We start from the raw sequence: 52,155 nt of genomic DNA on the forward strand, positions 1-52,155 counted from the left end.
CTCAAGACCGGAAAGAAGTTCGTAAACGGGCTTCTGCACATTAGGATTAAGATGCACCGGATAGACAATATCCATATCAGGATGGGAAGAGGCGATTTCCTTAATTGCCCGGCAGATATGCAGGAATCCTTCACCAAAATTCTCACGGCGATGCCCGGTTACCAATATGTAGGGGCGATTGCCAACCGTATACCCTTTTGTACGAAGTTCTTCATGCAATTGTTCTTTCACGCCCGGCTTATGAGCAATGATATCGACAGCCATCAGCAGAGCATCAATAACCGTATTGCCGGTTACGGATATTTTGTCATCCTCAATATTCTCATGCAAGAGGTTCTGGCGTGACTTATCCGTGGGAGCGAAGTAATACGTACAGATCCGGTCGGTTACCTGACGGTTCATTTCCTCGGGCCAAGGCGAAAGCATATCGTATGTACGCAATCCGGCTTCGACGTGCCCTACGGGTATTTGCTGGTAGAAAGCAGCAAGAGAGGCTGCCATCGAAGTGGTAGTATCGCCATGTACCAATACTACGTCAGGTTGAAAGTCCTTCAGGACATCGCGCAAACCTAGCAGTACTTTGGAAGTGATATCATACAAGTCCTGATTGGGCGCCATGATATTAAGGTCGTATTCGGGCGTTATCTCAAATACTTCCAGCACCTGATCCAGCATTTGGCGATGCTGGGCGGTGACGCATACTTTGGTTTCAAAATGAGCCGAATCCTTTTGCAAGGCTTTCACTAGCGGAGCCATCTTGATAGCTTCGGGACGGGTTCCGAAAACGAGTAATATCTTTTTCATTTACGATGGACGATTTACGATGGACGATTGGAATTACTTTGGAATTGGCTGCTACTTGCGTACTCCGCAGAAGTCGAGCTCCAGCTTTTCTTCCTTGCGAGGCAGTTCTACGAACGGGGTATGGCGTACAAGCCAAACGATAATATCAGCTTTCTGATAAGCTTCCTTATAATCTGTTATATGGAAGCTGGGGTGTGAAGTGATATTAGGCTCTACTATCAGTACATCAGCACGGCTTTCGCTGACTATTCGAGAAGCAATATACTTGGCGGGAGATTCACGAAGGTCGTCGATATTCGGCTTGAAAGCAAGACCCATACAAGCTACTATCGGCTCACGCTCGTACTTCTCGACAAAACGTTGGCAAGATTCCAATACTTTGTTGGCACACCAATCGGCTTTATAGTCGTTCGTTTCACGGGCACGCTTGATGAGTTGCGCCTGTTCGGGATAATCGGATACAATGAACCAAGGGTCTACGGCAATGCAATGGCCGCCTACTCCGCAACCGGGTTGCAGGATATTGACACGAGGATGTTTGTTGGCAAGTTCTATCAACTCCCATACATTGATACCGGCTTTATCACAAATCATGGAGAGCTCGTTGGCAAAAGCAATCTGAGAATCACGGCTGGAGTTCTCCGTCAACTTACACATCTCGGCGGTACGGGCATTCGTGCGATGCAGTTTACCTTGAACGAAAGCAGAGTAGAATTCAATCGCCTTATCGGTAGATGCGGGATTGATACCACCGATTACACGGTCGTTGTGCACCAGTTCGTAGAGGGTATTGCCCGGCAGTACACGTTCGGGACAATAAGCAATGTATATTTGGTCTTTCAACTCAGGGCGCTGCTGGAAGATAAGTTCGGCCATACGCTCGGTTGTGAATACCGGAGAAGTGGATTCTATCACAAACAAATCTCCCGGCTTCAGGCAAGGGATTACGGCACGGGTAGCCGATTCTACGTATGTGATGTCTGCGCGATGGTTTTGTTTGAAGGGTGTGGGCACTACCACGAAGAAAGCGTCTGCCGGTTCAGGTCGGGTCACGGCACGTAGATGACCGCTTTGTACTGCCTCTTTGACAATCTTATCCAAGTCCGGTTCTACAATATGCACTTTACCTTGATTGACGGTTTCTACCACCGATGGATTTACATCCACACCCACCACTTCGAAACCATGATGAGCAGCGACCGCTGCCGTAGGCAGGCCTATGTAGCCCAAACCTATAAATACAACCTTCTTCATTATATATATGTGATTCTAAGTTGCCGCAAAAGTACAAATAATATGTGACTTTGTACCGTTTATCGGCGAAAACCACTACTTTTGCATCAAGTAATTGGCCCCTGATTGTCAAATCTAAATTCTCAATTATCAATTTACCAGATGAGAGTACTACTGATAAATACCTCCGAACAGACTGGCGGAGCCGCCATTGCTGCCAGGCGCCTGATGGAATCACTCCATGCAGCAGGAACAGATGCCCGAATGTTAGTTCTGCACAAAGAGAGCAATTCATCCCAAGTACTATCGGTAGGAAGAAATTGGCAAAAGAAATACACTTTTCTATGGGAACGACTGGTTATCTGGACTAATAATCTTTTCAGTAGGAAAAACCTGTTTACAGTATCTATAGCCAATACCGGCTTTAATATCACGAAACTGCCGGCATTTCAGGAGGCCGACATCATTCATCTGCATTGGATAAATCAGGGAATGCTCTCTATCGACAATATCCGCGAAATCTTCCAATCGGGGAAAACCATCGTCTGGACCATGCACGACATGTGGGAATGTACAGCTATCTGCCATCATTCATACACTTGCGAGCTTTTTAAAAGCGAATGCAGGAACTGCCCATTCCTACGCTTTCCTAGCAGAAATGATTTAGCACACCGGGTATTCAAGAAGAAACACAAACTTTTCCAAGATGCCTGCATACACATAGTTACAGTCAGCACATGGCTTTCGGAACAAGTCCGGCAAAGCGCCTTGCTCAAAGAGAAAAGCATTTCTGTGATACCCAACACGCTCTCGGATACAGATTTCCTGATGATGGACAAGAAAGAATCCCGAAAAGATTTATCTCTTCCCAACAAACGGCTCATCGCATTTGGTGCTGCTCGTATTGACGATCCTATCAAAGGCTTCGACCATCTGCTACAGTCCATTCAACTATTGATCGATCGGAAAGTCTTTCTAAAAGAAGAACTGCACCTGCTTTTATTCGGCAAAATCAAGCAAGCAGATAAGGTTCTTGCTTCTATTCCCGTCAGCTATACCTATTTCGGGAGAACAGGAAGCACAAAAAAGCTTTCACAAATATATTCGGCGGCAGATATTACTGTTTCCGCCTCTTTTTATGAAACATTCGGGCAGATCTTAATCGAAGCGCAAGCCTGCGGATGCATACCTGTATCATTCGGGAACAGTGGACAAACGGACATTATACAGCACCAAAAGAATGGTTATTTAGCAGATTACTTATCTGTTGAAAGTTTAGCCGAAGGCATTGAATGGGGACTGATAAAAGGGCAAAGTGACCTCTCTAAAGAAGAGTTGCGAAACGATGTATTCAGGAGGTATTCTGGCCGTGTGGTTGCTAATCAATACCTTAGCCTCTATCAAAAGCTAAAAAAGAAAGAGTAACAGAATGAGAATACTACTTATAAACACTACAGAAAAAAGAGGCGGACCAGCCGTTGCTGCCGGCCGTCTCATGGAATCGCTCAAGAACCACGGTATCAAAGCCAAGTTATTGGTGCGCAACAAGCAGACCGACCAAATCACCGTCGTGTCACTGGACCAGAGCTGGCGGATGGTATGGAAGTTCGTTTGGGAGCGTATCGTTATCTGGAAAGCAAACCATTTCAATAAAGAAAATATCTTCGCAGTCGATATAGCCAATACCGGAACCGACATCACCTCCCTGCCCGAATTCCAGCAGGCGGATGTCATTCATCTGCACTGGATAAACCAAGGCATGCTTTCCTTGAAGAATATCGAGAAGATACTAGCCTCCGGCAAGCCCGTAGTATGGACTATGCACGATATGTGGCCCTGTACCGGCATCTGCCACTATGCACGCGAATGCGTCAACTACCAGACAGAGTGCCATAACTGCCCCTTCATTCATGGAGGCAGTGGCAAGAAAGACCTCTCCTACCGCACTTTCCACAAGAAAAAAGAGTTATTTAAAAGTAGACACATCAGCTTCGTCACATGTAGCCACTGGCTGGAAGGGCTCGCTAAAAAGAGCGCCTTACTGGACGGACACACAGTGACCTGCATTCCGAACCCCATCAATACGAACCTCTTCAAGCCCCGTAACAAGAAAGATGCCCGTAGCAAACTCCATCTTCCGCAAGATAAGAAGTTGATACTGTTCGGCTCGATGAAGATTACGGATAAGCGCAAAGGCATCGACTATTTAGTGGATTCGTGTAAACTACTGGCAGAGAAACACCCGGAACTGAAAGAGCAACTGGGCGTTGTCGTCTTCGGCAACCATTCCGAGCAGTTGGAAAACTTGCTGCCCTTTAAAGTATATCCGTTCAGTTTTGTAAACAACGAGCACCAGCTGGTGGACATCTACAACTCCGTAGACATCCTCGCCGCCCCTTCGCTAGAAGAGAATCTGCCGAACACCATCATGGAGGCAATGGCTTGCGGCATACCATGCATCGGGTTCAACGTTGGCGGCATTCCGGAGATGATTGACCACCTGCACAACGGCTACGTGGCACAATACAAATCATCCCCAGATCTTGCCAACGGCATCTACTGGATGCTCACCGACCCCGATTATCCGAACCTCTCCGAGCAGGCTTGCCGCAAAGCAGTAGCCCACTATTCGGAAAACATCATCGCGAAGAAATACATCGATCTCTATAATAAAGTAACCGGAAGAAATGCGTAACCACCATCACACCCCGAAGTTCAGCATCATCACCGTGACTTACAATGCCGAATCGGTATTGGAGGACACCCTGCAAAGCGTTATCTCCCAAACCTACCATCATATGGAGTACATCATCATAGACGGCGCTTCCAAAGATAGCACCCTCTCCATCATAAACCGATATAAAGATCGGATAACGAAAGTCATCAGCGAACCCGACAAAGGTCTTTACGACGCCATGAACAAGGGAATGAAACAAGCAACCGGTGATTATCTGTGTTTCCTCAATGCCGGCGACAGCTTCCATGAGGATGATACTTTGCAGCAAATAGTACATACCATCACCGAGAGTGAACTGCCTGACGTATTGTACGGTGAAACCGCCTTAGTAAACAACGAACGGCATTTCCTCCGCATGCGTCGCCTCTCCACCCCGGAAGTGTTGACTTGGAAAAGCTTCAAACAAGGTATGCTGGTTTGCCACCAGGCATTCTTCGCCAAAACATCCCTGGCAGAACCTTACGACCTGCAATACCGCTTCTCTGCCGATTTCGACTGGTGCATCCGTGTCATGAAGAAAGCGCGGACACTACACAACACCCATCTCACTATCATAGATTATCTGGAAGAAGGAATGACCACACAGAACCGGAAAGCGTCACTCAAAGAACGTTTCCGAATCATGGCACGGCATTACGGAATGATAAGTACAGTAGCCCATCATGCGTGGTTCGTACTGCGGGCTGTTATGAAGAAGTAACTCATTCATCCCCGTTTTTTTCCGGCACCGAGAAAGACCTTGTTCCCCGGTGTCGAGCAAGGGGTTCCCCGGTGCCGAACCCTACCTTCCCCGGTGTCGGAGAAACACCCCACTCAGGAGGTATCCTGACGGGGGATAGTTCATAAGAGAGAGAACTATATTAAATTTAAACATTATCACATCTGATCATGACTCTGTTTGAATATATATCCGGCTTACAGGACATATACATCCAACGTGCTGCATATATACATGCAGCATGCTGGATGTATATATGCAACACGTTGCAAGTTAACTTCCAGTAATTCAGAAAAAGAAGACGAAACAATCTTTCATTGTTTTTCTAATTATAAAAATGTATATTTGCGTCCAAATACTAAGTATCAATATGTAAAACCCCTTTTTAATAAGAAGCAGATACATATCTAATCATATTATATAAGTATGCCTCGCTAAGCGTTGCAACTTACAGTGTTTTATTAAATGAATGTAATTAATTCAATATAACCGGAAAAGCGTTTCCATTCTTAAACTTATTAGAAATTGAGCTTTGGCTCTTATTCTCTATTTCCGAAACCGCCAAAATGAAGTAAGTGAGAATAAGTGAGTGAAGGTTCACGCTGTATGGGCGTGGACTGTTCGTACTTATTTACTTACGGGGTGCTTGGCGGTACCTGGAAATAGAATAAGTCGAATGGTTCCGCCTTTTTTTATACAGCTGACCTATGATTCACATCGGACATCTCATTGAAGAAGAGCTACTGCGGCAAGAACGATCCGCCGGATGGCTTGCCGGAAAACTGTACTGTGACAGGACGAATATCTATAAGATATTCAAGCGCGAAAGCATCGACACCGACTTGCTTCTACGCATATCTAAAGCTCTTAACCACAACTTCTTCTACCACTACAGCAACTCATTGACTTGCGATTCGTGATCTTGAAGACCACTAATTATCTTATACTATCTGCAACCTCCCAAGAGGAGAATGCAGATAGTATAAATTATTTCTTCTCCATTACTTAGAATAAAAGATGTTTAATAATAGTTTAAGAAACAGATGAAATCATGAAAAAGATTCAATTCGCGCTTTATGTTTTGCTGACCAGCCTTTTGGCAGCATGTACAGAAGAGGTAATAAACCGAACTTCGCCGGAGCCTTCGGAAGAAGATTTGGAAGAAGTGTCCCTGCAATTGCAGTGTCTGCCCGTGCAAATTGCCGGGGAAGAGTGGGGTGCCAGATCCAACACCCGTGTTGCCGACGCTAGCATACTAGACAACTTAATCAGCAATATCCTGGTTTTTCAATACGACAAGTCGGGCAATCAAATAACAGCTCCACATTATTATACCTTACCCGCCAACACTACCGGATCGGCTACTATTAAAGTAATGCTGCGCCCAGCCACCGACTGCCAAGTTTATATCATAGCCAATACCAACAGTAATACATGGCTCAACGGTGCAGATGTATCGACTTTGACCAAGTTGAAGAATCTTACTCATACTTTTGACTCTGAAGATGATGTGTATGGAGGTAACAGCAAGAACCTACTAATGTCCGGCAACATAACCGGCATTACAGTCAAGGCAGGGCAAAGCAATACGCTAAGCAGTATCTCTCTGGAACGGATGCTGGCAATGATCACTTTTCAATACAAATTCGCAACTGCCGACCTGGCGACAAAACTGAAAGTAACCCGTATTACTTTGAACAGTGTACCTAATATATTGCAAATAGGAAAACCAACGGGCAATTATCCGTCTACAGTCAGTTCGCCGATAGAATATTCTGCCATTATCTCCCCCATTGCCGGGACTTACTACACCGGATATGTACCCGAAAACTTACGGGGAACCTCAACCAATACCGACCAGAAAGATAAAAACGAGAAAGCTCCGGCAGGTGCCATCTCCATCAAGCTATATATAGATTCGGAAATGGATGGCAGTAGCTATGTATATACGGTATATCCGGGTGAAAACAACTTCAATGACTTCAACATCAAACGAAATTATAAATATACGTTGACTCTCAACCTGAAATCGTCCGGTACGGATTCCCGCGTGATGGCAGCACCTGCCAATTGCTTTGTACTGAAACCTGAATCCAGTATCACCTTCGACCCTTACGAACGTCCTGAAAAAGGAGGCGGATTCGACTATTCCGATTATGTAAACAAGACAGTGTCTGCCAAGAAAATCAGCAGTGTAAAGATATTGTGGCAGACCGGAGACGGAACCAATTTCGCCATAGGAAAGAACAGCGCCGCAACTCTAGTCTATCTGGACAATCAAGACAAAATACACGTTACAGCGGGCAAGATTAATGGCAATGCGGTAATAGCAGGTTACAATAACGCCAATGAAATTGTGTGGTCTTGGCATATCTGGGTAAACAGCGATTCTCCGGCACAGATTACCAAAGCAATACCTTATACAACCTATGACTGGGATGCCACCGGCATAAAATCTTCCGACCCCAATGTCCGGGTAAGCGGGCGCCCCGTCATGTCGTGCAACCTGGGAGCACTGAATAATAATCTTGACCCATTGCATCCTGATGCATCATCTTACGGATTACTGTACCAATGGGGCCGGAAAGATCCGTTTCCACAAAACAAGACAGTAGTACTTTCCGGTCAATTTCCCAATTCTTCAGATTACATAGTAGCGGTTTACGATAATGCAGGAGTGCAAATAAAGATGAGTTCCACCGTAGGTACCGGCGAATTATTTCAAACTATCATGACTAATGCGGCAATCGGCAATATCGGATATACCTTACTCCACCCTACCCATTTCCTTAAATCTTCAGATATATATCCAACGGCTGCAAGTGATTATATAAATGCAGGTGACTGGTACTGGGGACATAATGACAGATTATGGGGTGGAAAGCCCTATTCGGAAGCATCCAAGGTATTTGAGGCAGATACACCACATCCCATATTATTGGCAGATAACGGAGCGACAGAAAAATCCATATTCGACCCTTGCCCTTCGGGCTGGATGCTGGCACCAGGAGACATGTGGCTAGGTTTCACCAAAACCGGATACAATGTAGAGAGTGATCCTACTTTACAATCAATCAATTGCTCGGAATCGACAACAAGTCTCCCCAAATATGGCTATCACATCTATATGCAAGGGTGGAAAGGCGGAGCTACTACTTTCTTTCCAACTCAAGGACTTCGAGTACCCAATGGAACCCTATGTCAACTTGGAATTTGCGGTAATTACCATACCTCTTCACCAGGTAAAGACGGTACGGTATATATCTTCCATCTGCATACCACCTCATCCTTATACCTAGTAAGAATATTTGAAACCGTCTATGACTATACCCGCCGCTGCGTAGGCGGGCCTGTCCGCTGTGTACGTGAAATAAAGTAGCGGAATACAAACCTAATTACGGCTCCAATATCATACTTAGTTCTTTCACGCCTTCCGAAGCCCCTTTCTGAATAATGTGTATTCGCCTCATAGAATGTGTATCTACCGGCTTCGGGTCAATAAGGTAAACCTCCGCCTGCCGGGTTACGTAATTCAGTAACCCGGCTGCCGGATATACATTCATAGAAGTACCGATGATAACAAAGATATCCGCTTTCTCTACGTACCCGATAGCCGTTTCTATCTCCGGTACCGACTCGCCGAACCAGACAATAAAAGGACGAAGTTGTGTACCGTCTCCGGCTTTATCGCCTAGTTTCACATTGTATTCTTCTGGGCTTAATTCTTTGATAAAATGCGGATTATAAGGATCACGGCTGGAGCAAACTTTCGTAAGTTCACCATGTAAGTGGATAATGTGCGAACTACCTGCACGTTCGTGTAGGTTATCTATATTTTGAGTAATAACAGTTACATTGAAATGCTTTTCTAGTTCTGCCAATCCGATGTGACCGGCATTCGGCTCTACTTCGAACAATTGCTTACGCCGCTCGTTGTAAAAGTTAAGCACCAGTTCCGGGTCGCGAGCATAACCTTCCGGGGTCGCCACCTGTTCCACAGGATATTTATCCCACAGACCTCCCGCATCACGAAAAGTACTGATACCACTCTCGGCACTCATCCCCGCACCAGACAAAATAACTAAATTCTTCATAGCTCCTTTCTTCCTTTTCAATTTTGTTTCTTACAAAAATACAAAAGATAGTCATAATTGATACATAAATAAGAAAAATTAAATAACGAAAAGCCCTATCATTCAAATAAAAGACGTACTTTTGCCCCTCATAAAAAAGTAAACATGGATAAATTCAGTTATGCTATCGGCCTCGGAATAGGTCAGAATCTTTTAAGCATGGGTGCCAAAGGCATCGCAGTTGATGACTTTGCACAAGCAATCAAAGACATATTGGAGGGCAACCAACCGGCTATCAGCCACAACGAAGCCCGTGAAATAGTAAATAAATACTTCGCCGAACTGGAAGAGAAAATGAACACTGCCAGCATTGAAACCGGCAAGAACTTCTTGGAAGAAAACAAAAAACGTCCCGGTGTCGTTACTTTGCCCAGCGGACTTCAATACGAAGTTATCAACGAAGGCAATGTAGGACACTATGCCACTGCTACCGATCAGGTACAATGTCACTACGAAGGTACTCTGATTGACGGAACACTGTTCGACAGCTCCATCAAACGCGGCGAACCTGCTACATTCGGTGTAAACCAAGTAATCCCAGGATGGGTAGAAGCTCTTCAACTGATGCCCGAAGGTGCCAAATGGAAACTCTTCATCCCCAGCGACCTAGCTTACGGTGCACAAGGTGCCGGCGAAATGATTCCCCCGCACAGCACATTAGTTTTTGAAGTAGAACTATTGAAAGTTTTAAATAAATAACAAGTTAAAGCAAAATGAAAAAAGTAACATTTCTTATGGCTCTTGCAGTAGCTGCCGGTTTGGCATCTTGTACTGCACAAAGTCCGAAAGCAAATTTGAAGACGGACATCGACTCATTGTCTTACGCTATTGGTATGGCACGTACTGAAGGTTTGGACCAATATTTGGCACAACAAGGTATCGACTCTACCCAGATGACTGAATTCCTGAAAGGTTTCAACGAAGGTGCAGCTAAGATCGACAAGAAAGACGCAGCTTATATGGCTGGTATGCAAGTAGGTCAAATGGTTAGCAAACAATGGGTAGAAGGCTTCAACCAACAAATTTTCGGTGGTGACTCTACACAAACTATCAGCCGCGAAAACCTGTTGGCAGGTTTCCTCGCAGGTGTCCTGAAGAAGAACAACGTAATGGACATGGCTAAGGCTCAAGCTTTCATGCAAACTCAGATGGAAGCCATCAAAGAAAAAGCAAGCGAAGCTAAATATGCCGACAACAAAGCTGCCGGTGAAAAATTCCTTACTGAAAACAAAGGTAAAGAAGGCGTTGTAACTACTCCTAGCGGTTTGCAATATAAGATCCTTACCAAAGGTACAGGTGCTATCCCCGCTGATACCAGCAAGGTGAAGGTTAACTACAAAGGCTCTTTGATCGATGGAACAGAATTCGAAAGCACTTACAAAAATAACCAACCTGCTTCTTTCCGTGCCAACCAAGTTATCAAAGGTTGGACAGAAGCTCTGACTATGATGCCTGTAGGTTCTAAGTGGGAGCTTTACATCCCTTACGAATTGGCATACGGCTCAAGAGAAACCGGTGGTCAAATCAAACCGTACTCTACATTGATATTCGAAATAGAATTACTCGATATCGAGAAGTAAGATAAAAGTGATATAGTGATAGGGTGGTAAGGCGATATGCTTTACCACCCTATTGTTTTATAACCCTATCACTTCAGCACATTGCTTTACCACCTTATCACATCACTCCTCTATCACTTCACCACATTATCACCTTACCACCTATTTTTCTCTTTTATTCATTTTTTCCTTCCTTTTCATAGATAAATTAAAATAAAGTTCTATATTTGCTTACTATTTGATAACAACATGAACTTTACTTAATTTATAATTATGGAAAAAATAGACAATCTTGACCGTCAGATTCTGGAAATCATTTCCCAGAATGCCCGTATTCCGTTTAAGGATGTAGCTGCTGAGTGCGGTGTGTCACGTGCTGCCATTCATCAACGCGTACAACGCCTGATCGACTTAGGAGTCATTGTCGGTTCTGGTTACCATGTTAACCCCAAGTCTTTGGGATACAGAACTTGTACATACATCGGAATCAAACTCGAAAGAGGCTCTATGTATAAAGCCGTAGTTGCCGAAATGGAGAAAATTCCCGAAATCGTGGAATGCCACTTCACTACCGGCCCGTACACCATGTTGACCAGAGTGTATGCCCGCGACAACGAGCATCTGATGGATTTGTTGAATAACAAATTGCAAGAGATCCCCGGTGTTACTGCTACAGAAACGCTGATATCACTTGAACAAAGCATCAAGAAGGAAATACCTATTTGTCCGGAAAAGTAATAATTAATATATGAATTTCTTAAACGAATATCATTTGTCGGGGCTTGTCATTGGCATTTGCACCTTTCTAATCATCGGCCTGTTCCACCCCGTAGTTGTGAAAGCCGAATATTATTGGGGCACCAAATGTTGGTGGATTTTTCTACTGTTAGGCATTGCTGGCAGCGTCGCATCCCTTTGCGTGGAGAATATACTAATAGCCTCCTTATTGGGTGTATTCGCCTTCTCCTCCTTCTGGACTATCAAAGAAGTCTTTGAGCAAGAGGACCGGGTGAAGAAAGGCTGGTTCCCCAAAAATCCCAAACGAACGTACAAATTCTAAGGGGTAAATGATTCACGTTTAAGGACAAAGCAATAAAGTTCAAAGTATTTTCATCTGAACTCTTGCATATTCCAGTAGAAAATACTACTTTTGCCCCCGCTATCCAAACAAGGATACACCGGACTTGTAGCTCAGTTGGTTAGAGCAACAGACTCATAATCTGGAGGTCCCTGGTTCAAGCCCAGGCTGGTCCACAAAACGAAAAGACTCATCTTTGAACAAGATTGAGTCTTTTTTAGTTTATATAGCCTCCAGATTATGAGGCTGTAGCCTTAACAATAACTATTATGAAATACGGAGTCACTCAGCATACGCTACTTATCACCGCCGGAACAATATGGTTGTTAGCCGGTATAAATATCCTGCGCATCGGATTGATGTGCTGGATTGGTGACCACCAATATTGGTGGTTCAAAGTATGCGAGGCCAGCCTCATATTCCTCTTGTTTTTTGGCATTATCTTTCACAAGCTATACAAGAAACATACCCTTCGCATTTCGCAGAAAAAAGGAAAACATTGTCCATTTTCATTCTTCGATGTGCAAGGATGGATTGTCATGGTATTCATGATTATTATCGGCGTAGTTGTACGTGTCTATCACTTACTACCCGATTCTTTCATAGCAGTATTCTATACCGGATTATCGTTAGCACTCATTGGTACAGGCTTGCGATTTATCAGATATTGGTGGAAAAACAAGTAATTTCCTTTCTGAACTCACCGATTTATATCCGGTATTCATCGGGCTTTCCACCCGTAACCGGCTGAAAAGCATTTATCACGCCAAAGAATTCATCTACTTTTGCATTATCAATCATAATAATTAGAAACAATGGAAGAAAAACATGATTTCCCATCACAAGCAGGCTTCGGAAAGATGCTGGTAGCAACGCTTTTTATCCTGGCAGGAGGATTGTTATTTGCCCATAACATGGGATTTATAACAAATGAATGGTTTGACCTTTTGGTCGCCTGGCATTCACTCTTCATTATATCGGGTATATACAGTATCGTCCGTCAACGCTATGTTTTTGGGAGTATCTTGTTGCTAATAGGCATTTATCTGCTGGGCAGCAAGCTGATGTGGTTCCCCGACAACTCTCAGGCTATGCTTTGGCCATTGGTTCTGATATTTATTGGAGTACTGTTTCTAAAACCACACAATCATAAGAACTGGGATAAACGTGGAATGTACGTCCGCAGAAAAATGGCACAAAAGATGGCAAACCGGAAGATGGGCATTAAGGAAGAGCAGCAATGCCAATCGGAAGACGGCTTCCTATATTCCACCAATTCTCTTGGTGCCGTGCGCCACGTTGTGCTGGATGAGCTCTTCAAAGGAGCCAGAATAAGCACGTACTTCGGTGGCACCACTATTGATTTGCGTCATACCCATATAGCACCCGGAGAGACATACATGGACGTGGATTGTAACTGGGGAGGAATAGAGTTATTTATCCCGTCCGACTGGAAAATACAAATAAAGTGTAACTGCTTCTGCGGAGGCTGCGAGGACAAGCGCTGGCAAGGAGCTCCCCGAAAAGAAGAAGGATGCATACTCATTATTCGAGGAAATGTATCTTTCGGGGGATTAGAAATCAAAGATTAAACTATGGAAACTCATCCAATAACTGATTATACTTATCGCTGGATTCCAACAATCGCCATAGCACTGCTACTGGCAATAGTACAAATTACTCTTTTAAGATACTACACCCACACCGACTGGTTGCCGACACTCATTGATAGCATCACAACTATCGGATGGTTCACTGTATTGGCATATCTGGCATGGTTCGTGGTAGGAACCATTTCTATAGTCAGAACAAAAATCATTATCACGCTAACCGGCATTTTAATCTGGTTGGCGGGAAGTTTCATGATATGTGATATTATGGTAAGAATAGCAGGATTATCTTATATCCCTTTCATGACAACTATCCCTTTCCGCTTATTATTCGGTATACCAACCTGGATAGCAATTCTTCTTTGGTATCACTTACTCATTGTAGAAGATGCGACAGCTCAGGATTCCAACTTCATTCTTCCTAAAGAAGAACCGATTGAGCCACAACCACAGGAAGAATGTATTGACCGGATTACCGTAAAAGACGGAGCACGAATTCACATCATTAAAGTAGAAGAACTATTGTATGTTCAGGCTTGCGGAGATTACACTACGCTGATAACTCCCTCCGGAGAATATATCAAGGAACAAACCATGAAGTATCTCGAAGCCAACCTACCGGCGGATAACTTCGTACGTATCCATCGTTCTACCATTGTGAATGTAACTCAAATATCACGGGTTGAACTATTCGGAAAAGAGACCTATCAACTGATACTCAAGAATGGGGTGAAGTTGCGTGTGAGTTTGTCCGGTTACCGGTTATTGAGGCAGAGACTAGGAATTTGAGTAGGTGGGGAGTAAGGTTACAACTTCATCACCTCCTGCTCAAAAGTATCCTTATCTCCCACAGCCTTATTACGCATCTTGCTTCGATAGTTATAAATAGTAGCCAAAGAATAACCCAGGAAATTGGCGATATGGCTGCTATCAGTTACTCCCAAACGGATCAGTGCGAATATACGAAGCTCAGTTGTAAGATATTCGCCCGATTTGGGGTAAATCTTTCCGTCTTCGGACAGTAGATCATTAAAAGAAGATATAAAGTTGGGGAACAGTTCAAGGAAAGACCTGTCAAACTCATTATAGAACTCCTTACGCTCGTCACGAATAAACTGCTCGGATTTAATGGCCTTGAACAGATCGTCTATACGCGAAGCCATTGCTAGTTTGGCTAACGAGCGGCGATAAGATTCCAGTTTGTCCAGATAAGATACACATCTGTCCAGGTAACGGGCGATATAAACCTCTTTAATCTTACCGGTCAGCATCAGTTCTTCATTCACTTTCTTCTTTTGCTCGTAGGCAAGGGTCAAGTCTTTCCGCATGACCGACAACTTCCTCATGTCACGATACAAATATATGATGGCAGCAAGCAAAAACAAAGAAAGCAGGCTGACACTTATCAGGAGAGTACGCGAAATGTCTCGCTCCTTTTCCTCTTTCAGTTTATAGGCTTTATCGATAATGGGAAAGAACTGAGTAACCTCGACAAAACGCAACCGGGCATTGCAGGCTACGGCATCTTCCATCGAACAACTCAGATATTTATAGGCACGATTCAAGTCGCCTGCTTCATATACCAAGTAGGCAAGTTTCTGTAAAGAAGCATATTCACGGACACCTAACTTTAAATCTATCATAGCAGTCAAAGTCAGATAATAAATCTCTTTCTGAATGTCTCCCTGTGCGCCATGCGCTTCGGACAAAGTATAATAGATGAATCCCTTAAAACGTTCGTCCGATGTATTCTTTAATATAGCTGATAGTGTAACTATGGCGGAGTCGGGTCTGTTATTCGCAATCTCCTTTTCTGCCCAAACCAGACTTCTATCGACACTGGGAGGCAAAATCATTAAGACTGAATCCCGATAAGCATCCGTTTTTTGCAGATACTTCACTTTCTCGGCATCATTGGTGGTGTAATCGGCCACCCAGCCAAAATACGCTCGATAGGTGCGGTAATAATAAGCTAATGTTCCTTGCTCCAATTCGGAAGGGTTCACTTGCCTAAGCTGTTCAAGGGCTTCATTGTACATGCCCATCATTCCCATTACTTCCCCACGATTGATGAAAACCTCGTTTTTGAACTCTACATGGTTCAATAGTGGCAGAAGATTCATCTTTTCATTGACATAGTAAAGGGCGGAATCGGCTTGATAATTCAGATAAGCCTTAAACAAGGAACCACATAGTTCGTACATTTCCTTGCTATCCTTTGAATGTTCGAGATTTAGCTTCAAAGCAGTAATCTCTTTTTCTTTCTGAACATGATAAATGTTTTTGTTACCAATGATCTGATCGAGTTTTTGTAGCACTTCTTCATTATTACCATTTTCGGCCGCCTTTAAGCAGGAAGCCATAACTAGCAAGAATGACAGGAAAAGAAAGCGTATATTTATCATCATTTGTACTTCATTATAGATACACAAATATATAAAAATTAGTGGTTACAGTAGGTATTTCATTGAGATTCTTTTCATTTGGACTTATATTTTTAGCAATACTCTACATATTCAATCAGCTATTTATCAATATATTAACGTTATACAGCATTTACATTTTTATTCTAATTATCAAAAGCCGCTTGTTTGGCTTCTAAATTTGCAGCGTTCGGACGAAACAAGGATATAACACAGCCTTCATACGTATGAAACAACAATAGATAACCAATCAATACCATTAATAATATGAACATTAAAAAAGGACTTTCACTTATTGCATTGCTTTGCATCTCGTTCGTTGCAAGCGCACAACAAAAACTGAGTTCTCCGGACGGTAATCTGGAGATGACTTTCAAACTAGACGGACAAGGTTGTCCCACTTATGACTTAACTTACAAGCAGAAAGACGTCATCAAGACCAGTAAACTGGGATTGGAACTGAAGAAGGAAGACGCTGATGCCAAAACCGATTTTGAATGGACAGCGAAGAAAGACGTAGACAAACTGGACAGCAAAGCCAACTTATTCAGTGGTTTTGAGATTCAGAACGTAAAGACCTCTACAGCTGACGAAACCTGGCAACCGGTATGGGGTGAAGAAAAAGAGATTCGCAACCATTACAACGAGTTGGCCGTAACGCTGAACCAACCCACCAACGACAGACACATCATTATACGCTTCCGCCTCTTCAATGACGGACTGGGATTCCGTTATGAATTTCCACAGCAGAAGAACCTGAATTACTTCATTATCAAAGAAGAGCGTTCACAGTTTGCCATGGCTGGAGACCATACGGCTTACTGGATTCCGGGAGACTACGATACGCAAGAGTATGATTACACTGTATCACGTTTGTCGGAAATCAGAGGTCTGATGAACAAGGCAATCACTCCCAATTCTTCGCAAACTCCCTTCTCACAGACTGGCGTACAGACTGCTTTGATGATGAAAACCGACAATGGTCTGTACCTCAACCTGCATGAAGCCGCATTGATAGATTATTCCTGCATGCACCTCAACCTAGACGACAAGAACATGATCTTCGAATCATGGCTCACCCCGGATGCCAAAGGCGACAAAGGTTATATGCAAACTCCTTGCACTTCGCCCTGGCGTACCGCTATCGTAAGCGATGATGCCCGTAACATCCTTGCTTCACGCATCACGCTGAACCTGAACGAACCTTGCAAGATTGAAGACACTTCCTGGATCAAACCCGTGAAATACATTGGTGTATGGTGGGATATGATTACCGGAAAAGGTTCATGGAGCTACACCGACGAACTTTCGAGCGTAAAACTGGGAGAAACCGATTACAGCAAGACCAAACCTAACGGCAAGCACTCTGCCAATACCGCCAATGTGAAACGTTACATCGACTTTGCTGCACAGCACGGATTCGACCAGGTACTGGTAGAAGGCTGGAACGAAGGTTGGGAAGACTGGTTTGGCAAGAGCAAGGACTATGTATTCGATTTCGTAACTCCTTACCCCGATTTCGACGTAAAAGAGCTTCAAAATTATGCTGCCAGCAAGAACGTAGAGCTGATGATGCATCACGAGACTTCGGGTTCGGTACGTAACTACGAACGTCACATGGACAAAGCTTACCAGTTCATGGTGGACAATGGATATAACTCTGTAAAGAGTGGTTATGTAGGAGACATCATTCCCCGCGGCGAACACCATTACGGTCAGTGGATGGACAACCATTACCTGTATGCCGTTAAAAAAGCAGCCGACTATAAAATCATGGTAAATGCTCACGAAGCTACCCGCCCCACCGGTATCTGCCGTACATACCCTAACTTGATCGGTAACGAATCAGCCCGTGGTACAGAATACGAATCATTCGGCGGAAATACCGTGAACCACACCACCATCCTGCCTTTCACCCGTCTGATTGGTGGTCCGATGGACTATACTCCGGGTATTTTCGAAACTCGTTGTAACCAAATGAACCCCGGCAACAACTCACAAGTTCGCTCCACACTGGCACGTCAACTGGCATTGTACGTCACTATGTACAGCCCATTGCAAATGGCAGCCGACATCCCCGAGAATTACGAACGCTTTATGGATGCCTTCCAGTTCATCAAAGACGTAGCCATAGATTGGGACGAAACCAAGTATCTGGAAGCTGAGCCGGGAGACTATCTGACCATTGCACGCAAAGCCAAAGGAACTAACGACTGGTATGTAGGCTGCACAGCCGATGAAAACGGTCATACTTCCAAACTCGTGTTAGACTTCCTACAACCGGGCAAGCAATACATCGCAACCGTATATGCCGATGCAAAGGATGCTGACTGGAAAGAGAACCCGCAAGCCTATACCATCAACAAAGGCATCGTAACCAGCAAAAGCAAACTGAACTTGCGTGCGGCAAGTGGCGGCGGTTACGCTATCAGTATAAAAGAGGTAAAAGATAAATCAGAGGTAAAAGGATTGAAAAGATTTTAGGGGATCAAGGGGTGTATATATGCAGCGCACGGGATATATACATGCAGCATGCGGGATATATACTTCCAACGCGCTGGATATATACTTCTAACAAACGGATAATATAGCTCAATAGGTGTTCCCCATAAAACACCGAATATAAAGGACTTACACATCAAAAGATAATGAAAAGAAATACCTTGTTAAACTCCCTGCTTCTATTGATAGCAGGCTTGCTCCTGTCCGTCGACGCATTTGCCCAGCAGATGGTCGTGAAAGGACTCATCAAAGACACAACAGGCGAACCGGTTATCGGCGCCAATGTGGTAGTGAAAGGCTCTACGAACGGTACAATCACCGACCTGGACGGCAATTTCCAGTTACAAGCTAATAAAGGTGATGTGCTTACTATCTCATTTATCGGATTCAAGACTCAGGAGGTACCTGCTGCAGCTTCTTTGAATGTAATTTTGAAAGACGATACCGAACTGCTGGACGAAGTAGTAGTAATCGGTTACGGTTCGGTGAAGAAAAGCGACCTCAGCGGTTCGGTGGTAGCCATCAAGGCCGAAGAGATGAACAAAGGCGCTGTTACTTCTCCGCAAGAGCTGATTATGGGTAAAGTCCCCGGTCTTTCCGTGAGTCAGGGTGACGGTGCTCCCGGTGCCGGATCAACCATCCGCATCCGTGGAGGTGCTTCATTGAATGCCAGCAACGACCCGCTGATTGTGATCGACGGCGTACCCGTATCAAACGATGCAGCTCCCGGCACACCCAATGCCCTTGCTACCATCAATCCGAATGACATTGAAACCTTCACCGTACTGAAAGACGCTTCGGCAACCGCTATCTACGGTTCACGCGCTTCCAATGGTGTAATTATCATCCAGACCAAGAAAGGAACACAAGACAAGGTAAAAATAAGCTATTCGGGCACTTTCACAGCAAAAGACCCTTATAACCGCATCGAAACACTGGATGCAAAATCCTTCCGTGAAGTAATGCTGGCACAATATCCCGAAGGAGCTACTTCGTCGGAAGATATCCAACGGATTCTGAATGTATATCCTAACCAAAGCACTGATTGGCAAGATGCCATCTATCAGACCGGCCTTAGCACAGACCAGAACATCAGCATTGCCGGTAAAGCCGGATTCCTGCCTTTCCGTGTATCTTTAGGTTACAATAATGAAAGAGGAACACTGAAAACTTCTAAGTACGAACGTTACACAGGTGCCTTCAACCTAAGCCCTAAGTTCTTCGACAACCATCTGAGCGTAGATATCAACGTGAAAGGTACCATCAATAACAACAACTTCGCTGATTCGGGTGCCGTTGGTGCCGCCGCCTTCTTCGATCCTACCAAACCCATCTACGACGAAGAGCAGCGCTATAATGGCTACTGGAACTGGGGAAATGTATCGGGAGCACAAGCCGACCTCGCAACCCAAAATCCATTGTCTTTACTTTACGATAAGGACAACCACGGTACTACCAAACGTAGCTTGGGTAATATCCAACTGGACTATAAGATACATGGTCTGGAAGACCTGCACGCCAACCTGAACTTAGGCTACGACATAGCTAAAACTACCGGAAGCAACTTTGTAAATCCCGGCTCCGTACAAAGTTCATTGGACAAAACCTTCACCGGCTTGGGACAAGGCAACACCTGGAATAACCTCCGCCGCAACCATCTGCTGGATTTCTATCTGAATTATGCCAAGAACATCGAATCTATCAAGAGCCACATCGACGTAATGGCAGGTTATTCATGGCAGCACTTCTACTATGCCAACCACGACATGGGATTCTCTAACACCACCGAAAACATCGGTGACAAGGTAGGATATAACTATAATGCCGATCAGAAGCAGTACGTCCGCACCGACCACCGTCGCATTCCCTACGAGAACTACCTGATTTCATTCTTCGGACGTTTGAACTATAACCTCATGGACCGCTACCTGCTTACTGCCACCTTGCGTCGTGACGGTTCTTCAAGATTCAGCGAAAAGAATCGTTGGGGACTTTTCCCTTCGGCCGCCCTTGCCTGGACTATCAGCAACGAATCGTTTATGAAAGGCACCGAAGACGTGCTCTCTAAGTTGAAACTTCGCGTGGGTTACGGTGTAACCGGTCAGCAGGAAATCGGAGATTATCAATATATCACTTCTTACTCATTCAGCACCAATCCCAATACCAGTTATTTGGGCACTACACTGCTGAAGCCCAACGGTTACAGTCCGAACCTGAAATGGGAACAGACCACCACTTATAACATAGCCATCGACTACGGCTTCCTCAACAACCGCATCAACGGTAGTATCGAGTATTATCAGAAACATACCAAAGACTTGCTGAATACCATCAGTGCCGCAGCCGGAACCAACTTCGTCAACGAAATTACCGCCAATGTGGGTAAGATGGAAAACAAAGGTGTGGAATTCAATGTGAATGCCGTAGCCATCCAAAGTAAAGACTTCACTTGGGAACTGGGATATAACATCACTTGGAACGACAGTAAGATTACCAAGCTGACCACTGCCTTCAACCCCGATTATCAAGGGATCAATGCAGGTACAAACCAGAAACACCAGGTAGGTGAAATGCCCGGCACCTTCTATCTGTATCAACAGGTATATGATGAGAACGGTAAGCCCATTCAGAATGCATTCGTTGACCGCAACAACGACGGTCAAATCACCGAAGCCGACCGTTACCTCACCCACAAGAGCCCGATGGCGAAAATCTATATGGGCTTCAGCTCTCAGTTCAGTTACAAGCAGTGGGATTTAGGTTTCAACCTGCGTGCCAACCTGGGCAATTATGTGTACAATGGCGTAGCATCGAGCAACAGCACCTCCAGCAACTACGGTGGTAAGGGCTTCCTGACCAATCTCTACAAAGGTTTCCAGAACACAGGCTTCACGTTGCTGAATTCCAGCGAACAGATGGCAAGCGACTACTTCCTGGAGAATGCTTCATTCCTCAAGATGGATAACATCACGTTAGGATATTCTTTCCGCAACCTGTTCGCAGCCAAACTATCGGGACGCATCAGTGCATCGGTACAGAATGTATTTACCATCTCCAAGTACAGCGGACTCGACCCCGAATGTGGAGCAATTGACTCTAACATCTGGCCTCGCCCCCGCACATATAGCATAGGTTTAAATCTTAACTTTTAAAGTCAGTCACACATGAAAACAAGAAAATATATCTATGCAGCTTTGGCAACCTGCCTGTTGTCTTTCTCAAGCTGCGTCAACGATTTGGATGTTTTACCTCTCGACCCGAGTATAGAGACGGCAGATAAAGCATATACCGACGCCGCAAGTTATACGAAAGGACTTCATAAAATCTATTCGGTATGGGCTCTGTCGGGACAAGACGGCAGCAGCAGCTCGGACATCAACGGGCTTGATGCAGGTAATACTGCCTTGCTGCGTTGCTGGTGGACTTTGCAAGAGCAACCCACCGATGAAATGAAGAATGCATGGAACGATGCATGGTGCACAGAGATCAACCATATAGCATGGACTACCAATAAAGTAGAACCCATTGAAGGTGTGTACCAACGCTGTATGTATATCGTAGCTTTGGTCAACGAGTTCCTGAAAAACATACCGAATGCCCCGGTAGAAATCGACAAAGAGAGTTATTCCGCCCAAGCCCGTTTCAACCGTGCTTTTGCTTACTATGTGCTGATGGATATGTTCGCGTTGCCTCCGTTCATTACCGAAGCCAATTACTCTATTGAACCAGCTCCCCTGTCAAGAGAAGAGTTGTTCAACTGGATAGAGAAAGAATTGAACGAACTGAAAAGCAGTCTGCCCGCTCCGCGGACCAAGTATGGCATAGCGGACCAAGCTGTGGCAAATGCTTTGCTGGCACGCATGTATCTCAATGCCGAAGTCTATACAGGCAAAGCCCGCTATACCGACTGTGCAAACGCTTGCAACGAGGTAATCAAAGCCGGCTACCAACTGGCCGAAAACTATGCCGATCTGTTTAAAGCGGACAACGGAGAGAATCAGGACACAAGAAAGGAAATCATCTACCCTATAATCTTCGACGGAGAAACAGTACAATCATGGGGTATGGCCGCCATTATCGTTGGTGCACGAGGAAAAGAAGACAAGGAAGTGTTGCTTGCCCATAGCGGTGTAGACCAAGGTTGGTCTGGTTTCCGTGGAACCAGTAACTTGGTGAAGATGTTCGACTATAAGAACAATGAAGCACCCAAGGCTTCTGAGATTCTGGACAAGCGTGGTATCTTCGAGGATAAAGGACGTTCCATCAACATCACTACGTCTGTAGCAGGTACTTTCGAAACAGAAGGTTGGAGTGTGTACAAGTTCAGCAACTTAGGTAGCGATGGCAAACCGGGCAAGAATACTCTGTGGGTAGATACTGACTTCCCCATGTTCCGTCTGGGTGATATCTATCTGATGTATGCCGAAGCCGTGGCCCGTGGCGGAGAAGGAAGCAAAAGCACTGCCGTAGGATATATCAATGCCTTGCGCAAACGTGCATACGGCAACGACCTCCATCAGGTATCAGAGAGCTGGCTCACCGAGAACAGCTTCCGCAACCTGCTGAATGAACGTGGACGCGAGCTTTATTGGGAAGGTATACGCCGCACGGACTTAGTGCGCTTTGGCCTGCTGATTTCTTCTTCCTATACTTGGGATTTCAAAGGAGGTATCAGCTCCGGCGTAGGCGTAAACAAGCGCTACAACGTATATCCCATTCCCGTGACCGACCTTACGGTAAACGGAAACTTACAACAAAATGAAGGTTATTAATCAAAAGCGAATCACCATGAAATTTATAAAAAGCATATCCGCTTCCATCGTTGCCCTGCTGCTTTGCACGGCTTGCGAAAGCGACCTCGAAAAGACCGTCTATACTGCCGGAGACGCCACCCCGGCAGTCTTATCAGCCTTGAATGACCAGTACGTACTCCAAGCAAAGGATGCAGCCAACGAAGCATTCATCCTGAATTGGAGTAAACCCGAAGCAGGCTATCAGGCAAGTATCATCAATTCTGTAGAAATGGATGTGAAGGGTAAGAGCTTCGCCAATAAGGCAGTGCTGGCTTCGTCTAAAACAGATGTATCATACACCATTACTGTAAGTAATTTGAACAGCAAAATCATCTCTTTACTGAAGAAGTACGAAATGGAGGTAGAACCTGTAGCCATCGAACTGCGCATTTCTTCTTCCATCTCTGCTGCTGCCGATACAATCTACTCTAACGTAATATCAACCACTATCACTCCCTATCAAGGTGAACCGGATTATCCGTCCATCGCCCTACGCGGAGATTACAATGGCTGGGACTTCGCCAAGAGTCAGAAGGTATATTCGGTAGATTCTAACAATAAATACGCCGCCATGGTTTACTTCGATGGTAAGGCAGCTAATGGCTGGAAGTTCTGCGGAGCCAGCGATTGGAGCACCGACAACTGGGGAGCACCCGAAGGTATGACTGTCGAACAGTCTCCTGTTACTCTTGTATCAGGAAACGGTGGAGACATCAAGGCATACGGTAAGAACAGTTATTACTTGGAGTTCAACAACTCCACCGGCGAACTGAAAGTTTCCAAAGCATACACATCATGGGGTATCGTAGGCGATTATAATAGCTGGGGAAACGATGGAAACAAAGATACCGTAATGACTCTGGCTACTGAAACCGACGAAAACAATAAGTTCCAGTATTACCTGAAGGCTACCGTAAATATGGCAGCGGACAGCAAATGGAAAATCCGTCCCGAAGAAAAATGGGAAAATGACATCGCTCCCAGTGCAGTGACTGGAGAATTTGAAGATGCTGGCGACGGTAACTTCAAAGTTTCAACAGCAGGTAGCTATACTATTAAGTGGTACTTCAACAAAGTAACGCCGAAGGTGATTGTTACTAAGAATAATTGAGAGATAGATAACTAACTATTTTATAAAGACAAGGGGATATATCAGTTTTGACATATCCCCTTTTTATTAGCCAATATTTATTTCTTCTTAGGCTCTGGCGTATCTTCCGTCTTTTCTTCCGGATGAATAATATTTTTCACCGTTTCCCCGATAGGCAATTTATCCAAAACTCCAAGACTTGGAGCAACGGTCTTCACCAGTGAACTCAGGAAATTGCTTGTACCACCGTTTCCACCATCGAATACAGTGATATTTCCTAAATTGATATGTTCGAATGCCTTGACTTGTTCGCCGGCAATTTCCTTCCATTGGTCTACCATCTTGTACTGGATAGCGATAGCCGGATTTGATTCAGCAGCTTTCACCATTGCTTCGAAACCCTCAGCCTCAGCAAGCAATGACTTCTTCTTACCTTCAGCCTCAGCTTCCAGTTTCAGGCGGATAGCCTCAGCTTCAGCCTGGGCTTGTGCCAACAAGGCCTTTGCACGCGCTTCCGCTTCACGTGTTACCTTCTCAGCAACCGCATTTGCCTGAAGAATAGCTTCTTGGCGGGCGATCTCTGCCGGCACAATCTTTTCAGCCTTCAAAGATGATTCTACTTTGCGGGCTTTAGCCTCTTCCACCTCTTTCTGCGCAGTCTCACGTGCCGTTTCTACAGAAGCTTCCGAACGGGCGGCAGCCTCTCCTGCCTGCTTGTCCGCATTGGCTTGCGTTACTGCTAGTTCTGCATTAGAAAGTGCAATAGCTTTTTGAGCCTCATTTCGTCCGATAGCTGCTTTTTTGCCTGCTTCGGCCTGCTTAATCTCCATATCGGAGTTCAATTCGGCAATACGGCTCTCCTTTTCGGTATTTGCCTGTTCTATTCGTATATTTTTCTCAGCTTCCGCCTTGGCAACCTGTGATTCTTTCTCTGCATTGGCAATGGCTACCTGTGAAATACGATCCTTATCAGCATTAGCAACCGAAATTTCCTGTTGCTTCTTGGTTTCGGCAATGGCAATATCCTGGTCTTTGCGTGTTTCGGCAACCTTGGTTTCACGTTCCTTTATCTGATTGGCAATCTTGATGGCACCCAATTTCTCTTGTTCCTCAATATTTGCCTGTGCCTCGTTTAGCGCCTTACTTTCAGCTTCCTTACCCAGGTTGACGATGTAGTTGGCAGCATCACGAATGTCACTAATATTAATATTCATCAGATAGAGACCGAACTTACGGAGTTCAGTGTCTATATTGTCTTTCACTTTAGAGAGGAACTTATCACGGTCGGAGTTCAACTCCTCAATCGTCATATCTGCAATAACCAGACGCATCTGACCGTAAACTACATCGGTAATCAAGTTTTGTTTGTCATCTATCGTCAATCCTAGCATACGTTCGGCAGCATTCTGCATAACTTCGGGATCTGTACTGATGGCTACGGTAATAGTCGTCGGAACATCCACACGAATATTCTGTGCAGACAAAGCACCGGTCAGCTTACAGTCTATCTGCATCGGCTTCATCGACAGGAACTCATACCCTTGGACAATGGGCCATACAAAAGCAGCACCACCATGATATAACTTGGCAGATTTCTTATCCCCACCTGTTTTTCCATATACTACCAAAACCTCGTCACTCTTACATTTGCGGTAACGGGAAAGAATACCCACAAAAGTGAGCAGAATAACCGCTATAAGGATGGCGGCCATGATCATCATTTCTTGTGTCATAAATTTGTGTATTTAGTTCTATATTTATTGTATATACAATGTTCCATCGCGGTAAGCCGTGATAATCGTCTTATCTCCGGTCTGATAGGCTTTCTTAGTCTCAGACACGACATCAACTTCGCGCATAGCACCATCTTTCCTGATTTGCACGGTATATTTGCCGTCTCCCTGCCCGAAGTAGATAGTGCAATCACGTCCTACAAGTTGTTCCGACTTTTCAGAACGATTCACTTGCTGTAACTGATAAGCTTTCTTATAAAGAAACCACACGGCAAGCACAAAGAACAGGCCAATCAGAATAGCAATGATATAACTCTGGGGATCAGCGTTTCCAATCAGATGCATATACCACCCAAAGCCGATACCAAAATGGGTAAGACCTTTAAAAGAGACCACACTGCTGAGGTCGGCATCTACGTCCACATCCGCATCAATATCTCCGAAAAAGATAGAAAGGATAAACTGTATCACAAAAATTCCAGTCGTGACCAGTGCAATGATAAGGAAAATATTACTGCTCATAAGCAAATTGAAGTAGTGTCCTTACACTCTATATTAGATATATTAACAAATATAGGCGTTTGAGTAATGCAGACAAAGCAACAAACCCTATTTAACAAATTTTGCCATAGTTTGTATGCTACAGATAACGTCTGATTACTGCACATCACCATTCTTTTTCACTTGCCTAAGAAAAAAGATCATCAATACTAAGGAAACTTTTCTCAATCGTAAGAAAAACTATATACCAGTACTTGAAATTTATATTTCACGGCTGGAAATATAGATTTGCTAGTATAGCAGAAATATTTTGAAAGCGTAAAAGGAAAGTTTCCTTAGCACAAACGAAAAGTATGAGTTCCTTCGATTGACTTATAGAAGCTTCTGAAGGAGTAGCTATAATCTTTTATAAAACTAAGATATAATAATCATTAAATATTAACGAACCTTACAACTTCTTTCAAACTTATGCGTTATCTATGCACCCCCGATGAAACAACTTAAATGTATAATCCTGCTTTTGCTCCTCAGCGTGGGTCTGATTGTCGTCTCCCATGAGGAACAGCCAAATTCTCAAGTAAGTGAGAATCTGACAGGAAATACTATCGAATATGCAATATCAAGTTGTTCACTAAGGGCTTCAACAGAAGAATCTTCTCCTATCTCCAACCACTCATACTCTAATGATGACACCAGTAGTAGTTGGAATCGAAATGCACTGTGCCCCAATAGTGTTTATACGAATAACAATGTCTCATCCAAATTCCTGAAACTCAAATTGTATCTACCGGCAGGCCAACTACAACGCTTTAACTACAGCCAGCTACTTGCCAAACAAAACTTAATACTCTCATACAGTCCCAGTGCTATCCGCTATTCGTATGGATATTACATCTATGCGTTAGCACACATTTTGATTTAGCCGCTACACACTTATTTATTATCTAAATACCTATTGTCAGAGGTATGCTATCGGCAAGTCTTTGACTCGTTTATCGTTTATTACAATCATTTTAAAGCTATTACTATGGGTAATTTATTACTGTCCACACTCGAAATGATGGGACTTACCTTCGCAATCGGCTTCTTCGTGGCATTTGTTATCAAACTGATTGCCATAGCTGCCGATTCGCTCGACTTTTACAGCTCACACCAGAAAGAACTACTACGCTTGCGACGCTTGAAAAAACTACGCCAAAAGGTGGCAGTGCTGATGGGAGAAGACCCTCAAGGGTATGAAGACTATGCCAACGAACAGCGCGGAGACTACAGCCGAGGCATTGATCGGGAATCTGACAACACACGCGGCTATTACCATGGAGTAAGTATCGGAGCATCCAAGAAAACTCTGATAGACCACTACTATCCTGAAGATATACGCACCATGTTCCTGAATAATGCGGAAGAAGTAAAGAGGAACCAAAACAAAGAACGCTCTGAGAAGAAGGGCAAACAAGAAAATAAATAAGAAGAAATAGTATGGAAAATATAGATTTCGCGAGTTTGTTCCAAGGATTCGGAACGATGATGGAGAGTGGCTGGTTACTCGCTTCGGCCCGTATGTTTTTGGTTGCTTTAGGACTGTTGCTGGTGTATTTGGGATGGAAAGGGGTCCTCGAACCTATGGTAATGATTCCCATGGGGCTTGGTATGGTCGCTATCAACTGTGGTACACTTTTAATGCCCGACGGCACACTAGGTAACCTCTTCCTGGATCCAATGCTCGAAGATACTGATGCCCTAATGACGACCATGCAGATAGACTTCCTGCAACCGGTCTATACGTTGACCTTTAGTAACGGACTGATTGCATGTTTTGTGTTTATGGGCATCGGCACGCTGCTTGATGTGGGTTTCTTACTACAAAAACCATTCGCCAGTATCTTCCTGGCATTGTGTGCCGAACTGGGAACTTTTGTAACTGTTCCTATTGCTGCCGCCTTAGGACTAACTCTAAAAGAAAGTGCTTCTGTTGCAATGGTAGGTGGTGCCGATGGTCCAATGGTGCTTTTCACTTCACTGGCTTTGGCAAAACACTTGTTTGTACCTATCACGGTGGTGGCTTATCTGTATTTGGGATTAACGTATGGCGGTTATCCTTATTTGGTAAAGTTGATGGTTCCTAAACGCCTGCGTGCCATCAAGATGACAACCAAGAAAGCACCAAAGAATTACGATGCAAAAGTAAAATTAGCTTTTTCAGCTATCTTATGTGCCGTATTATGTTTTCTGTTCCCAGTGGCTTCGCCGTTATTCTTCTCATTGTTCCTAGGTGTAGCTGTTCGCGAATCGGGCATGAAACATATCTATGATTTCGTTAGTGGACCGCTATTATATGGTTCTACATTTATGCTCGGCCTGTTGCTGGGTGTACTTTGTGATGCACATCTATTGCTCGATCCTAAGATTCTGAAATTGTTGTTATTGGGTATGACTGCATTGTTATTCTCAGGTATCGGTGGTATACTCGGGGGGTATATTATGTATTTCATCAAAAAAGGTAATTACAACCCAGTGATCGGTATTGCGGCAGTAAGTTGCGTACCTACTACAGCGAAGGTGGCACAGAAGATTGTGAGCAAGGACAATCCGAACTCTTTCATTCTAGGGGATGCTTTGGGTGCTAATATATCGGGAGTAATCACCTCGGCTATTATTACGGGTATTTACATTACGATTATACCATACTTATAACTTTGGGGTGAGGCTTTATTCCTTTCTTTCCCGCTATGAATTAATTCTGAAAGGAACACAAGTTACGCAAATTACACAGATATTGCCTTTCCGTGTATGCTATTACACACGGCGCAGCTATTTATTTGTGTAATTCGTGTAATTTGTGTTCCTTCCCATTTATTGGAACTATTAGTTTTGTTTGTTGAAACCGGGAGTTTTATTCATTGGAACTAAAGGTTTAGATTATTGAAACTTTTAGTTTATGCTGTTAAAACTTTTGGTTTTGATTGCTGAAACTTTTGGTTTTTACCATTAAAACTAAAAGTTTCATGCTTAGAACTAATAAGATAACTCAATATTAAAGGAATAAAACACAAATACAGTCCGCTTCTTGTCTTGGGGGGGTGCATCCGTGATAGATGGTTGTGAAAAAATTGATCTATCACACCTATCTATCACGCTTTAATATATTTATATTCAACCAAATACACCTCATATCGTGATAGCATGACAGATGTTTTTCGTTTATAAAAGTTCTGAGGTTAGCTTTGTGTTTAATACTTCTCACTTGTTTTTTTTATATTCGGTTTATATTATCTTTGCCCCGAACAATAAAAGCAAATGAAATGAAGCGATTAATAAAACTCATTTTAGGTATAATGATAGGATTTAGTCTTGGATTTGCAGGAGTAATAGCAGGAATCACTCTATTCTCAGATGCTTCATTCCCCGAAATTCTTAAAAAGACTGTTTCTATTGATATTCTCACCATGCTTGGCATTATACTGACGTCTTTTGCATCTTTCTTTATTGCACTCTTTTTACAGATTATCTTGCACGAAGGCGGACATTTGGTGTGCGGACTGGCAACGGGCTACACCTTTGTTTCCTTCCGTATCGGCAACCTTACATTGATACGGAAAGACGGCAAATTCCTTTTCAAACGTTTCAGTATTGCGGGTACAGGAGGTCAATGCCTGCTTGCTCCGCCTCATAAGCCTTTGAATGAAATTCCCACTGCATGGTATAATATGGGCGGAGTACTTTTCAATTTTCTTAGTGCTACTATTGCATTGATTCCCATTTTCTGTATCAGCGGAATGCCTTCTTATGTAGTAACTTTCCTCGTGATATTTAGCCTTGCAGGTTACTTTCTTGCTTTAATGAACGGCATACCCCTAAAAATAGGAGGCATAGGAAATGATGCGGACAACATGCGCCTACTCCTCAAGAATACTGAAAGCAAGCAAGCTTTAATGACTCAATTGCAGGTAAACGCTTTGCTTCAAGAAGGTGTCAGACTGAAAGACATGCCTGCCGAATGGTTTCAGGAAGAAGAAAACACGAACTACAAGGATGCTTTGCAAGTTTCCATCCGCTTAATGACAGCTTCAAGGTATGAAGATATGGGTGACATGAACAAAGCATATATTCTCTTTAACGATTGCATGCAACATAAAGATGAATTAATAGGCCTGTTCGTCAAAGAAGTTAGTTGCGAGTTACTTTTGATTGCATTAATGAAAGGATATACCGAACAAGTGAATATATTATATACAGAAGATATAAAAGCATACATCAACCAGTATAAGAAGGTGATGTCCGGCAAACAAGTCCTGCTCTGTGCCCTTGCACTCTATAAAGAGGATGATAAAGCGAAAGCCAAAGAAATTTATGAAACCCTCTGCCGACAGAGTGACAAATATCTGATGCAAGGAGAAGTACAAATGAGTATTGCCTTCATGCAATCCATGCTAACTGCCGAAAATGTTCTGTAATCATGAAATGGATTCTATTCATTTACGTTCTGTTTATCTTGAGTGGTTGTCGGCAACAATCTTCTTCCCGATCTGAATCAGGAAAAGATAGCCTGACGAAGATTCAGATTGAGAAAATTGATCGGAACGATGAGGAAAATACACCTTCTGTTAGCACCTCCAACCCCATTTCAACGAAGAGCAAGACAGCCCTCTATCTGGATTCTTTGGGCTTTATCAATATTGCCGAAGCTGATAGCAGCATCGTCATAGAATTAATGTATACGCGTGCAGACAATTTCACGGGAGAAGTTCTTTATGAAGATCTTCACGAAGCCTATCTACATCCCGATGCTATGGAAAGCTTATCTAAAGCACAATACCTTCTGAAAGAGCTACATCCGGATTACAGCCTCATCGTATATGATGCCGCACGCCCTATGTCCGTACAACAAAAGATGTGGGATGTGGTGAAAGGGACTTCGAAACAAATCTACGTTTCCAATCCTGCTCGTGGTGGTGGTTTGCACAACTATGGGTTAGCAGTAGACATTAGCATCCTAGATGAACAAGGCTCACCTCTATCCATGGGAACCCCGGTAGACTATTTAGGAAAGGAAGCTCATATCACAGAAGAAGCCCAATTAGTAAAGAGCGGAAAAATCACTGAACAGGAACACGCAAACCGCCTGTTACTACGCCGGGTCATGAAAGATGCCGGATTCAGAGCACTACCCAGCGAATGGTGGCACTTCAACCGCTATAACAGGCAGACGGCAAAGGAAAGATATCAAGTAATCCCTTAGAAATGGAGATGGATTTATATCGGTCTGATTACAGAAAAAGATTCTTTTTTAATACCTTTGTAGAGTCCTTCAAAAATGCTTGTAATCAATGACTGACAATAATCGTGTAAATCCTATGGAAGATAGGCTATTCATTCAAGAGATAAAACTACTCATTACTCAAGCTCGTGAGAAAGCTTATGCAGCAATCAACTCTGCTATGGTGGAGGTTTATTGGCAAATGGGAAAACGAATTGTAGAAGAGGAACAACAAGGGAAAGAACGTGCCGATTATGGAACGCAATTGCTTAAGGAATTATCAAAAGAGTTGACCAAAGAGTTTGGTAAAGGGTTTTCAACCGGCTCATTATACTACTACAGACAGTTTTATCTCACATTTCCTGAAATATTCGCTACACCGTGGCGAATATTGTCATGGTCGCATTATAAAAGACTAATGCAAGTTTCCAATCAAGAAGCTCGCAATTGGTACTTAAAAGAAGCCCAAGAACAAATGTGGAGCTACCGCACGCTCGACCGAAATATAGGTTCTCAGTATTACGAGTGCTTACTGCTCTCTCAGAAGAAGGATAAAGTAGAAGCTGAGATGAAAGCGCTCACCTCTTCTTATCAACAAGATAAGTTGGAATTTATAAAGAATCCTACAGTCGCAGAGTTCATTGGGCTATCTCCCAATAGTGACTTCTCCGATTCCAATCTAGAAAGTGCCATCATTGCCAACCTACAGAAGTTCTTACTCGAACTTGACAAAGTGAAACAGATGATGACATTGCACGGTACTCTGTTCTTCACGATAATGCACAACTCAATGCTTCTAAATACATGCTCTACATGCCAACCGAAGAAGAGTTGCGCAACGAAATCGAACGCCAAAAACATTTCTTCAAGTTGCAACACAATCAACCAGCTTTAGATTAATCTCCTATGACTCTGAACGAAGACACCCTTCTTTTTATCCGTGAGCATCGCCAAGATGACGTACGTAATCTTGCTTTGCAAGCACGCAAATATCCGACAGTGGATATGCCCGCAGCCATCACACAAATAGCAGGCTGGCAAGTTGCTAAGGAGAAAGTTCCCTCGTGGGCAGCCAAAGAAGAACTTTTATACCCGGTTCACCTCTCTTTGGAGCAATGCTCTTCGGAGATAACGGCACGATACAAAGCCGAAATCATAACCAAAGCAGGAAGTCACCACAATTTCACCGACCTTACCGGAGGTTTCGGCATAGACTGTGCCTTTCTTTCTTCCTGCTTTCAGCAAGCCACATACGTAGAGCGTCAGGAAGCCCTTTGCGAAATAGCGACACATAACTTTCCACTTTTAGGGTTACAACATATCTCCGTTTACCATGAAGACAGTGTACTGCATCTACAGAAAATGCAACCCGTAGACTGGATATTCATCGACCCCGCCCGCAGGGATGGACATGGAGGGAAGACCGTAGCCATCAGTGATTGCGAACCGGATGTTTACGCTTTAGAAGAACTCCTGCTCCAAAAAGCAAAGCATGTCTTGATAAAACTATCTCCCATGCTCGACCTCACCCTGGCCGTGAATGATTTGAAACATGTACAAGAGGCACATATCATTTCGGTAAACAATGAATGCAAGGAATTGCTACTCGTATTAGGACAAGATACATGTATTTCTACAGAAAACATTCCCATTCATTGCATCAACCTCACCCACTCGCAAGGGCAACAATCCCTCACCTTTACACGGCAACAAGAAAAAGATTGCGCATGCACCTATACCCCCGTATTAAAAGCCTATCTTTACGAACCGAACGCCTCCATCCTTAAAGCCGGTGCTTTCCGCAGCCTTTCTTCTATATATAAGGTAGAAAAACTGCACCCTAACAGCCACCTCTATACTTCCGATGAATACATTGCCGACTTCCCCGGACGGAAATTCCAGATAGCCGGCAGCTGTAGTTTCAACAAGAAAGAAGTAAAAGAGATGCTGGGAGCAGAGAAGAAAGCAAACCTTACCGTACGCAACTTCCCCTCTACTGTGGCCGAGTTGCGCAAACGGTTAAAGTTGGCAGAAGGTGGTGACACCTATCTGTTCGCTACCACCTTGGCGGATGAAAAGAAGGTACTGATATGTTGCAAATAACGAACCTTACTAATTATTCAGCAACCGCTTTTCCGTCTCCGACAATGTACGTTTCTTGATATTCAGTTGATGCTCCACAATCAACTCATAATCGCAACGCGTATCGCCACCCTTGCTGGTCACAACAAGCAATTCGAGAAACATCAGGAACATAAACAAGAACATATAGAATCCAAAAGCAATGGGATTTTCGAACAGAATCGAGAAGAGTGCCTGTAACTCTTCCAAGAATCCCACATGCGCCATCTCGTACTCTTTGCGGACATCATCGGCTACAGAAATCTTCTTCTCCTGATAGCTATTGAGTTGTTCCTGATAGTTCTTCAAAGCCAGTTCGTTGGACTTTACTTGTCCGTTTATAGGATTCTCGACACTCCGCTTATTGATGTTTGTTATCTTTTCTTCGATGGGTTTGCCTTCATTGGAAGTACCGACCTGCTTAGTCGTGGTACTTACATCAGTGGTAGTTATCACCGGATTCTTTGACAGTTTCTCATAAAGCGCAATATTTTCCTGCCCGATAGAATCTATCAAGTGGGTCACCCTACGGATGTCAGTATCCAGATAGGAGATGCGCCGGGGTATCTCCTTATTAATCTGTTCGGTGCGAATCTCTTTCATCTTCACCGTCACATCATTGTTGAAGATAATCTGATCGAACACAGTGGAGCCGAGGACAGCCATCAAAACGGCCAACACAAATCGAAAGAAGCCCGTTGCCCCCAACCTTCCAATGTGCAGAATAATGAAACGCTCCACACAAAGAATGATAAGCATAAAACCAAAGGAGACCATGATTTTACCGAAAACACTTTCCACCTCAATATACCTCTCGGCAAAGCAATATCCGATAGTTCCCCATATAATCATCAAAATTATAATGGCAGACATATACCTGCGCAAAGCCCTGTAACTGGATTCGCCACATTCTTTCAGTATATCGGGATTCCACCCGATAATGAAACATCCTATTTTAGATAATATTCCCATAGCTATTAGATATTTCCGTTACGTAACAATAAGTCGGACTTAGCAGCAAGCCCCTTCAAGAAACCACGCTCATAGGATTTTATCATACTCATCATCTTCTGCTCTTCATTATCAAGGGCAACTTCCATCTCACCCATAATGGAAAGATGCTCCAGCAGGGTATCTTTGCGTGCTTGTAGAGTAGATGCAGTATTAGCCATGCCTTGCTGCTCCATAATCGTGATTTGAACTTCAATGTTACGAAGATCGCTCTTATACCGAAGTCCCACTTGCTCGAAGAGTCTCTTCAATCCATGTTTAATCATTGTCTTCTTGGATTCCTTATAAGAATCATCCGGATTGCACATGGCATCTTGGTAGCCTTCATTCTCATAATCGCGTTCGATAAATGCATAAATAATATCAATAGGCATTTGCGTGCCATACTGTATTTTGACCACATTATTATCTTTAGTGATAGATTCCGTTTCTTCGACGGTTTCACTCCTCTTCACTTCCTGAAGCTTATTGATTTCACTCTCGGCAACCACCACCGGTTGCCCCTCCTTTTTCTCGAAGATCTTAGAAAATAGTCCCATATTACTTAACTTTTTAAATTGATATATCACGTTTATTCAAGATTACAGGCACAGTTTATTATGAGACGTAATTATGCCTGAATGGTTACAATAACAAAGGACAAAAATGCATAATGCAATCCTATTGGATTCGTAACCGAATTGTAGCACAATTGTTACCCATTCTTCAACTCACCGTAAAATACACGTAACGACAACTCTCTACTTTTGCGCCAGATTATTAACACATCCTAACAAGTATGAAACAGATTTTGAGAGCATTCTTATTATTGCTTCTTTTCACCACCGCCGGCAACAACATCATGGCGGACGAAAAAGCAAATGTCGTTAAACAAGGAACCATACGCGGTCGCGTCATCGACGCCACCAAACAAACACTCCCGGGAGCTTCTATCTACATCGAAAAACTACACACTGGTGTGACGAGCGACGTCAACGGCTTCTACACATTCTCCAACCTTGACCCGGGAACTTATACAGTAAAGGTGAGCTACGTGGGATACTCGCCTATAGAACTGAACATCACCATCCCCGCCGGACACACTTTAGAGAAGGATGTAGTTATGAGCGAAGGCGTAGAACTGCAAGAGGTGGTAGTAGGCGGTGCTTTCCAAGGTCAACGCCGGGCCATCAACTCGCAAAAGAATAACCTGGGAATTACAAACATCGTTTCCGCCGACCAAGTTGGCAAGTTCCCGGACTCTAATATCGGTGATGCCTTAAAGCGCATCTCCGGCATTAACGTACAATACGACCAGGGCGAAGCGCGCTTCGGTCAGGTACGTGGAACGAGTGCCGATCTTAGTTCCGTTACCATCAACGGTAACCGCGTCCCTTCTGCCGAAGGCGACACACGAAATGTGCAGCTCGACTTGATTCCTGCCGATATGATCCAGACTATCGAAGTCAACAAAGTAGTCACTTCGGATATGGATGCCGATGCCATCGGTGGTAGTATCAACCTGATTACGAAGAACTCTCCCTATAAACGTACCTTTGCCGCCACCGCCGGAACCGGTTACAACTGGATCAGCGAGAAAGCGCAACTGAATCTGGGTTTGACCTACGGCGACCGCTTCTTCAACGATAAACTAGGTCTGATCGTTTCGGCTTCTTATCAGAATTCCCCTTCGGGTTCATACGACACCGAGTTTGTGTGGGAACAAGATGACAAAGGAAAAGTGTATGTCAATGACTACCAGATTCGCCAATACTACGTTACTCGTGAGCGCCAAAGCTATTCAGCCGCACTGGACTGGGATATTAACGCCAACCACAAACTTACTTTCAAAGGTATCTTCAACAACCGCAACGACTGGGAAAATCGTTACCGTACTACTTTGAAAGACCTGGATGCCGACGGCAATGCCACCGTACGTGTACAAACCAAAGCCGGTACACCAGACAACCGCAATGCCCGCTTGGAACGCCAGCGCACCATGGACTTTGCCTTAGGTGGCGAACATCTCTTCGGAGCACTTTCCATGGATTGGCACGCCAGCTATGCCAAAGCCAGCGAAGAGCGTCCCAACGAACGCTACATCGACTTCCAGCTCAAAAAGCAGAAGTTCAACATCGACCTGAGCGATGAACGCCAGCCATACGCCAGTCCGAAAGAAGGTTACACCATGACCCTGAACGATGACTTCGGACTGAAAGAATTGACCGAACAACAAGAAAACATCAAAGAACAAGACTTGAAATTCGCCGCCAACTTCAAGCTGCCCTTCAAGAATGGAAACAAAATGAAATTCGGTACAAAGATTGTACGCAAAACAAAAGACAAAGAAGTGGACTTCTACCAATACAGCCCGCTGGACGAAGATGCCTTCATGGTAAATACCCTGAAGAATACGGCAGACCAAACCAACAAGAACTTTATGCCCAGCAATAAGTATCAAGCAGGGATATATGCCAGTAAAGAATATACAGGTTCACTGGACCTGAACAACTCTTCACTTTTCGAGAAAGAACAAGTACAGGAAGAATTGGCAGGCAATTTCGAAGCCCGCGAAACAGTTAGTTCAGGCTACATCCGTTTTGACCAGAACCTAACCAAGAACGTAGAGTTAATGTCAGGACTGCGCATTGAAAACACCAGTCTGGCATACACCGGTCGCAGCTACGATGCCGATGAAGATATGACCACTAAAACAGAACGGCAGACAAACAATTATATTAACTTCCTGCCTTCATTGCTTGTCAAATGGAATGTAAATGATGATCTCAAAGTACGTGGATCGTTTACCCAGACTTTGTCCCGCCCTAAATACTCGGCACTTGTACCCAGTGTTAACATCAAGCGTTCGGACAATGAAATTACCATCGGAAACCCCGAACTGAAGCCAACCCTCTCTTACAACTTCGACCTGAGTGCCGATTATTACTTCCGTAGCATCGGTCTGGTAAGCGTAGGTGTTTTCTACAAGAAGATTGACGATTTCATCGTGAACCAGATAAGTACCAACTACGAGTATCAAGGCAATACATACACCAAGTTTACCCAGCCCAAGAATGCAGGAAATGCCAACCTGATAGGAGTGGAGCTTGCTTTTCAACGTGATTTCAGTTTCATTGCCCCCGCACTCAAATGCGTCGGTTTCTACGGAACCTATACTTATACACACAGTCGCATAGAAGATTTCAACTTCGAAGGCCGTGAGGACGAAAAAGGGCTCAGCCTGCCCGGCTCGCCTGAACATACCGCTAATGCTTCACTCTATTTTGAAAAAGGTGGTTTGAACCTGCGTCTGAGCTACAACTTCGCTTCCGACTTTATCGACGAAATGGGTCAAAGCAGCTTCTACGACCGTTACTATGATAAGGTAAACTATATGGATGCCAACGCCAGCTACACCTTCGGAAAGAAAATCAAAACCACCTTTTATGCCGAAGCCAACAACTTGCTGAACCAGCCGTTACGTTACTATCAAGGTACAAAAGACCGCACCATGCAAGCCGAGTACTACGGAATAAAAGTGAATGCAGGGGTGAAGATTAACTTTTAGAAATTCTCTTAATAACTAAAACAACAATGATGAAAAAACTATTCCTCCTTCTTTTCGTTGCCGTCCTCAGCAATCTGACGACTGCCCAAATCACCGACTATTCCATCTTCGACAAGAAGTTCAATTTCTACGTTGCCAACGACCTCGGCCGTAACGGTTACTACGACCAGAAACCGATAGCCGAATTAATGGGAACAATGGGCGAAGAAGTAGGACCTGAATTTGTACTTGCCACCGGAGACGTACATCACTTTGAAGGTGTTCGTAGTGTAAACGACCCGCTTTGGATGACCAACTACGAACTTATCTATAGCCACCCTGAGTTAATGATTGACTGGTTCCCCGTACTCGGCAATCACGAATACCGTGGAAATACGCAAGCCGTAATGGATTACACAAACATAAGCCGCCGCTGGAGTATGCCCGCCCGCTACTACACCAAGTCTTTTGAAGACAAAGGCGTCACCTTGCGTATCGTTTGGATAGACACCGCTCCTATTATTGACAAGTATCGTAATGACAGCGCCACCTATCCCGACGTTTGCAAACAAGACTATAAGAAGCAACTTACTTGGATTGATTCCGTCCTGACCGCCACCAAAGAAGACTGGGTGATCGTTGCCGGACACCACCCCATCTATGCCGAAACCCCGAAAGACGAAAGCGAGCGCCGGGATATGCAGAGCCGTCTCGACCCCATCTTGCGCAAACACAAAGTGGATATGTATATCAACGGACATATTCATAACTTCCAGCATGTACGTGTACCGGGCAATAACACCGACTACATCACCAACTCAGCCGGTTCACTTGCCCGTAAAGTAAAACCCATTGAAGGAACCGTATTTTGCAGTCCCGAACCGGGTTTCTCCATCGTATCCGCAGACAAAAAATCATTGGAACTGCGTATGATTGATAAAAAAGGAAATGTATTACACACAGTGACACGCACCAAGTAAGAAAGAAAAGATACAGCCGGATGCAATGAATTCCTTCATCCGAAATAAGAAAATCAACGTATCTAATATCCAGTTCGCTGGATGTATAGTTCTAGCAGACTGGAAGTATACATCCAGCGTGTTGCATATATACTTCCAGCACGCTGGAAATATACATGCAGTAAACAAAACATAGAAGTGTACAGTTCAAAGCTTTAGGATCACATATCAGAAGTTCAAGGTATACGATCACTCTTTACCCTTATTCTCTCCCCGCAGATCATCCTTCGGAATCGTCGTCTCGTTCCCATCACGCATAGCCATATAATGCGGTGACATAATCTCCACACCGGCTTCGTTGAAGCGATCCTGAATATTCTGATGTAGATCGGAGTAGATCTGTGCCAGGCGGTCGGCATCTTTAATATAGGCATTTATCTGATAAACCGGGTACCAGTCGCTAAGCGATGTTTCCAGTACAAATGGACGGGGATCATCCGAAACGCCCGGCGTGTTTAGAGCAGCCTCTATCAGCAGTTGATGTACCTGCCGCCAAGGAGCATCGTAACCAATGGTTACTTCGGAATGGATAATCAAACCGAACTCCCTTGCCGACTGGCTGAAGTTTACCGTATGCGAAGACATTATAAATGAATTAGGAATGGTAATCACCTCATTCTTAGGTGTACGGATACGCGTAACCAATGGCGTCTTCTCAATCACATTGCCGGTAGTATCGTTCAATTTGATGCGGTCGCCCAACTTGAAGGGGCGCATATAAGTGATAACCAATCCCGCTATGATATTTCCGATAACAGTACTGGAACCAAGTGAAACAATCAAACCTACAAATACTGATATCCCTTGGAACACACCGGTTTGGGAACCGGGCAGATAAGGATAGATCATCGCAATCATAAATGCATAAAGCAGGAAGCGGATAATATGATAAGTAGGCAAAGCCCAGTCGGCATAGAAGCCTTTAATCTTCAGTCGCTCCGATTGTATCTCATTGGCAAGGTAACGTACCAGTTTTATCAGGTACTTCACTGCCATACATATCACGAAAATAGTAAATAGGTCGGGAACGTAAGCTACAATCCCGTGCAATATGATTTTTACAGGATCCCATATATAAGAGAACAACTGATAAGCCAGATTCTTGGTTTGCGGGAATATGGCGAACAGCAATGGCACCGTCAGCAATAACTGCAAGAACATAAATATATAACGCGCCAGTTTTGCCAGGAATATGAGCAGGTTCACTTGCTTTTGCGTATCAAGCAATTCATACTCCTGAATAGAAATGGGTTTGAGTTTTGTATCTTTCAGTTTCTGTATACGCAGCTTAAGTTTATTGAACAACCAGTAAGTCAATTTAAAAAGAAAGAATTGCCCTACCAGTACAAGTATGAAGTATAGGATACGCTTGCCAAGTTGCCACAAGCTATGCTGTTCCTTCATTATTTTCAGTTTGCCCACTATGATCTGCCGGTTTTTGGCTGCTAACTGGTCACGGGTACAGTTCTCCCACAACCCATCTTGATCAGTAAAAGAGGCAATAACTTTGTTGCCGTACATCAGGTCGGTCACAATATCACTACTCTCAAGATACAGTGAGTCCGGTTTCAAATTAAACCGTTTGCCTAGTTCCGTAATAGCTACAGCATCCATATCGGCACGTTGTTGCGGAGTATGCCCGCCACGCTTTGCATACAGATAAAACAAAGTATCGCCTTCCACTACCACCGGTATTCCCGGTGTTACTTTACGAAGCGAATCTATCCGAAGTTTCTGCTGAGCCAGTTTCACCGAATCCGCCGCATAGCTTTCCAGCTTCAACTGCTCCATCTCCATCCGCAGATTAGCTTCATTCAGCTTCGCTGCCGTCAACTCATCTTTAAGAACAGATAACTGAACTGAATCGGTATCATTCTTTGCTACAGAAGCCTTCCGTACACTATCCTGAAAGATATCGAGAACTTTATCTACTAACTGGGCCGATGCTCCGCCTGTTGACATTAACAGCAGACTAAGGCAGAAAACGCGAACAATTCTCATACTATAAGCTTTATCTCATTATATACATCAATAAATGCTCAAACTTACAGAATGTTTTCGACTTCACATTCTAAATTCAGAGCAAAGTGACAAAAATGCAGAAAACAAACAACTATTATCATTATATTTGTTCCCAAAATTAAAGATTTCTATGGATATACTACTTCTTATCGGAGGATTGCTCCTCATTCTTTTAGGCGCTAACGGGCTGACAGATGGAGCAGCATCGGTTGCCAAACATTTCCGCATACCGTCTATCGTTATCGGTCTTACCATCGTAGCTTTCGGAACTTCGGCGCCCGAATTTACCGTCAGCATGTCTTCGGCACTGAAAGGCAGTGCGGATATTGCCATCGGAAACGTAGTAGGAAGCAATATCTTCAATACCTTGATGATTGTGGGCTGCACAGCACTCTTCGCCCCGATAGTCATCACCCGCAATACCTTGCAAAGAGAGATTCCCCTATGTATCTTATCTTCTATTGTCCTGCTGATTTGTGCCAATGATGTGTTCCTGGACGGCTATAAACAGAATATTCTGAGTGTCAGCGACGGATTGATATTACTCTGTTTCTTCGCCATCTTCCTGAGATATACCTTCACGCTTGTTTCGCACAACCCGAAAGAGAAAGAAGAAGAAACCGAAGAAATCAAGCAACACCCTATGTGGAAATCCGTCTTATTCATCGTTGGCGGACTGGGTGCTCTCATTGCCGGTGGAAGCTTCTTTGTAGACGGAGCCACCGGAATAGCACGCAGCCTGGGTGTGAGCGAGTCAGTCATTGGCCTGACATTGGTAGCAGGCGGTACATCACTGCCCGAGCTTGCCACTTCCATTGTAGCCGCCTTAAAGAAGAATCCGGAAATAGCCATCGGCAACGTGATAGGCAGTAATCTTTTTAACATATTCTTCGTGCTGGGTTGCTCGGCTTCCATTACTCCGCTGAACTTCGCAGGCATCGGTAATCTGGATTTATTAGTACTGGTAGGTTCGAGCATATTGTTATGGTTATTCGGAATATTCTTCGGGAAGCGCACCATTACACGGGTTGAAGGTAGTATATTGATACTTTGCTACATTGCCTACACGAGTGTATTAATCTACTTGTCTTAATAGTTTTTAGATACTCTATGTGGTAATTTAAACATTATCACGTATCTTTGCCGCATCATAATGACATACAACTATGGCAATTACAATCAAAAAAGTCTCTACAAAAAGAGAACTGAAACAATTCATTCGTTTTAATTACAGGTTATACAAAAACAACCCCTATTCTGTACCTGACCTGTACGACGACATGCTCAACACTTTCAACAAAAAGAAAAATGCAGCATTCGAGTTTTGCGAAGCCGAATACTTCCTTGCGTACAAGGATGACAAAATAGTAGGACGTGTAGCTGCCATTATCAATCATAAAGCCAACCAGACTTGGGATAAAAAAGACGTGCGTTTCGGCTGGATCGATTTCATTGATGACCCGGAAGTCTCCGATGCTCTCATAAAAGCAGTGGAAGACTGGGGCAAAGAAAGAGGCATGACTCATGTACAAGGTCCTTTGGGCTTTACCGATTTCGATGCTGAAGGTATGCTTATCGAAGGATTCGACCAGCTCAGTACCATGGCAACGATTTACAACCACCCCTATTATCCGCAGCACATGGAACGTATGGGCTTCGAGAAGGATGCTGACTGGGTGGAATATCAAATCTTCATTCCGGATGCCGTACCCGACAAGCACAAACGTATCTCAGACCTTATCCAGCGCAAATATAACCTGAATATCGTAAAGTGCAAATCGGCCAAAGAAGTGAAAGCCAAGTACGGGCAAGCCATCTTTGAACTGATGAACGAAGCATACAAGCCACTGTATGGTTACTCCGCCCTATCGCAACGACAGATTGACCAATATGTAAAGATGTACCTGCCTATCCTCGACCTACGTATGGTGACACTCATAACAGATGCGGAAGACAAATTGATTGCCGCAGCCATTTCCATGCCTTCCCTAGCTGTAGCTTTGCAAAAATCCCACGGCCGCTTACTTCCTTTGGGATGGTACTATCTACTGAAAGCTTTATTCATGAAGCGACGTGCCCCGATGCTCGACTTGCTGCTGATAGCCGTGAAACCTGAATATCAGAATAAAGGTGTTAATGCTTTGTTATTTTCCGATTTAATTCCTGTTTATCAGAAATTAGGTTTTATATTTGCAGAAAGCAACCCCGAACTGGAGATGAATGGCAAAGTACAAGCCCAATGGGAATACTTCGAAACCAAACAGCATAAACGGCGACGGGCGTTCACAAAAGAAATTAATAAATAGTGATTAGTGATTACTAAAAAGGTTTTATGGAAGAAATCAACGGACTGATGCCCGAAGGCAATGTTGAATATACGGAAGATAACATTCGTCACCTTGACGATATGGAGCACATCCGTGTCCGCTCGGGCATGTACATCGGCCGTCTGGGAGACGGCGCACAAAACGACGACGGTATCTATGTATTGTTGAAAGAAGTAATGGACAACAGTATTGATGAGTTCAAAATGGGTGCCGGCAAGCGTATAGAAGTGAACATTGAAGAAAACCTCCGTGTAAGCGTACGCGACTACGGACGTGGTATTCCGCAAGGCAAACTGATTGAAGCGGTGAGCAAGCTTAACACCGGTGGAAAGTACGACAGTAAAGCTTTTAAGAAAAGCGTCGGACTGAATGGTGTAGGTATCAAAGCAGTAAATGCCCTCAGCAGTCGTTTTGAAGTACGCAGCTACCGCGACGGGAAAGTACGTACCGCCATCTTTGAAAAAGGTAATCTGCTAAGCGACGTCACCGTAAGCACGGACGAAGAAAGCGGCACATTCATCTTCTTCGAACCGGATGCTTCACTCTTCCTGAACTACTCATTCCAGAATACTTTCGTAGAGACTCTGCTACGCAATTATACCTATCTGAACACAGGTCTTGCCATTATCTATAATGGACAGCGCATCCTCTCCCGTCACGGATTGGAAGACTTGCTGAAAGACAACATGACCTCCGAAGGTTTGTACGACATCATCCACCTGAAAGGAGAAGATATTGAAATTGCCTTTACGCATACCACCCAATACGGCGAAGAGTATTATTCTTTCGTCAACGGCCAGCATACCACCCAAGGCGGTACACACCAAAGTGCACTGAAAGAGCATATTGCCCGTACTATCAAGGAGTTCTACAATAAGAATCAAGAATACTCAGACATACGTAACGGTATCGTTGCCGCCATTGCCATCAATGTGGAAGAACCACAGTTTGAAGGGCAGACTAAGACCAAGTTGGGTTCGCCTTCTATGGAGCCCGGCGGCGTCAGCGTCAATAAATATGTAGGTGATTTTATCAAGACGGAAGTGGATAACTTCCTGCACAAGCATCCGTTGGTATCCGAAGTGATGCTGCAAAAGATTCAAGACTCCGAGAAAGAGCGTAAAGCCATTGCCGGCGTTACGAAACTGGCTCGCGAACGTGCCAAGAAAGCAAATCTGCATAACCGCAAACTGCGTGACTGCCGTTACCACCTCAATGATGGCAAAGGCAAAGACAAGGAAACAGAATCCTGTATCTTCATCACCGAGGGAGACTCTGCGAGCGGTTCTATCACCAAAAGCCGTGATGTCAATACTCAGGCTGTATTCAGTTTGCGTGGAAAGCCGCTTAATTCCTACGGGTTGACCAAGAAGGTAGTTTACGAAAACGAAGAGTTCAACTTACTTCAAGCCGCTTTGAATATCGAGGATGGCATAGAAGGACTTCGTTACAATAAAGTGATTGTAGCGACCGATGCCGATGTGGACGGTATGCACATCCGCCTACTTATCATCACATTCTTCCTCCAGTTCTTCCCCGACTTGATAAAGAAAGGACATGTATATATCCTACAGACGCCTCTGTTCCGTGTGCGCAACAAGAAAAAGACCAACTACTGCTACACAGACGAAGAACGTTTAAAGTCCATCGAAGAGTTGAGTCCCAATCCGGAAATCACCCGATTCAAAGGTTTGGGAGAGATCTCGCCCGACGAGTTCCAACATTTCATTGGCAAAGACATGCGCCTCGAACAGGTTTCCCTGCGCAAGACCGACCTTGTCAAAGAGTTACTTGAATTCTACATGGGTAAGAATACCATGGAGCGACAAAACTTTATCATCAGTAATTTGGTTATAGAAGAAGACCTAGCATCATGAGAAGAGCAATCTTTCCGGGAACGTTCGACCCGTTTACCATCGGACATGCTTCTGTAGTAAACCGTGCGTTGACCTTCATCGACGAGATTATTATAGGTATCGGCATCAACGAAAACAAGAACACGTATTTCCCCGTTGAGAAGCGCGAAGAGATGATACGTAACTATTACCGGAACGAGCCACGCATCTGTGTACAGTCATACAACTGCCTGACTATCGACTTTGCCAAGCAAGTGGATGCCAATCTGATTATCCGTGGAATCCGTACCGTAAAAGATTTCGAATACGAAGAAACCATCGCGGACATCAACCGTAAGCTGACCGGAATTGAAACGATCCTGCTCTTCACCGAACCGGAACTGACTTGTATCAGTTCAACCACCGTTCGCGAGCTGCTGCAATTCGGAAAAGATATAAGCATGTTCATTCCGAAAGGGATGGACATTTAGTGATTAGTGTTTAATGATTAGTGATTAGATAATGAAGAAAATATTTGCCTTAATTATATGTCTATGTGCCTTGGCAGCACATGCTCAAAAGATTAACAACGAACCTATCCGCAAATTGCAAATGGCAGAGTTTGCCATAGCCAACCTGTATGTAGACAAAGTGGACGAAGATAAATTGGTTGAAGAAGCCATCATCAAGATGTTGGCACAACTCGACCCGCACTCTACCTACAACAATGCAGAAGAAGTCAAGAAAATGAACGAGCCTCTGCAAGGCAACTTCGAAGGTATTGGCGTACAATTCCAAATGATAGAAGACACTTTGCTGGTGATACAACCCGTCAGCAACGGTCCGTCGGAAAAGGTAGGTATCCTGGCAGGCGACCGCATAATTGCCGTTAATGATAGTGCGATTGCCGGAGTGAAAATGAGTACGGAAGATATTATGAGCCGCCTGCGCGGTCCTAAGAATTCAGAAGTAAAGCTCACCATTATCCGCCGTGGCGTAGACGAGCCAATCTATTTCACCGTAAAGCGTGACAAGATACCCATCCTCAGCTTAGATGCTTCGTACATGATAGAGCCCAAAATCGGATATATACGTATCAACCGCTTTGGAGCGACCACTGCCCAAGAGTTTACCCAAGCCCTGAAAGAACTTCAAAAGAAGGGAATGAAGGACCTGATTCTTGACTTGCAGGGCAACGGTGGAGGTTATCTGAATGCCGCTATCGACCTTGCCAACGAGTTCCTTGGTCAGAAAGAACTTATTGTTTATACCGAAGGCAGAGCCGAACGCCGCAGTGACTTCTTTGCAAAAGGAACCGGCAACTTTAAAGAGGGGCGTCTTATCGTATTGGTGGACGAATATTCCGCTTCTGCCAGCGAGATTGTAACCGGTGCCATTCAGGACTGGGATAGAGGTGTCGTAGTAGGACGCCGCACCTTCGGCAAAGGATTGGTACAACGCCCTATCGACTTGCCGGACGGCTCAATGATCCGCCTGACCATCGCCCGCTATTATACTCCCGCCGGACGTTGCATTCAAAAGCCTTATGACAACACCGCCAACCTGGACGGCAAACTTAACGGAGAAGATAATCAGGATAATTACAACCTGGACCTGGTAAACCGCTTCAACCATGGAGAAATGATTCATGCAGATAGTATCCACTTCGCCGATTCGCTGAAAGTACAGACAAAGCGTCAAGGACGTACCGTATATGGAGGTGGGGGTATCATGCCCGACTTCTTCGTTCCGATAGATACGACTCAATACACGGACTACCATCGGAATCTTGTAGCCAAAGGCGTAGTTATCAAAGCAACTACCGGCTACATAGAGAAGCATCGGAAAGAATTACAAAACAAATACAAGAAGTTTGAAGCTTTCAACGAGAAGTTCGAAATAGACGATGCCTTCCTTGCCGACATCCGTGCTTTGGCGGAGAAAGAGAAAATAGAATTCAACGAAGAACAGTATAACAAATCGTTACCTCTTATCAAAACGCAGCTGAAAGCACTGATTGCCCGTGACCTATGGGATATGAATGAATACTTCCAGGTGATAAATAGCACAAACAAGAGTGTGCAGCAGGCTTTAGAAGTATTGAATAAGAACATCTACAGTACGATCATCCGATAAGATATATATCACATTTATCAGACACCAGTGTTTGTCCCGCCAGACACTGGTGTTTGTCGTATCAAACACTGGTGTTTATCACGTCAAAGACCAGTGTCTATCGCACTGAGCACAAGTGTTTATCAAGTGTCCCTAATTCAATTTCCGAGCAGCCACTTATTGAGCCATCGGTTTATGTAGATATTAGCCACCGCACATCCTGCACCGATAACTGCACCCGCCAATACATCCGACGGATAATGAACCCCTTCGTTCATGCGTGATACACCTACCGAACAAGCCCACAAGGCTGAAGGAGCTATCACATACCACTTAGGATACTTTATACATAGCGAAGTGGCAAGGGCAAAAGCCGTAGACGTATGGCCTGAAGGGAATGACGGACTGCTTTCATAACTATAAGGGTGCACCCGGTCGGGGTAAGTCTCAAAAGGACGTGCACGGTCAAACAGATACTTCATACCGTATGTCAGTACGAACGTACCGGCCACACTTGTGCCCACATAGATGGCATCCTTCAACAACTCCTTGTCATTTTTCGCCCAGGCAGCTACCGCCATCGCCACCGGAACACCGATAGCAATATATGGTTCCGACTGTGAAATGAACTTGTTATAATTGCGTATAAACTTGCCATCCCAACTATTGATCTGATGCAAAGTGTTGATGTCCCAATTCTGAGCAGACAACATAGATACAACAAAGAAGGCAAAATATACAAAAAGAATATTCCTTTTCATAAAATCTTTGTATTAATTTGCGGCAAAGATAACCGAAATAGTTAGAGTTTTCATAAAAAAATTCTATCTTTGTTGCCACATTTATTATGAAACGCCTATCAAATTAACACAATGAATACTTTTTGCACCAGGCAAATAGATTGCACTCAATGCCCCAAAATATCAGAAGGAATACTGGTTCACCACCGGTTTCCCAAGGGACAGCATTTCTCTGCCGACAAGTGCACTCAGAATTGTATGATCTTCATGTTAAGGGGCGAATTACTAGTGAATAGCGAAGAATATCCCGGTACCACCCTGCAAAACCGCCAGTTCATTTTGCAAGCCATCGGTTCCAAGATGGAACTTTTAGCATTGACCGATGTAGAGTATATTGTATATTGGTTTACCGAACTCCCTGTGTTATGCGAAGAGCGTTTCAAGGAAATACTCGACCGTTCGGAAGCCCCTTTGACTTTTACTCCACTGACTGCCATTCCCAAACTGCGCAATCTGCTGGATGATCTTTCGGAATATCTTCAGGAACAACCTACGGCATGCGGCAAATACATTGACATCAAATGCCAGGAATTGGTATATATCCTCACCAGCTATTATCCGTTACACCAGATAAGCACCTTCTTCTACCCCATCAGTACTTATACTGAAAGCTTCCACTACTTCGTCATGCAGAACTATGACAAGGTGAAAAACGTGGAAGAATTTGCCCATCTCGGCGGATATACCACTACTACCTTCCGTCGCCTATTTAAAAACATGTATAACGTTCCGGTTTACGAATGGATTCTGGATAAGAAACGGGAAGGCATCCTGAACGATCTACAATTTACCAAACAACGGATCTCAGTCATCAGTGCCCGTTACGGCTTTGATTCACTGTCACATTTTGCGCACTTCTGCAAAGACTCTTTTGGAGACACCCCTCGTTCTTTGAGAAAACGCGCCGCCAATGGCGAAAAAATCACTATCATTTGCAAAGAAAAAGGAGAAGAAGAAGGAGAAGATATTAGTGATTAGTGATTTGTTTGTAACTACATATTACATTACGTGATAAATCACTAATCACTAAACGTTAATCACCAGTTTCCCTTTTCCTAATTACGGAATAATTTCTTTAATTCCTTGTTTAATCAAGGTATTTCATCTATTTTTGCGAGAAATTAGCGTAACAACTCTTAAAGAATATAATTTTCTAACTATTAAATAATTTAAATTCAATCATTTATGTGGTTAAGTAATTCATCTGTAGGAAGGAAAGTGGTGATGAGCGTTACCGGTATCGCCCTTGTCCTGTTTCTGACATTTCACATGGCGATGAACCTTGTTGCATTGGTTTCGGCCGATGGTTACAACTTGGTTTGTGAGTTCCTGGGAGCAAACTGGTATGCATTGGTAGCAACAGCAGGTTTGGCCGCTTTGTTTATCATTCATATCATCTATGCTTTCTGGTTAACTATGCAAAACCGCAAAGCGCGCGGTAACGAGCGTTACGCTGTAGTAGACAAACCCAAAACCGTAGAATGGGCTTCTCAAAACATGCTTGTATTGGGACTCATCGTAATCGTAGGTTTAGGTTTGCACTTGGTAAACTTCTGGTCTAAAATGCAGCTCCCCGAGTTGATGCACAACATGGGCATGCATGCTGACACTATGGTTTTGGCTTATGCAGCCGATGGTGTTTATCATATCCAGAACACTTTCGCTAATCCGGTTTATGTAGTGCTTTACCTCGTTTGGCTAGGCGCATTGTGGTTCCACTTAACTCACGGTTTCTGGAGCTCTATGCAATCTTTGGGCTGGAACAACACCGTATGGATTAACCGTTGGAAATGTATCTCCAACATCTATGCTACTATCGTTGTAATATGCTTCGCCCTGGTAGTTGTCGTATTCTTTGCTAAATCATTGGCTTGCGGCGCTTGCTAAATTGTAAATTGTAAATGACTAAATTGTAAATTGCATTATGATTAAGATAGATTCTAAAATACCGGAAGGACCGGTGGCTGAGAAATGGACCAACTATAAGGCTCACCAAAAATTAGTAAACCCCGCTAACAAACGCCGTTTGGACATCATCGTAGTAGGAACCGGACTTGCCGGTGCCAGTGCTGCCGCTTCTCTCGGTGAAATGGGTTTCAAAGTATTCAACTTCTGCATTCAAGATTCTCCCCGTCGCGCACACTCCATCGCTGCACAGGGTGGTATCAATGCTGCCAAGAATTACCAAAACGACGGTGACTCTGTTTACCGTTTGTTCTACGATACAGTAAAGGGTGGTGACTACCGTGCCCGCGAAGCTAACGTTTACCGTTTGGCTGAAGTATCAAACAGCATCATCGACCAATGCGTTGCTCAAGGTGTTCCCTTCGCTCGCGAATACGGTGGTTTGCTGGACAACCGTTCTTTCGGTGGTGCACAGGTATCACGTACGTTCTATGCCCGCGGTCAAACCGGACAGCAGTTGTTGCTGGGTGCTTACTCTGCACTGAGCCGCCAAGTGAACGCAGGTACTGTAAAACTGTACACTCGCTACGAAATGCAGGACGTTGTCATTGTTGACGGACGTGCCCGCGGTATCATCGCTAAGAATTTAATTACCGGTAAACTGGAACGTTTCGCCGCTCACGCCGTAGTTATCGCTACCGGTGGTTACGGAAATGCATACTTCCTCTCTACCAACGCAATGTCTTGTAACTGTACAGCAGCTATCGCTTGCTACCGTAAGGGTGCTTTGTTTGCTAACCCTGCATACGTACAGATTCACCCGACTTGTATCCCGGTTCACGGCGACAAGCAGTCTAAGCTGACTTTGATGTCTGAATCACTGCGTAACGACGGTCGTATCTGGGTTCCTAAGAAACTGGAAGATGCCAAGAAGTTGCAAGAAGGTACTCTGCAAGGAAAAGATATTCCCGAAGAAGACCGCGACTATTACTTGGAACGCCGCTATCCGGCATTTGGTAACCTCGTTCCGCGTGACGTTGCCAGCCGTGCAGCTAAAGAACGTTGCGACAAAAGCTTCGGCGTAAACAACACCGGTCTGGCCGTATTCCTTGACTTCTCCGACGCTATCAACCGTCTGGGCAAGGACGTAGTGGAACAACGCTATGGTAACCTCTTCGATATGTACGAAGAAATCACCGACGTTAGCCCGTACGAAAACCCGATGATGATCTATCCGGCTATCCACTATACCATGGGTGGTATCTGGGTTGACTACGAACTGATGACTACTATCAACGGTCTG

42 protein-coding genes, 1 tRNA gene and 1 pseudogene (1 of these 44 cut by a window edge) are annotated in these 52,155 nt (G+C 44.2%); 34 read left to right on the forward strand and 10 right to left on the reverse strand.

Features of this window, described 5'->3' with window-relative positions:
- Both wecB and wecC read right to left on the reverse strand, forming a co-directional pair.
- Window positions 1-804 carry the 5' portion of a non-hydrolyzing UDP-N-acetylglucosamine 2-epimerase gene (wecB, locus tag Q1W14_RS13955; RefSeq protein ID WP_300702390.1) on the reverse strand. 327 nt of this gene lie to the left of the window's left edge, so 804 of the gene's 1,131 nt are visible here — the first part of the coding sequence; the start codon lies at window positions 802-804; its stop codon lies off the left edge, out of view.
- Between the two features lie 51 nt (window positions 805-855).
- Window positions 856-2,058, reverse strand: a complete 1,203-nt coding sequence (gene wecC / locus Q1W14_RS13960; protein ID WP_300702393.1) for a UDP-N-acetyl-D-mannosamine dehydrogenase — start codon at window positions 2,056-2,058, stop codon at window positions 856-858.
- Window positions 2,059-2,199: 141 nt separating this feature from the next.
- Between wecC and Q1W14_RS13965 the strand changes: the two genes are divergently transcribed.
- The 5 genes from Q1W14_RS13965 (at window position 2,200) to Q1W14_RS13985 (ending at window position 8,871) form a co-directional block, all read left to right on the forward strand.
- Window positions 2,200-3,462 carry a glycosyltransferase gene (locus Q1W14_RS13965; RefSeq protein WP_300702396.1) on the forward strand — a complete coding sequence of 421 codons (1,263 nt, stop codon included), beginning with the start codon at window positions 2,200-2,202 and terminating at the stop codon, window positions 3,460-3,462.
- 4 nt (window positions 3,463-3,466) lie between these two features.
- Window positions 3,467-4,732 (forward strand): glycosyltransferase family 4 protein, encoded by a 1,266-nt coding sequence (locus Q1W14_RS13970; protein ID WP_300702398.1) that lies wholly within the window; start codon window positions 3,467-3,469, stop codon window positions 4,730-4,732.
- A complete protein-coding gene (locus Q1W14_RS13975) occupies window positions 4,725-5,474 on the forward strand; it encodes a glycosyltransferase family 2 protein (protein ID WP_300702400.1) in 750 nt (249 codons plus the stop codon). The genes Q1W14_RS13970 and Q1W14_RS13975 overlap by 8 nt, the downstream gene beginning before the upstream one ends.
- Before the next feature lie 725 nt (window positions 5,475-6,199).
- Window positions 6,200-6,412: an XRE family transcriptional regulator gene (locus tag Q1W14_RS13980; RefSeq protein ID WP_300702402.1), complete on the forward strand. Its 213-nt coding sequence runs from the start codon at window positions 6,200-6,202 to the stop codon at window positions 6,410-6,412.
- A gap of 131 nt (window positions 6,413-6,543) precedes the next feature.
- Window positions 6,544-8,871, forward strand: coding sequence for a DUF4906 domain-containing protein (locus tag Q1W14_RS13985; protein ID WP_300702404.1), 2,328 nt, complete (start codon window positions 6,544-6,546; stop codon window positions 8,869-8,871).
- 16 nt (window positions 8,872-8,887) lie between these two features.
- Here Q1W14_RS13985 and Q1W14_RS13990 read toward each other — a convergent pair whose 3' ends face one another.
- Window positions 8,888-9,586, reverse strand: coding sequence for an NAD-dependent deacylase (locus tag Q1W14_RS13990; protein WP_300702406.1), 699 nt, complete (start codon window positions 9,584-9,586; stop codon window positions 8,888-8,890).
- 144 nt (window positions 9,587-9,730) lie between these two features.
- Between Q1W14_RS13990 and Q1W14_RS13995 the strand changes: the two genes are divergently transcribed.
- The 8 genes from Q1W14_RS13995 (at window position 9,731) to Q1W14_RS14030 (ending at window position 14,661) form a co-directional block, all read left to right on the forward strand.
- Window positions 9,731-10,324: an FKBP-type peptidyl-prolyl cis-trans isomerase gene (locus tag Q1W14_RS13995; RefSeq protein WP_300702408.1), complete on the forward strand. Its 594-nt coding sequence runs from the start codon at window positions 9,731-9,733 to the stop codon at window positions 10,322-10,324.
- 14 nt (window positions 10,325-10,338) lie between these two features.
- Entirely contained in the window at window positions 10,339-11,205 is an 867-nt protein-coding gene (locus Q1W14_RS14000; RefSeq protein ID WP_300702409.1) for an FKBP-type peptidyl-prolyl cis-trans isomerase, read from the forward strand.
- Between the two features lie 252 nt (window positions 11,206-11,457).
- Window positions 11,458-11,922 (forward strand): Lrp/AsnC ligand binding domain-containing protein, encoded by a 465-nt coding sequence (locus Q1W14_RS14005; RefSeq protein ID WP_294586510.1) that lies wholly within the window; start codon window positions 11,458-11,460, stop codon window positions 11,920-11,922.
- A gap of 10 nt (window positions 11,923-11,932) precedes the next feature.
- Window positions 11,933-12,244 carry a DUF4491 family protein gene (locus Q1W14_RS14010; protein WP_300702411.1) on the forward strand — a complete coding sequence of 104 codons (312 nt, stop codon included), beginning with the start codon at window positions 11,933-11,935 and terminating at the stop codon, window positions 12,242-12,244.
- Between the two features lie 120 nt (window positions 12,245-12,364).
- Window positions 12,365-12,438, forward strand: a tRNA-Ile gene (locus tag Q1W14_RS14015).
- A gap of 93 nt (window positions 12,439-12,531) precedes the next feature.
- Window positions 12,532-12,948, forward strand: coding sequence for a hypothetical protein (locus Q1W14_RS14020; RefSeq protein ID WP_300702413.1), 417 nt, complete (start codon window positions 12,532-12,534; stop codon window positions 12,946-12,948).
- A 129-nt stretch (window positions 12,949-13,077) separates the two neighbouring features.
- Window positions 13,078-13,854, forward strand: a complete 777-nt coding sequence (locus tag Q1W14_RS14025; RefSeq protein ID WP_300702414.1) for a DUF5668 domain-containing protein — start codon at window positions 13,078-13,080, stop codon at window positions 13,852-13,854.
- Window positions 13,855-13,857: 3 nt separating this feature from the next.
- Window positions 13,858-14,661: a LytTR family DNA-binding domain-containing protein gene (locus tag Q1W14_RS14030; RefSeq protein ID WP_300702416.1), complete on the forward strand. Its 804-nt coding sequence runs from the start codon at window positions 13,858-13,860 to the stop codon at window positions 14,659-14,661.
- 17 nt (window positions 14,662-14,678) lie between these two features.
- On the opposite strand, the gene Q1W14_RS14035 is transcribed toward Q1W14_RS14030, so the two are convergent.
- Window positions 14,679-16,277: a DUF6377 domain-containing protein gene (locus tag Q1W14_RS14035; protein ID WP_300702470.1), complete on the reverse strand. Its 1,599-nt coding sequence runs from the start codon at window positions 16,275-16,277 to the stop codon at window positions 14,679-14,681.
- 285 nt (window positions 16,278-16,562) lie between these two features.
- On the opposite strand from Q1W14_RS14035, the gene Q1W14_RS14040 reads away from it, so the two are divergent.
- The 4 genes from Q1W14_RS14040 (at window position 16,563) to Q1W14_RS14055 (ending at window position 24,701) form a co-directional block, all read left to right on the forward strand.
- Window positions 16,563-18,779, forward strand: a complete 2,217-nt coding sequence (locus Q1W14_RS14040; protein ID WP_300702418.1) for a glycoside hydrolase family 97 protein — start codon at window positions 16,563-16,565, stop codon at window positions 18,777-18,779.
- 164 nt (window positions 18,780-18,943) lie between these two features.
- The gene (locus tag Q1W14_RS14045; RefSeq protein ID WP_300702421.1) at window positions 18,944-21,949 is read left to right on the forward strand and encodes a TonB-dependent receptor; all 3,006 of its coding nucleotides are present in this window, start codon (window positions 18,944-18,946) and stop codon (window positions 21,947-21,949) included.
- A 12-nt stretch (window positions 21,950-21,961) separates the two neighbouring features.
- Window positions 21,962-23,569: a RagB/SusD family nutrient uptake outer membrane protein gene (locus tag Q1W14_RS14050; RefSeq protein ID WP_300702423.1), complete on the forward strand. Its 1,608-nt coding sequence runs from the start codon at window positions 21,962-21,964 to the stop codon at window positions 23,567-23,569.
- Between the two features lie 16 nt (window positions 23,570-23,585).
- Window positions 23,586-24,701 (forward strand): SusE domain-containing protein, encoded by a 1,116-nt coding sequence (locus Q1W14_RS14055; protein ID WP_300702424.1) that lies wholly within the window; start codon window positions 23,586-23,588, stop codon window positions 24,699-24,701.
- A gap of 77 nt (window positions 24,702-24,778) precedes the next feature.
- Here Q1W14_RS14055 and Q1W14_RS14060 read toward each other — a convergent pair whose 3' ends face one another.
- The gene (locus tag Q1W14_RS14060; protein ID WP_300702425.1) at window positions 24,779-26,413 is read right to left on the reverse strand and encodes a flotillin family protein; all 1,635 of its coding nucleotides are present in this window, start codon (window positions 26,411-26,413) and stop codon (window positions 24,779-24,781) included.
- Between the two features lie 24 nt (window positions 26,414-26,437).
- Window positions 26,438-26,935, reverse strand: a complete 498-nt coding sequence (locus Q1W14_RS14065; protein ID WP_300702427.1) for a hypothetical protein — start codon at window positions 26,933-26,935, stop codon at window positions 26,438-26,440.
- A gap of 469 nt (window positions 26,936-27,404) precedes the next feature.
- Here Q1W14_RS14065 and Q1W14_RS14070 point away from each other — a divergent pair, with 469 nt between their 5' ends.
- The 7 genes and pseudogenes from Q1W14_RS14070 to Q1W14_RS14100 all read left to right on the forward strand — a co-directional run bounded on the left by Q1W14_RS14070 (window position 27,405) and on the right by Q1W14_RS14100 (window position 34,274).
- Window positions 27,405-27,836, forward strand: coding sequence for a hypothetical protein (locus tag Q1W14_RS14070; protein WP_300702429.1), 432 nt, complete (start codon window positions 27,405-27,407; stop codon window positions 27,834-27,836).
- A 105-nt stretch (window positions 27,837-27,941) separates the two neighbouring features.
- On the forward strand, window positions 27,942-28,382 hold the full coding sequence (locus Q1W14_RS14075) for a LapA family protein (RefSeq protein ID WP_300702431.1): 441 nt from the start codon (window positions 27,942-27,944) through the stop codon (window positions 28,380-28,382).
- 11 nt (window positions 28,383-28,393) lie between these two features.
- The gene (locus Q1W14_RS14080) at window positions 28,394-29,608 is read left to right on the forward strand and encodes a sodium ion-translocating decarboxylase subunit beta (RefSeq protein WP_300702433.1); all 1,215 of its coding nucleotides are present in this window, start codon (window positions 28,394-28,396) and stop codon (window positions 29,606-29,608) included.
- Between the two features lie 608 nt (window positions 29,609-30,216).
- On the forward strand, window positions 30,217-31,368 hold the full coding sequence (locus Q1W14_RS14085) for a site-2 protease family protein (protein WP_300702435.1): 1,152 nt from the start codon (window positions 30,217-30,219) through the stop codon (window positions 31,366-31,368).
- A 2-nt stretch (window positions 31,369-31,370) separates the two neighbouring features.
- Window positions 31,371-32,153, forward strand: coding sequence for a M15 family metallopeptidase (locus Q1W14_RS14090; protein WP_300702437.1), 783 nt, complete (start codon window positions 31,371-31,373; stop codon window positions 32,151-32,153).
- A gap of 115 nt (window positions 32,154-32,268) precedes the next feature.
- Window positions 32,269-33,071: pseudogene (locus tag Q1W14_RS14095) on the forward strand (DUF1016 N-terminal domain-containing protein).
- Window positions 33,072-33,077: 6 nt separating this feature from the next.
- Complete coding sequence (locus Q1W14_RS14100; protein WP_300702439.1) at window positions 33,078-34,274, forward strand: SAM-dependent methyltransferase; 1,197 nt, start codon at window positions 33,078-33,080, stop codon at window positions 34,272-34,274.
- A 9-nt stretch (window positions 34,275-34,283) separates the two neighbouring features.
- Here the strand turns inward: Q1W14_RS14100 and Q1W14_RS14105 are convergent, their stop codons facing one another.
- Complete coding sequence (locus tag Q1W14_RS14105) at window positions 34,284-35,264, reverse strand: DUF4407 domain-containing protein (protein ID WP_300702441.1); 981 nt, start codon at window positions 35,262-35,264, stop codon at window positions 34,284-34,286.
- A 5-nt stretch (window positions 35,265-35,269) separates the two neighbouring features.
- Window positions 35,270-35,842, reverse strand: a complete 573-nt coding sequence (locus tag Q1W14_RS14110) for a hypothetical protein (protein ID WP_300702443.1) — start codon at window positions 35,840-35,842, stop codon at window positions 35,270-35,272.
- 239 nt (window positions 35,843-36,081) lie between these two features.
- Between Q1W14_RS14110 and Q1W14_RS14115 the strand changes: the two genes are divergently transcribed.
- Together Q1W14_RS14115 and Q1W14_RS14120 are read left to right on the forward strand one after the other, a co-directional pair.
- A complete protein-coding gene (locus Q1W14_RS14115) occupies window positions 36,082-38,850 on the forward strand; it encodes a TonB-dependent receptor (protein WP_300702445.1) in 2,769 nt (922 codons plus the stop codon).
- Window positions 38,851-38,879: 29 nt separating this feature from the next.
- On the forward strand, window positions 38,880-39,809 hold the full coding sequence (locus Q1W14_RS14120; RefSeq protein ID WP_300702472.1) for a metallophosphoesterase: 930 nt from the start codon (window positions 38,880-38,882) through the stop codon (window positions 39,807-39,809).
- A gap of 228 nt (window positions 39,810-40,037) precedes the next feature.
- Here Q1W14_RS14120 and Q1W14_RS14125 read toward each other — a convergent pair whose 3' ends face one another.
- On the reverse strand, window positions 40,038-41,849 hold the full coding sequence (locus Q1W14_RS14125) for a mechanosensitive ion channel family protein (protein ID WP_300702447.1): 1,812 nt from the start codon (window positions 41,847-41,849) through the stop codon (window positions 40,038-40,040).
- A 151-nt stretch (window positions 41,850-42,000) separates the two neighbouring features.
- Here Q1W14_RS14125 and Q1W14_RS14130 point away from each other — a divergent pair, with 151 nt between their 5' ends.
- From Q1W14_RS14130 to Q1W14_RS14150, 5 genes are all read left to right on the forward strand, one after another.
- The gene (locus Q1W14_RS14130) at window positions 42,001-42,963 is read left to right on the forward strand and encodes a calcium/sodium antiporter (protein WP_300702449.1); all 963 of its coding nucleotides are present in this window, start codon (window positions 42,001-42,003) and stop codon (window positions 42,961-42,963) included.
- Between the two features lie 73 nt (window positions 42,964-43,036).
- Complete coding sequence (locus Q1W14_RS14135) at window positions 43,037-44,176, forward strand: N-acetyltransferase (RefSeq protein WP_300702451.1); 1,140 nt, start codon at window positions 43,037-43,039, stop codon at window positions 44,174-44,176.
- A gap of 26 nt (window positions 44,177-44,202) precedes the next feature.
- Window positions 44,203-46,074 carry a DNA topoisomerase IV subunit B gene (locus Q1W14_RS14140; RefSeq protein ID WP_300702453.1) on the forward strand — a complete coding sequence of 624 codons (1,872 nt, stop codon included), beginning with the start codon at window positions 44,203-44,205 and terminating at the stop codon, window positions 46,072-46,074.
- Window positions 46,071-46,523 carry a pantetheine-phosphate adenylyltransferase gene (gene coaD / locus Q1W14_RS14145; RefSeq protein WP_300702455.1) on the forward strand — a complete coding sequence of 151 codons (453 nt, stop codon included), beginning with the start codon at window positions 46,071-46,073 and terminating at the stop codon, window positions 46,521-46,523. The genes Q1W14_RS14140 and coaD overlap by 4 nt, the downstream gene beginning before the upstream one ends.
- A gap of 31 nt (window positions 46,524-46,554) precedes the next feature.
- A complete protein-coding gene (locus Q1W14_RS14150; RefSeq protein WP_300702458.1) occupies window positions 46,555-48,168 on the forward strand; it encodes a S41 family peptidase in 1,614 nt (537 codons plus the stop codon).
- 137 nt (window positions 48,169-48,305) lie between these two features.
- Here the strand turns inward: Q1W14_RS14150 and Q1W14_RS14155 are convergent, their stop codons facing one another.
- Entirely contained in the window at window positions 48,306-48,908 is a 603-nt protein-coding gene (locus Q1W14_RS14155; RefSeq protein WP_300702460.1) for a phosphatase PAP2 family protein, read from the reverse strand.
- A gap of 111 nt (window positions 48,909-49,019) precedes the next feature.
- On the opposite strand from Q1W14_RS14155, the gene Q1W14_RS14160 reads away from it, so the two are divergent.
- From Q1W14_RS14160 to sdhA, 3 genes are all read left to right on the forward strand, one after another.
- Window positions 49,020-49,925, forward strand: a complete 906-nt coding sequence (locus tag Q1W14_RS14160) for an AraC family transcriptional regulator (protein WP_300702462.1) — start codon at window positions 49,020-49,022, stop codon at window positions 49,923-49,925.
- 207 nt (window positions 49,926-50,132) lie between these two features.
- Window positions 50,133-50,834 (forward strand): succinate dehydrogenase/fumarate reductase cytochrome b subunit, encoded by a 702-nt coding sequence (locus Q1W14_RS14165; protein ID WP_300702463.1) that lies wholly within the window; start codon window positions 50,133-50,135, stop codon window positions 50,832-50,834.
- A 37-nt stretch (window positions 50,835-50,871) separates the two neighbouring features.
- On the forward strand, window positions 50,872-52,155 hold a 1,284-nt coding region (gene sdhA / locus Q1W14_RS14170), incomplete at its 3' end, for a succinate dehydrogenase (quinone) flavoprotein subunit (protein WP_300702464.1).

This window comes from Bacteroides sp. (assembly GCF_030151085.1).
In the GTDB taxonomy this organism is placed as follows: Bacteria; Bacteroidota; Bacteroidia; order Bacteroidales; family Bacteroidaceae; genus Bacteroides.

Excerpts from the sequence above, each read along its gene's own strand:
- Q1W14_RS14135 (WP_300702451.1), top strand. The coding sequence starts at position 43,037 with ATGGCAATTACAATCAAAAAAGTCTCTACAAAAAGAGAACTGAAACAA.
- Q1W14_RS14055 (WP_300702424.1), top strand. The coding sequence starts at position 23,586 with ATGAAATTTATAAAAAGCATATCCGCTTCCATCGTTGCCCTGCTGCTT.
- Q1W14_RS14155 (WP_300702460.1), bottom strand. The coding sequence starts at position 48,908 with ATGAAAAGGAATATTCTTTTTGTATATTTTGCCTTCTTTGTTGTATCT.
- Q1W14_RS13975 (WP_300702400.1), top strand. The coding sequence starts at position 4,725 with ATGCGTAACCACCATCACACCCCGAAGTTCAGCATCATCACCGTGACT.
- Q1W14_RS14160 (WP_300702462.1), top strand. The coding sequence starts at position 49,020 with ATGAATACTTTTTGCACCAGGCAAATAGATTGCACTCAATGCCCCAAA.
- Q1W14_RS14060 (WP_300702425.1), bottom strand. The coding sequence starts at position 26,413 with ATGACACAAGAAATGATGATCATGGCCGCCATCCTTATAGCGGTTATT.
- Q1W14_RS14030 (WP_300702416.1), top strand. The coding sequence starts at position 13,858 with ATGGAAACTCATCCAATAACTGATTATACTTATCGCTGGATTCCAACA.
- Q1W14_RS14000 (WP_300702409.1), top strand. The coding sequence starts at position 10,339 with ATGAAAAAAGTAACATTTCTTATGGCTCTTGCAGTAGCTGCCGGTTTG.
- Q1W14_RS14140 (WP_300702453.1), top strand. The coding sequence starts at position 44,203 with ATGGAAGAAATCAACGGACTGATGCCCGAAGGCAATGTTGAATATACG.
- Q1W14_RS14040 (WP_300702418.1), top strand. The coding sequence starts at position 16,563 with ATGAACATTAAAAAAGGACTTTCACTTATTGCATTGCTTTGCATCTCG.
- Q1W14_RS14165 (WP_300702463.1), top strand. The coding sequence starts at position 50,133 with ATGTGGTTAAGTAATTCATCTGTAGGAAGGAAAGTGGTGATGAGCGTT.
- Q1W14_RS13970 (WP_300702398.1), top strand. The coding sequence starts at position 3,467 with ATGAGAATACTACTTATAAACACTACAGAAAAAAGAGGCGGACCAGCC.
- Q1W14_RS14150 (WP_300702458.1), top strand. The coding sequence starts at position 46,555 with ATGAAGAAAATATTTGCCTTAATTATATGTCTATGTGCCTTGGCAGCA.
- wecC (WP_300702393.1), bottom strand. The coding sequence starts at position 2,058 with ATGAAGAAGGTTGTATTTATAGGTTTGGGCTACATAGGCCTGCCTACG.
- Q1W14_RS14005 (WP_294586510.1), top strand. The coding sequence starts at position 11,458 with ATGGAAAAAATAGACAATCTTGACCGTCAGATTCTGGAAATCATTTCC.
- Q1W14_RS13985 (WP_300702404.1), top strand. The coding sequence starts at position 6,544 with ATGAAAAAGATTCAATTCGCGCTTTATGTTTTGCTGACCAGCCTTTTG.
- Q1W14_RS14120 (WP_300702472.1), top strand. The coding sequence starts at position 38,880 with ATGAAAAAACTATTCCTCCTTCTTTTCGTTGCCGTCCTCAGCAATCTG.
- coaD (WP_300702455.1), top strand. The coding sequence starts at position 46,071 with ATGAGAAGAGCAATCTTTCCGGGAACGTTCGACCCGTTTACCATCGGA.
- Q1W14_RS14105 (WP_300702441.1), bottom strand. The coding sequence starts at position 35,264 with ATGGGAATATTATCTAAAATAGGATGTTTCATTATCGGGTGGAATCCC.
- Q1W14_RS14130 (WP_300702449.1), top strand. The coding sequence starts at position 42,001 with ATGGATATACTACTTCTTATCGGAGGATTGCTCCTCATTCTTTTAGGC.
- Q1W14_RS13980 (WP_300702402.1), top strand. The coding sequence starts at position 6,200 with ATGATTCACATCGGACATCTCATTGAAGAAGAGCTACTGCGGCAAGAA.
- Q1W14_RS14080 (WP_300702433.1), top strand. The coding sequence starts at position 28,394 with ATGGAAAATATAGATTTCGCGAGTTTGTTCCAAGGATTCGGAACGATG.
- Q1W14_RS14010 (WP_300702411.1), top strand. The coding sequence starts at position 11,933 with ATGAATTTCTTAAACGAATATCATTTGTCGGGGCTTGTCATTGGCATT.
- Q1W14_RS14035 (WP_300702470.1), bottom strand. The coding sequence starts at position 16,277 with ATGATAAATATACGCTTTCTTTTCCTGTCATTCTTGCTAGTTATGGCT.
- Q1W14_RS14125 (WP_300702447.1), bottom strand. The coding sequence starts at position 41,849 with ATGAGAATTGTTCGCGTTTTCTGCCTTAGTCTGCTGTTAATGTCAACA.
- Q1W14_RS13995 (WP_300702408.1), top strand. The coding sequence starts at position 9,731 with ATGGATAAATTCAGTTATGCTATCGGCCTCGGAATAGGTCAGAATCTT.
- Q1W14_RS14110 (WP_300702443.1), bottom strand. The coding sequence starts at position 35,842 with ATGGGACTATTTTCTAAGATCTTCGAGAAAAAGGAGGGGCAACCGGTG.
- Q1W14_RS14070 (WP_300702429.1), top strand. The coding sequence starts at position 27,405 with ATGAAACAACTTAAATGTATAATCCTGCTTTTGCTCCTCAGCGTGGGT.
- Q1W14_RS14100 (WP_300702439.1), top strand. The coding sequence starts at position 33,078 with ATGACTCTGAACGAAGACACCCTTCTTTTTATCCGTGAGCATCGCCAA.
- Q1W14_RS14115 (WP_300702445.1), top strand. The coding sequence starts at position 36,082 with ATGAAACAGATTTTGAGAGCATTCTTATTATTGCTTCTTTTCACCACC.
- Q1W14_RS13990 (WP_300702406.1), bottom strand. The coding sequence starts at position 9,586 with ATGAAGAATTTAGTTATTTTGTCTGGTGCGGGGATGAGTGCCGAGAGT.
- Q1W14_RS14065 (WP_300702427.1), bottom strand. The coding sequence starts at position 26,935 with ATGAGCAGTAATATTTTCCTTATCATTGCACTGGTCACGACTGGAATT.
- Q1W14_RS14090 (WP_300702437.1), top strand. The coding sequence starts at position 31,371 with ATGAAATGGATTCTATTCATTTACGTTCTGTTTATCTTGAGTGGTTGT.
- Q1W14_RS14025 (WP_300702414.1), top strand. The coding sequence starts at position 13,078 with ATGGAAGAAAAACATGATTTCCCATCACAAGCAGGCTTCGGAAAGATG.
- Q1W14_RS14050 (WP_300702423.1), top strand. The coding sequence starts at position 21,962 with ATGAAAACAAGAAAATATATCTATGCAGCTTTGGCAACCTGCCTGTTG.
- Q1W14_RS14045 (WP_300702421.1), top strand. The coding sequence starts at position 18,944 with ATGAAAAGAAATACCTTGTTAAACTCCCTGCTTCTATTGATAGCAGGC.
- Q1W14_RS13965 (WP_300702396.1), top strand. The coding sequence starts at position 2,200 with ATGAGAGTACTACTGATAAATACCTCCGAACAGACTGGCGGAGCCGCC.
- Q1W14_RS14075 (WP_300702431.1), top strand. The coding sequence starts at position 27,942 with ATGGGTAATTTATTACTGTCCACACTCGAAATGATGGGACTTACCTTC.
- Q1W14_RS14020 (WP_300702413.1), top strand. The coding sequence starts at position 12,532 with ATGAAATACGGAGTCACTCAGCATACGCTACTTATCACCGCCGGAACA.
- Q1W14_RS14085 (WP_300702435.1), top strand. The coding sequence starts at position 30,217 with ATGAAGCGATTAATAAAACTCATTTTAGGTATAATGATAGGATTTAGT.